The organism is Aeromicrobium panaciterrae, from assembly GCF_039537165.1.
GTDB classification, from domain to species: Bacteria; Actinomycetota; Actinomycetes; order Propionibacteriales; family Nocardioidaceae; genus Aeromicrobium; species Aeromicrobium panaciterrae.
Window position 1 is genome coordinate 2,206,403 of sequence record NZ_BAAAZZ010000002.1, and the last position, 55,375, is coordinate 2,261,777.

The window sequence follows — 55,375 nt, forward strand, 5'->3', positions numbered from 1 at the left end:
GACGGACCGGACCGTGCCGAAGCGGCAAGGACTCTCGTACTTCGTCGTGGACCTGCGCACACCGGGGATCGAGATCAGGCCCATCAAACAGATCACCGGTGTCGAGGATGACTTCGCCGAAATCTACTTCACCGACGTGCGGATCCCGGCGGCCAACATGGTCGGCGAGGAGGGGGAAGGATGGAAGGTCGCCCACACCACTTTGTCGTCGGAGCGCGGGCCACTTGCCGTACCGATCGCACTGAGACTACGTCGAACCCTGGAGCACGTGCTCCCACTGGCCCTGGCTGCGGTCGATGAAGAAGGAGGCGACTTCCCGACGTCAGCGATCGGTCAGGAGTTCGCAGAGCTCCACTCCGAAGTCGAGATCCTCGCCGAGCTGATCTACGGGACGCTGGCCAAGCTCATCGAGACAGGGAGTCCCTCGGTCGAGTCGTCGTTGGTGAAGCTCGTGCTGAGCCGGCTCATGCAGAGGGCTTCCGGATTCGCCCTGGACGTGGCAGGTGCGCCCGGCCATGACGCGGCGGGATCGGTCGTACGCGGCGTGGACAACGGGGACTGGCTCAACGAACACCTCGAGTCTTGGGTGTGGACGATCGCCGGTGGGACCGATCAGATTCAGCGCAACATCATCGGCGAGCGCGTGCTCGGACTGCCACGAGACCCCATGGTCAACTGAGGAGCTGAAGGAAGATGCAAATCGTCTCGGTCACGAGCGAGCAACAGATGCTGCGAGAGGTCGTCCACGACGTGCTCGCCACCGACAGCTCACCCGAATGCGTCAGTCGAGATGTCGCTGCCCCGCAAGGATTCAGTCTCGGGTTATGGCGAAAGGCTGCCGACCTCGGTTGGCTGGGCTTGGAGGTCCCGCCCGACCTCGGCGGATCCGGGGGAACGTACCTGGAGACCGCCATCGTGCTCCGTGAGCTCGGACGCTTCGTCACCCCGGGCCCATATCTCTCGCACAGCCTGGCTCTGACGGGGCTCGTGGCCGCGGGTGGCGACAGCCAGTCCGCCGCATGGATCGAACCGGCCATGACCGGCGAGGTCATCGGCGCGGTCGTGATCCCGACCATCGGTCCCGGCGGCCGCCGCTCGTGGCCAGTGACGGCGCGATCAATCGACAAGCGAGGGACGTTGCGGCTCAACGGTGCGGCTATGCGACTCCCGGACATTGGCGAAGCGAATGTCATCGTGCTCGCTACCATGACCGAATCGGGTCCGGTGATCGCAGCAATCCCGGCCGCGGAGGCCGAGTGGCCTACCGAATCTCGGCCGACTCACGACCAGACCCGCCGTCTCTACGACATCGACGTCACAGGATTTGAGGTCCCGGTCGAATGGCAGCTCGCGCACGGTGAGCAGGCTGAGGAGATCGTCGGTGCCCTGTCTCGTCGAGCAGCCATCGGCATTGCCCTCGACTCGGTCGGCGGCGGCGAGCGGGTCAACGCGATGGCGGTCGACTACGCCAAGCAACGGGTCCAGTTCGGCCGACCGATCGGATCGTTCCAAGCGCTCAAGCACATGTGTGTCGACGCATACGTCGAGGTCGAGAAGGGGCGGATCGCCACAGATGCGGCTGTCATGGCGGAGACCCACGACGGTTCCCGGCGTTCCTATTGGAGCGCCGTTGCCAAGTTCCGGGCCGGAGAGGCATACGCCCGTGCGGCCGGGGACAGCCTTCAGATCCATGGAGGAATCGGCATGACGTGGGAGTTCCCACTGCATCGGTGGCTCAAGCGCGCCAAGCTCAATCGGGCACTCTTCGGCACACCCGCGGCAACGCGCGCCTCGATAGCTCGGCTGGCCGCTGGCAGCGGGGCGGGGACCCCGGAATGAACTTCGAGCTGACAGCTGACCAAGAAGCCATACGCGCTGCAGCCAGAGATCTCGGCTCTCGATTCGAGAATCAGTACTGGCGCGAAAAGGATCAACAGCACGAGTTCCCGGCGGAGTTCTACCAGGCCGTTGCCGAGAGCGGCTGGCTGGGAATGACGATTCCACAGGAGCACGGGGGACACGGTCTCGGAATCACCGAGGCGTCGATTCTCTTGGAGGAGATCTCCGCCAGCGGAGGCGGCATGAACGCCGCAAGCTCGATCCACATGTCGATCTTCGGCATGCACCCGGTAGTCGTGCACGGATCCGACGACCTGAAGTCACGCACCTTGCCTCGGATCACGAATGGTGACCTTCATGTCTGCTTCGGCGTGACCGAGCCGGGGGCGGGTCTGGACACCACGCGGATCACAACGTTCGCTCGTCGTGACGGTGACAGCTACGTCGTCAACGGACACAAGGTCTGGATCTCAAAGGCCATGGAGTCCGAGAAGATCTTGCTGTTGACGCGAACGACGAAGTTTGGGGACGTGGATCGCAAGACTGACGGGTTGACACTGTTCCTGACAGATCTTGATCGCAACCACGTCGACATTCGCCCGATCCTGAAGATGGGACGCAACGCCGTGACGTCGAACGAACTCTTCATCGATGATCTTCGAGTTCCGGTGGAAGATCGCGTTGGTGAGGAGGGCAAAGGATTTGAGTACATCCTTGACGGGCTGAACCCTGAGCGGATGCTCATTGCGGCTGAGGCTCTCGGACTGGGACGGGTAGCGCTGGCACGGGCGGTCAAGTACGGCAATGAGCGTGAGGTCTTCGGACGGCAGATCGGCATGAACCAAGGAATCCAGTTCCCACTCGCTGATTCATTGGCACAACTCGATGCGGCCGAACTGATGCTTCGGAAGGCGACGTGGCTCTACGACAAGAAGCGGGCTTGCGGACGTGAGGCCAACACGGCCAAATACCTGTGCGCGGACGCCGCCTTCACCGCCGCCGATCGAGCATTGCAGACGCACGGAGGGATGGGCTACGCCGAGGAGTACGACGTGGCGAGGTACTTCCGAGAGGCCCGTCTGATGCGTATCGCGCCGATCAGCCAAGAGATGGTCCTGAACTTCCTGGGCACCCACGTGCTGGGGATGCCCAAGAGCTATTGAGCTCGCCGAGGATGTCGACTACCGGTCGGAAACCAGACCGGCATTCACCGGCGCGTCAAGGTCTGCTCGCAGTGCGACGTCGTGCGCCTTGTCCAGGTGCGCCCGCGACAGGCGGGCGGCGCGCTGGCCGTCGCCCGATGAGATCGCATCGACCAACGCAGCGTGTGCACGAACTGCACTGAGTCGGGTCTTCTGTGCGAGCGGCGACGCAGGTTCGACCCCGGGATGGAACCCGTCCACCACGACAGACCACACTGCACTGGCGTGGGCCTCCCAGATGGTCTCCAATGCCCTGGTCACCACGATCAGAGGCTCATTTCCGCACGAACTGACCACCCGATCGTGGAACTGTGCTGACGCGTCCAGGAACTCGTGGTGCTCGGCAACCAGCACGCGTTGTTGCTCAATGCTCTCCATGAGGGCTGGAACAACGACCTCGGCTCGATCAGCTCGGGCGGCGCACATCTGGGCGCACATGGGCTCGAGTTGTCTGAGCGCTCCACTGACGTCGTTGGGTGAGGCGTTGCGAGTCTGCAGCACCATGGCGATCATGTCGGCCGCATGCTGTGGCGAAGGCGCATGCACGACGGCACCACCGACATTGCCTCGCCTGACAGTGATCAGCCCTTCGCTCTCGAGGATGCGCAGAGACTCACGTAGCGCCGGCAGGCTGACCTTGTACTCGTGGAACAGGGCATCCTGGGTCGGAAGCAGATCGCCGTCTTTGAGACGGCCGGTGAGAATGTCCGAACGCAGCTTGCCGGCGACGATGTCGGCCAGCTTGGGTCGCCGTCGCTGGTTCAAAGAGTCCTCCCGCACGTGAGCACTGAGTCATCGCCCCCGAAACTCTGGTTGGCGTTTTGCCTTGAACGCTGAGGTTCCCTCGCGGTAGTCCTGGGTCTTCTGGAGCTCGTCCTGGAACTCGTGCTCCAGCTGCAGAGATGAGGTCAACGTTGGCACGCTTGCATGATTGACGGCGGTCTTGATGCGGCCGAGGGCGCCGGTCGGGCCTTGCGACAATGCCGTGACCAGCGCCTCGACCTCGTCCGTGAATCGATCGTCCGGGACACACATCGCGATGAGCCCTTCCAGCTGAGCCTGTTGTGCGGACAGCTTCTCGCCGAGCATGGCGAGTCGCATGGCGCGTGCCCGGCCCACGGAGGCAGCGACCAACGCTGTTGCTCCGCCGTCCGGCATCAGACCTATCTTGACGAACGCGAGCATGAAGTATGAACGCTGGGAGGCAACAGTCAGGTCTGCAGCCAAGGCGATCGAGCACCCGAATCCAGCAGCGGGTCCGTCGACCGCCGCCACGACGGGGTAGCGCGCGCTTGTCATGGCGCCGACCAGGCGCGTGGCGGCGTCGAGGAAACCCTCGTTCGGCGTGGCTGAGATCTTCGCTCCCGAAGAGAAGGCGCGTCCGGAGCCTGACAGCACGGCTGCGCGTACGTCGGGGTGGTCAAGCAACGCTTCGGCAAGGGCGTCGACCAGAGGGGTGTCGACTGCGTTCAACCGTTCCGGCGCATCAATCGTCAGGCGAAGGACGGCATCGGTGCAGTCGACGAGCAGCTCGGTCATGCGACACGTTCCACGATGACGGCGAGACCCTGGCCGCCTCCGACGCACATGGTCGCCAGGCCGAATCGTTGCTCTCGAAGCGCGAGCTCGCGTGCCAGGGCGCCGATCATCCGGGTCCCGGTGGCACCGACGGGATGTCCCAGCGAGATTCCCGAACCGCGGACGTTGATTCGATCGAGGTCCTGGTCGCCGATCTGCCACTCGCGCATCACCGCCAGTGCCTGTGCGGCGAAGGCCTCATTGAGCTCGATGAGATCCAGGTCCTCCCATCGAAGCCCGGCGCGCTCGAGGGCTGCGGTGGTCGCGGGAACGGGCCCGATTCCCATTCGACCCGGCTCGACGCCGGCGACGGCAGCAGACACGATCCGTATCAGTGGACGCAGTCCGAGTCGGTCGGCCATCTCTGGAGTTGTGACGATGCACAGGGCGGCGGCGTCGTTCTGGCCGCTGGCATTGCCAGCAGTGACGGTGGCGTCGGGATCCTCGTTCAGTCGCAGCGGCCGCAACCGAGCCAAGGCTTCGAGTGATGTGTCGCGTCGTGGATGCTCGTCCTGGTCGACCGTCACATCCCCGTCGCGACCATTGCTGACAGTGACCGCAACAATCTCAGTCGCCGATGCTCCGCTGTCCTGAGCAGCTATCGCGCTGTGGTGAGATCGTACGGCCAGCTCGTCCTGCTCCTGCCTCGTGATCGAGTACTCGCGCCGAAGTGTCTCTGCGGTCTCGAGCATTCCACCCGATACGGGGTGAAGGCGACCTCCGGCCGTGACACGACCACGTTCGAGGCTGTCGTGCAGGACGGCTGCGGATTGACCGGTTCCGCGACGTACCTCGTGACTGAAATGAGCGGCGTTGCTCATGCTCTCGACGCCGCCAGCGACCACGAGCTCGCTGTCGCCGAAGGCAACCTGTCGTGATGCGTAGAGGACAGACTGGAGCCCTGAACCACACCTGCGATCGACCTGTAGCCCGGGAACCGAAACGGGAAGGCCGGCATCGAGGGCCACCACTCGGCCGATGGCTGGTGCAGCCATGCTCGGGTAGCAGTGCCCAAGAATGACATCATCTATCGTTTCTCCGCGCAATCCAGTGCGCTTCATCAAGCCGAGCAGACATTGCGCCCCAAGCTCGGTCGCGGAAAGCCCTGCCAGACGGCCCCCGTATCGCCCAATTGGTGTCCGGACGGGTTCACAGATGACGACGTCACGCATCGGCGCGCTCTTTCCAGACAGAGTCGGCTGGGTGAGGGCTACGACCGTTCAGGAGCTGGCGGGCGATGATGACTCGCTGCACCTCACTTGTGCCCTCGTAGATCCGGTAGAGCCGCGCGTCGCGATAAAACCGCTCGACGGCCACTCCGTGCATGTAACCCGAACCACCGTGGATCTGGACTGCTCGATCGGCCACGCGCCCGACCATTTCGCTGCAGAACAACTTTGCGCTGGACGGAGCCAGATAACGGTCCGACCCGTCGTCGAAGGTCGCCGCAGTCGCCAGGGCGAGTGCCCGACCCGCAAGGTAGTCGGTCTCGGAATCGGCCAGGAGCGCCTGAACCTGCTGGAACTCGCCGATGATCTGTCCACCCTGCCGAGCTGTTGACGCGTAAGAGATGCTTTCGTCGACCAGACGGGACGCCATGCCCACACAGCAGGCTGCGATGTGCAGTCGCCCCTTGGCCAGCGACCTCATCGCTGTACCAAAACCGTCACCTTCCGCACCAACCAAGCGGGTCGACGGCACTAAGACATCATCAAGGAAGATCTCAGCAGTCGTCGCTCCGCGCTGTCCCATCTTCTTGTCCTTGGGACCGACTGTCACGCCTGGTGTGTCGGTGTCAACGACGAAGACGGAAATGTCACTGGCGCCGTCACCAGTCCGCGCGAACACCATCAGAAGGTCCGACTTGTCAGCGTTGGTGATGAACCGCTTCTGGCCGTTGATCAAGTAGCCGTCATCGGTGCGCTCGGCGCGTGTCCGTAGGCCGCTGGGGTCTGATCCGGCTTCCGACTCAGTCAGGGCAAACGAGGCGATCGCATCGCCATTGGCGATCCGCGGTAGGAACTCGTGGCGCTGCTCGTCCGAGCCCGCATTCACGAGAACCTGGCCAGCGATTCCGTTCCCAGTGCCGAACATCGAACGGAATGCCGGCGTGGTGTAGCCGATCTCCATCGCGATGCGCACGTCCTCCTGTGATGTGCAACCGAGGCCACCGTATTCCTCCGGGAGCATGTACCCGAACAACCCGATCTCGGCCGCGGTGCGCCGGATGCTCTCGGGGATCTCGTCGCTGCTCTCGATGTCGTCTTCAGCGGCAACCACCGTCTTGCGGACGAAAGCACGCACCGTGCTGAGGACATGTTCAAAGTCGGAAGAATCCATCAGCTCGCTCCTAAGTCCTATCTTATATAAGATAGGACTTTACCGTAGAGGTTCGGATTTCTGACGGCAGGGCTCGCCTCGCTTACCGGGACACGCAAGTCCCCCCGCTTCCGCAGTGCGTGCCGTTCGCTGGGCATATGACCCAGAGGTCACAGGTTCTTCAAGATTGCTCGGACCCCCGGCTTAGCCCCGGAAGGCCGGCGCCAATTGGCGAGGAGACCTTCCCAAGTAGATGGTCGGCGGTGTCCTTGGGGCTGAGCCCCGAATCTGCAGATGGGTGCTTCTAGTTCTGGAACCGACTGGCGATCAGCGCTGGCAAGGTTGCTGAACAGATGTATGACTGGCGTCGACCATGCCCGACTGGCTTCGAGTGTCTGGGGGGAATCCCGGGGCAAGTTCGGCCAGGTGCGGTATCGCTGCAGGTCATAAGAGTGGTGGGTGCAGCCTGTAAATCAGACGGCTCAGCCTACGTAGGTTCGAACCCTACACCTGCCACGGGAACGAAAAGTGCCCCTGACCTGCGGAAGCGCAGGTCAGAGGCACTTCTCATTTGGCGCCGGCAAGCGGGATTCGGACATTTCGGCGAAAGTGCTCTGACCTGCGGCGATGGGCCGAACGCGGCGGGTCAAGCGATTGCGTGGGGGTAATGCTGGGGCAAGTTAGCCGCTTCTCTTGTGGGATCGAGCCGAGGTGCCTGCAATTGCAGGGCGATTCGTGGGAGTGGGGTGTCGGTGAGAACTGAGAACCAGTCAGCAGGCGTTCGCAGATGCGCTGGCTCAGCGTCTCGCCGATGAGCTCATGTTGGTGTTCTGCCACGCAGCTTTGGCACCGCTGTGCCCAATGAGTGCTACCTGCACGGTCGTCCCGGCCACCGCGGCGACTGCGAGGACTGCGACCGCAGCGCGAATTGAGCGTCGCATCATGCGGCCGCTGGCGCCTTTCCGATGGATGACGTAGCTGATGAGCGAGACGACAAGGAGCGCGATCATCCAAGGCAGCAGTCCGTCTGCCAGACGAGTGTGCTTGTCGAGCAAGGCTGAATGTGCAACGTGCCTTTCGAGTGTCTCGCCCGTCGAAGTGGAGAGCGGGACGAGGACCAGCCCGATCAGGCTGAGTATTGCAGGCATGGGTCCGGCCCAAGTCGCGAAGCCCGGCCAGAGGACCGCCAAGAGGACTGTCATGGCGGCCAACGGGATCATCACCACCGTGGCGTGGACGATCAAGGGGTGCAACGGCAATCCATAGAAGTCGTTCGGCATAGCGGGCCTTTCGGGTATGTGATTTCGACATGAGCGCAGCTTGGGCCAGGTCCGCGTATGACCTGCACACTGACTTCTAGCGAGTCGTCGCGTACGTCGTGTCGACATCTGCGGGGTGCGGAGAACCCAGGCGCCGATTGCGTCGGTACGCGATTGCGGCGGGGAGGATTGAGAATGCGGCGAGGCCGATCGTGATGAGCTCGATGTGCTGGACAACGAACGGGATGCCTCCGAACAGGTAGCCGGCCGTCACGATGAGGACAGACCAGACGGCAGCGCCGACGAGGTTGTAGGTGGTGAAACGCCGACGTTGCATGTGACCGATCCCTGCCACGGCAGGCACAAACGTACGGATGACAGGTGCGAAGCGAGCGAGGATGACCGCCTTGGCACCATGGTGGTCGAAGAATCGATGTGCGCGGTCAGCGTTGTCCTGCGAAAAGAGCCGAGAGTCTGGCCGTGAGAACAGGCGCGGCCCGAAGTGCCGCCCGATCAGGTAGCCGACCTGGTCGCCGGCGACCGCGGCGATGAAGACTCCGAGTGCCAGGATCCAGATCGACAGACCTATGACGCTCGAAGCGACGAGAGCCCCCGCCAGAAAAAGGAGGGAGTCGCCGGGAAGGAAGAACCCGACGAGCAGACCACTTTCGGCGAAGACGATGGCCATCACGAGCAGCAGCGCGGCCGGGCCGAGCGAGTAGAGCAGCGGTGTCAGGGTGGCGATCATGATGTCACGCTAGGCGCGCGAACCTGACTGCCGCCTGATCGCTGCCGCCCCTCGAATCGCCGACGACGTACCCGGATCACGACGCAGACAAGCGTGAGCAGCGCGGTGGCGATCAGCCACGACGCGGCGACGTCGCTGGCCCAGTGATAGCCCAGGTAGATGCGGCTCAGGCCGATCCCGAGCGCCAGCAAACCAGCACCCAAGACTGCAGCGATCCGCTTCCGTCGGGCCGCGATCAGCGGTACGAGCAAGATCACGACGAGGCCAAGAAGGACCGCCGAGTTGAGGGTGTGCCCAGAGGGGAACGAGTAGGACGAATCGACTGGTCCGAGCCGGTTTGCCTCGCCGGGGCGCGCGCGTTCGACCGCAAGCTTGACGCCGACGGTCATAGCCGCGGAGACCGCCATGGCCGCCGCCGCGCACCCTGCGAGGAAGGGTCCTCGACGTTCGAGCAGGGCGATCACCAGCATCAGTGCCAGCGAGCCGACGACAACCTCGCTTCCGATCAGCGTGAGCAGCTGTGCGACATGTGTCAGCACGCCCGTGCGGACATCGAGGGCATCGGCCGCGATGTGCGGGTCGATGCTCGCCGAGATGCCGTCGTGCTCTCGGACCGAGTCGGCCAGCATGAGCACACTGGCTACTGGGACGGCAATCAGAGTGCTGGGCAGTGCCACCTGGAGGAAGCGTGTGTATGGGCTCATGTGCACCTTCGGAGATAGTGAGCCCCGCCCGGGCCCTCGGGGTGGGGCCTGGACGGGGCAGTACAGGGTGGATCAGGCGGCGACGGTGACGAGCTCCCTGTCCTCACGCCGGTCCTGGATCGTGAACCAGCCGACACACGCGAGGATGATCGCGAGAAACAGTGCACTGGTCCCGTTGGTGCCCAGGCCAAGCCCGCCGTCCTTGGGGGACGCGGTCAGGAAGTCGCCCATCGAGGCGCCGAATGGCCGGGTGACGATGTAGGCCGCCCAGAACGCGAGCACGGCATTGGCCTTGAGCCCGTAGTACGCAGCCGTGATCAACGTGATGACGCCGCCGAAGATGAGCGCCGACGGGAAATAGCCGACCGAGAGCTTCTCGGCGACGAGGTCACCGGCGGACGTACCAAGCGCGAAGGTGAACAGGATCGCGAGCCAGTAGTACGCCTCGCGTCGACGGGTGACGATCGAATGGATCGACAAGGTGTGCTCGGATCGGTACCAGGCGACGAACGAGGCGATGAGGCCTGCGCCTAAGATCGCGGAGGTCGTCCAGAGGCTGACACCGAAGTTGTCGACCAGGTTGTCTGAGAACAGTGTGCCGACGACGCTGACCAGCACGACTGCGAGCCAGTAGATCGCCGGGACGTAGCGGCGGACCGAGAACTGCACCACGAGAACCCCAGCCAGCAGAAGCGCCATGAGCGCGGTCGTGGCGGACAGCCCCAACCCGACGTTGCTGTTGAGGAAGTCAGCGGCGGTCTCGCCGACCGTCGTGGACAGGATCTTGACGACCCAGAACAGGATTGTGACTTCTGGGACTTTGTTGAGCAGGATGCGAGTCCATGCGCCGTGGCCGGCGTGGGTTGTCCGATGGTCAGCGGCGATGTCAGGTGATTGGCTCATGTAGCCACCTTGGAGGCGTCAACCTGACGGCCACCTGACTGCGTCAGTTGCGCGGCAGAGTCAGCGTGAAGCTCGTCGGTTGGGAGGTCGAGGTGACGTGGACGTCGCCCCCGAGCGTACGAGCGATGCGTCGCGAAAGCGCCAGGCCAAGCCCTGCTCCGTCGCTCCCGGTCCCTCGCTTGCCAGACAGGAAGACGGACTCGAGATCGTCCGTCGTGATTCCTTCACCGTCGTCGCTGACCGTGATGTTGACGGCACGGTCGTCGGCCTCGGCCGTGAACGTCACGGACGAGCGCGCATGCCGCAAGGCGTTCTCGACGATGGGCGAGAGGGCGCGTACGGCCAGCTCGGTCGGCGCTGAGATCTCGAAGACACCAACGTCGTCGCCCGATACCGAGATGCGTGAGGTGTCGAGATGCTCCAGCGCCGCTGACACGAGAGCCGCCGCTGTCGTACGCGAGTCGGATCGGGCGTCGTCGCGCGCAATCGCAACCAGTGAAGTGATCGTCGTGCTCATCCGATCCACGAGGTCGACGACACGTCCGAGACGCTCCGTCACCTCGGGACTCGATGAGGTCATCATTGCGAGCTCAGCCTCTCCACGGATCGCGGTCATGGGTGTCCGCAGCTCGTGCGCGAGCTCAGACGTGAGCTGTTGCTCGCTGCGCAGCGCGCCGGCGACGCGGTCCAGCAGGACGTTCAGCGTGCGACCGAGTCGGCCGAACTCGTCGTCGGTGCCGCTTGCCTCAAATCGCGACTCGAGGTCGTGCTCGCTCCAATCCTCGGCTCTGACGGCCATGGATTCGACCGGCGCCAAGGTGCGCCGTATGGTCCACGCCGCGATCGCGGCCGATCCGCCCGTGACCACGAGCCCAAGGGTCGCCAACACGGCGAGGACCGTGATGCGGGTGGTCTCGTAGGGAGCCATCGACTCGGTCACCACGACGACGGCCGTGACGTCTCCAGATCGGTCGCGGACCGGCGCCGCGAGGTAGACACGGTCGTGGCTCTCGACGCTGGTGCGCTCCCGAACCTTTGCGAGCGACGTGGCCTTGGCTTTCACTCGTGCGCCGGCCCTCGGAGCGTCGACCTGATGGCCTTTGGCGTCGAAGATCCAGGTCGTGTCGTCGATGTCGTCGTCGGGCGTCTCCAGCTCGGTCAGCACCCCAGATGAGCTCGTCGACAACTTCGCCGACACCACGTCGAGGCGATCGCGAAGTGTTGCGTCGACGCTGTTGGTGGCGGCGGCGTTGAGTACCAGCACGACGGTGCTGATCATGGCCGCCATCGCCAGTCCGGACACGATCAGCGTCGTCCACACGATGCGAGAGATGAGCGTACGGCCGGGAGCTCTCATCGCAGTGTGAACCCGACGCCGCGCACCGTCGTGAGCTCGACAGGGGAGTCGATCGAAGCAAGCTTGACCCGCAGGCGTCGCACGTACGAGTCGATCGTGTTCTCGTTGACGATCGCCCCGTCCGGCCAGGCCGCGGCGACGGCCGCGCGCCGACGTACGACTGTCCCGGAGTCCGCGGCGATTGCTGCGAGCAGCCGGAACTCGGTCGGCGTCAGCCTCACCTCACGGTCATCGATGTGGACCGAGAGCCGGTCCGGGTTGAGCGTCAATCCGCTGATTGTCACGTTCTCGGAGCGCGTTCTCCGGTGCAACGCATCGACGCGCACCAGGACCTCGGAGATCGCGAACGGCTTGACGACATAGTCGTCGCCGCCGGCATGGAACCCAGAGACCCGGTCGTGGACGGCGTCGAGCGCAGTCAGGAAGAGGACGGGGGCATGCTGGCCGCCCGCACGCAACGCCTGGCATACGTCACGGCCATCGGCGTCGGGCAACCCAACGTCCAGGATCAGGACTTCGACCCCGCTCTGGGCGCCGAGATTGTCGACTGCCTCCCGGCCGTTGCGGGCGAGAACGACCTGGTGCCCGTTCATCTTGAGTGCATCCGTGAGCACCCGACGAACGTCAGGATCGTCCTCACAAATGCCGACCACTGTCATCTCGCAATCGTGCACCATGACCACCCGAGATCCACGGTCGTACGCGAACGCAGTCAGGTCGCGTGCAGGTTGATCGCATGACTCTGGCTTCATGACAGCACTGTTGGTTCGACCCCATCGGGCGCTCGTCGAGCGTGTCTGGGGCCTTCCGAGCTGGACTGTCGCGGCGGCCACGACCGTGGCGGTGGTGGGCCGGCTCCCGTTCCTGGGCCACGCACCTGGACCCGACGAAGCCGGCTTCCTGCTGGTGGGTGGGCAGTGGAATGGCGCCGGGTCCTCGTTGTACGGCAACTACTGGGTCGATCGGCCGCCATTGCTGATCACGATCTTCCGCTTCGCCTCCTCGCTCGGCGGGCTCGCTGCACTGCGTCTGATCGGCTGCGTCGCGGTGGCTCTCGTCGTGATCGGATCGGCCCGGGTCGCGGGCCTGCTCGGCGGCGATCACGCCGCTAGGTGGGCCGCCGTGACGGCTGCAGGCCTGACCCTCAGCCCGCTACTCGGCGGATATGAGGTCAACGGCGAGCTGCTCGCCGCACCATTCACCCTCGGCGGGATCGCCCTGGTGATCATCGCCGTGCGCTCGATCGACCAGCGTCGCGCCTTCGTCGCATCCGCGGTTGCGGGCGCGTGCGCGGTGTCATCGCTCATGATCAAGCAGAACCTCGCGGATGCTGCGGTGTTCGGCGTGGTGGCCTTCGTGCTCGCGTTGTGGCACCGGAACATCACGCGTCAGCGTTTCGGCACGTTGGCCCTCGGCGCGATTGCCGGCGCCTTGGCGGTAGGACTCGTGCTTGCCGGGTGGACCGTCCTCCACGGGACATCGCTGGCTGGCGTGTTCGACGCGATGTATCCGTTCCGCATCCAGGCCGACCAGGTGCAGGCCGCGGTCGGAGCGGGTCATTCGACTGCAAGGCTCTACCGCCTGATCGGGGTTGCGGCGGGCAGCGGTCTCGGCCTCCTCATGCTCGGGTTTGCCCGCGATCTGGTCGTACGTCGGCGCCAGGACACCCTCTGGTGCGCGCTCGTCGCGACGACTGTCTTCGCCGTGGTCTCGGTCCTCCTGGGTGGCAACTACTGGCACCACTACCTGGTCGAGCTGATCGCGCCGCTCTCGGTTGCGACTGGTGTCCTCGCCGCGCGCCACGGTTTGGTGGCCCGGTCATTGATCGCGTACGTCGTCGTGGCCGCATCGGTTGGCTGGGCCGTGAGCCTGTCGATGCCACAAGGCAACGACGCCAGCTCGGTGGGCCGGGCCGTTGCCGCGTCTTCGCAGCCGGGCGACACGATTGTCACGGCGTGGGGTCGCGCCAACGTCACGTACTCCTCAGGCCTTCCTTCCCCGTATGCCCAGCTGTGGAGCCTGCCGGTCAAGACGATCGACCCTCAGCTGACCGCGCTCAACAGTGTCCTCACGGGTCCGTCGGCACCGACCTGGCTCGTGTCCGGGCCCACGATCCGCTCGTGGGGCCTCGACACTGCGCAGACTGCCGCGATCCTCTCGCAGGACTACCGCCCGGTCGGGCGACTCTGCGGCCGCACGATCTATCTGCACGACGGCCTCGACCGAACGCCCCCGAGCGTCAGCGGCACATGCCACGGCAGTACCACCCCACTCAGCACGATGAAGGAGCTCACACCATGAAAACGATCGTGGTCATCCCGACCTACAACGAGGCCCTCGGAATCGAGACAGTGCTCGACGCCGTCCTCCGCGCCGCGCCTGACGCCGAGATCTTGGTCGTCGACGACAACAGCCCCGACGGAACGGGAGTGCTCGTCGAAGCTCACCCGCAATACCTCCATCGGGTGTTCCTGCTGAGTCGGGGCGACAAAGACGGGCTGGGCGCGGCCTACCGCGCCGGCTTCACCTGGGCCGAAGCACGGATGTATGACGTCATCGTGCAGATGGACGCCGACCTGTCCCACCCGCCGGCCAAGATCCCCGAACTCGTCGCCGCCCTCGACACGGTGGACATCGCGATCGGTTCGCGGTATGTCGCGGGTGGGGGAGTCCGCAACTGGAGTCTGAGCCGCCGGCTCATATCGTGGGCCGGAAACACGTACGTCCGTGCCGTGCTGGGCCTGCGGGTCCACGATGCCACCGCTGGGTTCCGGGCCTTCCGCCGAGATTCCCTGCTGATGCTCGGGGCACTCGAATCACAGTCCAACGGCTACTCGTTCCAGATCGAGAACACTTGGCGGGCTAGTCGGCTCGGACTCACCACGACCGAGGTGCCTATCACCTTCACCGATCGCACCCTGGGGGAGTCCAAGATGTCGACAGCCATCATCCGGGAAGCCGTCATCCGCGTGCTCCTCTGGCGCTGGGACGAGATCCGCCACTGGCAGCGCCGCGCCGCGGTACCGGTAGGACGCCTGCGCGATGTCGGTGCTTAGCCGCTTGATCGCGCGGCTGACGACCCCTGAGGTCGCCAGCTTCGTTGCGGTCGGCGGCGTCGGCTACATCGTCGACATCACCGCGTTCAACTACCTGCGGTCGGCGCCGGTCCTGATCGGCATGGACCCGTCAGTCGCCAAGTCGTTGGCGGTCGGGCTCGCGATGATCGTGACCTACATCGGCAACCGGGCGTTCACCTGGTGCGGTGAGAGCGCGCGCGGTCGCCGCCGCGAGGTGGCGCTATTCGTGGTGTTCAACGTCATCGGGCTTGGTTTCTCTGTGCTTACGCTTGCGATCTCGCACGACGTGCTCGGTCTGACGAGCCGGTTCGCGGACAACATCTCGGCGAATGTGATCGGCCTCGCACTCGGCACGGCTTTCCGGTACTGGTCCTACAAGAAGTACGTCTTCAGCGGCAGCACGCACCAATACCAAGAAGCATTTGGCTGAGCGATGAGGTCGTTTCTGGGGTCGTTTCGGCCGCGCCCGATCATGTTCGTCTCCGTCGCTGCTGTGGTGGTGCTACTGGCGGGTGGTGGCTTTGCCGCATTCGAGAGCGAACAGGTGTCCAGCTACGGCGAGGGGGTGTGGTGGGCGCTCTCACTGATGAGCACAGTCGGGTTCGTCGGGGAAGCGCCGGAATCGACGGCTGGCCGACTGGTGTCCTCGATCCTGATGATTTCGGGGTTTGCTCTGATGGCACTGGTGACTGCCTCGATCGCGTCGCTGTTCGTGCGGGAGGAGGAGTCGACGGGCGAGGCCACAGAACGTGAATTCGAGGATCGAGCGCTGGCGCTGCTGGACCACCTCGTCGAGCGGATCGATCGCGTGGAGACGCGGCTTGACGATTTCGCTGACTCCGGGTCCAAGGACCGAGGCTAAGACTTGGTTGGGGTATCGGTGCCTCGTGTGGGTGCAGGCCGTAAATCAGACGGCTCAGCCTACGTAGGTTCGAACCCTGCACCCGCCACAGGCAACACATAGTGCCCCTGACCTGCGGAAACGTAGGTCAGGGGGACCTAGCGGTCACCCCCGGCGAGGACTCCGACGAAGGATCCGCCGACGCGGCACTGCCCGACACCGGCTCACCAGTGGGTTCCGGCAGACTCGTGACAGCGTGGCTGCGATTCTTGTCGGCCTCGGCCTCGTGACGGCGGCCCGGCGGCGCGGCGCTCGCCTCTGCCGGCATCGTCAACAGTCCACCCAGTGCGAACGTAGTCCGTGGCGCGAGTCAGCTCACCAACCCTCTCGGCTTCACACCGGGCGGCTCGACCGACTACGTCGCCGACAACGGCCTCCACCGGCACGGTCAGCTGGCCGGCACCGGCGACAGGCTCAATCCGGGCACGCCAGACGACCGACGGTCCACCAGGAGTACGTCACGAGTCAGGGCGCGTGAACCGAATCTGCCTTCTCGTGCGACAAGCAGGGTGAAACCATCCCCACCCTGGAGGCATCACATGAGGCACACCCTCTCCCGACTTGCTCCCCCGGTCGCCGCCGTCGCGGCGCTGGGACTGTTCCTGACTTCTCCGGCGATCGCCGGCACCGACCAGATCCGAAGCGAAGGGCCGTTGCTGAGCTACTCGGCAGAGATCCCGGCCGGAGCCAAGGCCCGGGTGCAAGCGGTATACACGGCGTCGGGCAAGTCGATCGTGACTCTTCACGCCTGGGGCCTCAAGCCGAACACCGAGTACGGCGCACATGCGCACCGGGACGCATGTGGTGCCACTGGCGCCGCCGCCGGCCCGCATTTCCAGAACGTGGTCGATCCGGTGACACCGTCGACGAACCCGTACTACGCGAACCCGCAGAACGAGATCTGGCTCGACTTCGAGACCGACGAGTTCGGTAGTGGCGTTGCCCAGACCCAGGTGGCATGGCAGTTCAACCCCGCTCGCCGGGCGCACTCGGTGATCATCCATGCCGAGCACACGCATACAGGAACCGGCGACTCCGGCACCGCGGGCCCGCGTCTGGCCTGCTTGACCGTCGGCTTCTAGAGTGGGAGCAGGGGATGGCAGACAGGTCCGTCATGGATGAATCCAGCGACGCCGATCTCCTGGCGCTCGTGGCTGACAGCAGCACGACCGCGCTCGAGACGCTGTATCACCGCCACGCCCCCTGGCTCACGATTCGCCTGTCTCGCCGATGTGCCGATCCGCAGATCGTCGACGAAGTCCTGCAGGACACCTTCATGGCGATCTGGCGCAACGCGAAGGGATTCACCGGAAAGGGAGAGCCCGCCGCCTGGATGTGGGGTATCGCGGTACGCCGTCTCGTGGACGCCTTCCGTAGACGACCGCCGTCCAGCGTGCTCGTGCAGGAGTCCGATCTCTCGGTGGTGGAGTCCGCGGAGGAACGTGTGCTGCTCGGCATCGAGCACGGCGCACTCGGCGGAGCGCTGGAGACACTGTCGCCCGACCTCCGCGCAGTCGTGCAAGCCACGATTCTCGACGGGCTCACCACCAGGGAAGCCGGGCGCCTGCTCGGACTGAGACAAGGAACGGTGAAGACCCGGATGATGCGGGCGCGACAAGCTCTCCGAGAGGAACTGACATGAATACTCAGCCGTGGCATCTCGACGAGTCACTCGCCGAACGGTATGCCACCGGTCAGACCGGTCAGACGCTCGCCGCGTCAGTGGAGCAGCACCTCATCGGGTGCCGCGCGTGCCAGGGTCTCCTTGGCCGGTACGTTGACGCTCGACGTCACGATCAGGTGTTCACCGGCGTGATCGAACGCATCCAGGCGCCTCGGCGGGGCCCGGTCGAACGTCTGCTGCGATCGATGGGCGTCGCCGACTCGACCGCGCGCCTCGTCGCCGTGACGCCTTCCCTGCGCAGCAGCTGGATCGGCGGCGTACTGCTGGTCCTCGTGCTGGCGCAGATCGTCGCCCACAGTGAACCCGTTGGCGTCGCGCTCTACCTGGCGCTCGCCCCGGTACTGCCCGCGATCTCGGTTGCGGCGGCATTCGGTGGCCGGGCCGATCCCACCCGCGAGATGGCGTCGGCGTCGCCGTACCCGATGCTGCAGCTGCTGATCCTGCGCACGGTGGCCGTCGTCGGTGCCACGGTGCTACCTGCAATGGCACTTGCCCTGTTGCTGCCGGGCTCAACCTGGCTCTCGTTGGGCTGGCTGCTGCCATCACTCGCGCTGGCCGCGTTCATCATCACGCTCCCGGATCAGCTGGCCGTCCCGGCCGCGGGCACGTTGTCTGCGGCGTGGATGGGGATGGTCTCGACCGGATGGCTGCGGCACTCTGATCCGTACGCGGCTGTCACGCCCGCGATCCAGTTCGTCAGCCTGGTCGCTCTGACCTTCGCGCTCGTCGTCCTCCTCGTGCGCACCACCCACCCGCAACGGAGAATCGTATGACCACCATCGACGCACGGGACGTAGTCCACACCTACGGACGCGTCCGCGCCTTGGACGGGCTGAACCTCGTCACCGATGTCGGTGTCACGGGGCTGCTCGGCCCCAATGGTGCCGGCAAGACCACCCTGCTGCGCGCCCTGGCCACGGTGTCATCCCCCAACTCTGGGCACGTGAGGATCCTCGGCCACGACCCGGCTGACATTGACGGGCGCCTCGCGATCCGTCGCACTCTCGGCTACCTGCCGCAGGATGCCGGGTTCCCTCGTGGGTTCTCCGCGTTCGAGGCCATTGACTACCTGGCGATTCTCAAGGAACACATCCGCGCGTCGGCCCGCCACGACGAAGTGCGACGTGTGCTGGCTCTCGTCGGGCTGCAGGACGTTTCGACCAAGAAGGTACGGACCTTGTCGGGCGGGATGCGGCGCAGACTTGCACTCGCGCAGACGCTGCTCGGACACCCCGACCTGCTCGTGCTCGACGAGCCGACCGTCGGTCTCGACCCCGAACAGCGGATCCGGTTCCGCGAGATCATCTCCGAGGCAGGCGTCGGGCGCACCGTCGTGCTCTCGACCCATCAGACCGAAGATGTCGCCGCCCTCTGCTCGCACGTTGTCGTCATGGACCACGGCAGGTCCGTCTTTGCGGGCACGGTGCCCGAGCTGGTCGCCCAAGCAAGGGATCGGGTCTGGGTCGACGATCAGCGTGACGATCGCGCCAACGCGGTCTATCGGCTCGGCGACGGCAGCTATCACCACATCGGCGATCCGCCGGCCGGTGTTCAGCTCGTCAAGCCGACCATTGAGGACGCCTACCTGCTGCTTGCGGGACCTGGTAGCGATGCGAGCGCCGTCGTATGACCTTCACCATCGTCGCTCCGACGCGGCGACACGTCGCTTCTGTCCTCGCGATCGGCGAGGCGCGTCGGCTCCTCTTGCATCCGGCGATGCTCGTGGGCTGGGCGTTGCTCGCAGTCGTCATCTTCATCGGGCTGATCAGCGGCAATCCGGTGACCACGTTTGGGACCATCACGACCGGCGCTGTTGCGAACCCTGGTGTCTTCTGCATCCTGGCGGCCCACATGCTCGTGACCCGCGACGCGCGCGCCGGCACGAGCGACATGACCGACGTCGCCCCGGCCACTCGTCGCCAGCGCGGGCTCGCGTTGCTGATTGCGGCGTGGGCGCCCGCGCTCGTCGCATTGGCCATCAATCTGGCGGCACACACGATGTTCCTGTTGACGGATTCGTATGTCCAGGCCCCCGGCCCGGCGCACATCGTCCAAGCGCCCGTTGCTGTGCTCGGCGGCACGCTTCTGGGGATCATGCTCGGCGTGTGGGCGCCCGCGCGCGTGACGCCGATCGTGGCGATGACGGCTCTGATCTCTTTTTGCCTTGTGCTCGACGGCGGTTCGGGCGGGAGGGCGTTGTTCAGTCCGGCGCAGAGCTGGGCCGACTGGGGGCCGGGCAATGGTGAGCAGTGGTACGCCCTGATCCCAGGCCATCCCGGGGCTCACGTGGCATACCTGCTCGGGCTGTGCGCGATGGCGGCGGCCGCCACGTGGTTCCGTCTGTCGGCGCGGCATCGCGCCGTGTCCGTCGCGCTCGGCACTGTCGCCATTGCCATCGCCGCGGTCGGCGGATGGGCGCAGCTGCCGTGACCCGTACGCTCTTCGCCGCGTCTGCAGCGACGATCGCAACGGATGGCGACGCGCAGCTCCGCCGTCGCCCACGACGGGGTCGGTCCGGTCGGATCATGAGCCGCACGCTTCTGACGGGCTCCTGGTACGCCCTCGCGCGCCCACCCCTGCTCGTTCCGGCTGCACTCGCGGCTGTCCTGCCCGTCATGGCGTACCGCGCGCTCAACGACGGGTATGCGACTCAGGTCGTGCTCGGCGTCGCCGTCATCCTGGCGTGCGCCTTGGCTGCGACCGCCGACGACCCTGCTCACGAAGTCGCTGCGGCGTCACCTCATCCACGCGCGACGCGCTGTGCGGCTCGCCTGCTCGTCGGACTCGCGCTCGCGTTACCGATCGCGGTGTTCGCACTTGTGATCGCCGACCACCAGGCAGTCGAGATCCGGCTCGCCGGGACTGCGCTGCAGATGGCAGCGTTCGTGGCCGTCGGACCGGCCGTCGGGTTCGGTGTGTGGGCGTGGAGCGATGTCAACCAGGCGACGCATGTGGCAACAGTCGCAGTGCTGTCCGTGTGCCTGGGCCTGTGGGCGATCCCCCACACGTTGGCCGTCGTCAGCATCCAGCCGTGGGGTCCACCGTGGGAGGCCGTGCTGATCCGATGGGGCGCCCTGGTCCTGCTTGCTCTCGCCACGATCGCGGCCGCCTGGCGTGACCCTCTGGCGAGGTGAGCCACATGTCGATCTCCCCCGATCTGCGGCCTCGTGTCGGCAGTCGCCTCAGAACGACCGCGAGGATCATCGGCAGAGGCCTCCGCGCGGGACTCCTGGTAGGTCTCGCGACCGGACTGCTCGCCCGAGGCCTGATGAGACTCGTGGCGCTCACAGTCGGAGATCATCCCGGCTTCAGCCTGCCCGGGACCGCCGGAATCCTCCTCGTCTGCGTGGCTGCCAGCCTGCCCGGTGGACTCGCGCTGGCCGCACTGCACGGTCGACGACGTGTTCTGGCCCTGCCGACGGTCGCAGTCCTGGTCGTCCCGCACCTGCTGAACGGCATGTCGACGATCCAGGCAACCTCGTTCACGGGTTGGTCAGGCCTTCGCATGACGACCTTGATCGCGGTCCTCGCGATCTACGCCTGCATGTTGGTCGCCGCGATGTGGGTCTTGGCGGCCCTGACCCCGCCACAACCTCCCCATGTGAACCGATCAGGACCTTCCGTACGACAAGCAGCCTGACACCGTTTCTCGTACCTATGGAGGTTCTCCTCGTGAAGCACCCACTCTCCCGGCGACCGGTGGACCGACTAGGCACGGCTCTGATCGCGTCGATCGCGGTTCTGCTGTCCACGTCCGGCAGCCCGGCCGACGCGGTGGTGCCGGACACCACCCCGCCGACGATCACCCTCCGCGCACCCACGCCGACATACGAAATCTGGTATCCGAGCGACGTCGCAATCAAGGTCTCAGCCACCGACGACCTGGGCGGCTCCGGTCTCGAGAGCATCGAGTGGCAGCTCACCGGCGCGCAGACCGGTAGCGGCTCGTCGGCCGAGACCGTCACCGTCGCAGCAGAGGGCCAGTCGACACTCACCGTGGTAGCGCGTGACGTCGACGGCAACACAGCGACTCGGTCGCTTGACGTCGGCATTGACAAGACCGGGCCCACCATCATCGCGAACCTGGCCGACGGTGCCGAGCTGAAGAAGGGCAGCGACGTCACGCTGACGTACTCCTGTGACGACGACTTCGCTCCCGTCGACACCTGCTCAGCTCCGCTCGCATCTGGAGCCAAGATCGACACATCTGCCGTCGGCGATTGCACGATGACCTTCACCGCGACGGACAAGGTGGGAAACAGCAAGACCCGGACCGTCGCCTACCGGGTCGTCTTGCCCCAGCTCGACTGGGCTGGTGAGCCGTTCATCACTGGCACGGCCAAAGTAGGCGAGGTGCTGCAGGCCCAGGCGCCCTCATTCATCCCAGAGGCGGACACGGTGACCTATCGCTGGTTCGCCACGGACCTCGGGCTCATCTCGACAGGACCCACGCTCGTTGTTCCCGCGAACACGCTGGGTCGAGTGATCTGGATCAATGCCGTGGGAACCAAGGAAGGCTACGCTCCACGCACGCTTTCGTCGGAGGCAACCGCGGCCGTGCAGACGGGGTCGCTCGACGTGTCAGTGCAGGTCACCGGAACAGCCCAGGTCGGTGGTGAGCTCCAGGCTCACGCCACATCCAACCCGACTCCCGACGACGTGAGCTACAGGTGGCGACTCGCCGACGACCTCCAAGTCCTGGTCGGTACCGGCCCGACTCTCAATGTGCCGGCGAGCGCGGTCGGCCACCAGATCGTGGCTCAGGTCTATTCACAGAAAGCTGGGTACGAGCCGGGCGTTGCAGTCTCGGAGGCCACTGCAGTCGTGGTGCCCGGCACACTCACCACGACGGCAGGCTCGCAGCTCACGGGCACTGCACGTGCCGGTCAGACGCTGCGGGGGACACCCGCGACGTTCAGCCCCGAACCGTACGGGACGACGTACCGCTGGCTCCGCAACGGCTTGCCGATCGCAGGCGCGACCGCGGCGACCTACAAGCTGACCGCCTCCGACGTTGGCAAGAAGGTCACGTTCCGTACCGTGGCCAGCCATGAGGGCTACGCCGCGGCGGTGTCCGATTCCGCCTCGACCGCAACTGTGGCCAAGGCGCTGCCGAGTGTCGCTGCGAGAGCGTATGCCAGGGGCAACAGGCGGGTGCGCATCACGATCGCTGTGACGGCGCCGGGCCTCACCCCGACCGGCAAGGTGACGATCAAACGTGGCTCCACGGTGGTCGTACGCGATCGGTGGCTGGTCGGTGGCCGGGTCACGATCAACCTGACCAAGCAGAAGAAGGGCAAAACGCGCTACACGATCATCTACTCCGGCTCGAGCAGCGTGTACGGCAAGACGGTCACGACCGCGTACATCCGTGTGAGATAGCTCAATCGACCGCTGCAGGGTCCCGGCTTCCTCGACCGGGGCCCTGCAGCTCTGGTTGTGTCCCGCTTGACGATTCGTGCATCCAACGAAACGCCTGACAGGTGTCGATGCCTGCACCACAATTCCCGCATGACCGGGCCAGATGTCCCTGTACGCGGGACGGCCGACTCGGAGGACCTCCCCCCGAACGAAGCAGCCGCGTGGGCGGCGTGAAGGACCGCAACTGAGCCCGCTACGGACGTGCGAGCGAACGACAAACACGCCAAGGAACGGCTCCAGCGCGCCGAGCACCAGGCATCACAAACCCTTAAGTAGTCCCTTACTTATGGGCGATGCGATGCCATTCCCGACGGTTCTCGAGTGCTAGATTGCGACAATGACACGCCCAGAGCCGCCTGACGAAACTGATGCATCCGGCCCGGATATGCGACGCCGTCGGCTCAGTGGTCCCGCACGCAGGGCGAGCATCTTGGAAGCCGCGGCGCGTGTGTTCGAGCGGACCGGGGATCTCGGCTCGACGACGACCAAGATGATCGCTCACGAGGCCGGCGTCAACGAGGCGATGCTCTATCGCTACTTCGACAGCAAGGATGAGATCTTCTACGCTGCCGTCGTTGAACCGCTGAGGCTGCCCATGGCGAAGTTCGCCAGTCAGATGAACCCGCCCACTCGACGCATGACGCGCGACGAGCGGCTCGAGTTCATGAGCACTGTCATGCACGGGATCGTCGTGGAGTTCTCCGACCGCCTGGCTGCTCTAGGCCTCGTCATTTTTGGCAATCCCGCCACGGCTGGAGAGTTCTACCAAACTGCGTGGGAACCCGCCTTGAGGGACCTTGCGGCCGGTTGGAAAAAGATCTTTGACGACGTGGGCCTCAAGCATTACAACGACACATACCTGAGCGCGCAGGCAGTCATCGGCACCTGCTTGGCAATGGCCATGAGCAAGCGCCATGGAGGGCCCCAAAGCGAACAGGACCTGAAGCGAGAGCGAGAGCAGTGCGCCGAGCTCGCTCGGATGATGTACGACGGCGTGTTCGCGTACGGGGCCGACTAACGTTGTAAGTAATCACTTGCTTTGTCTCGCATTCCGTCTTAGAGTGGCGGTCGTCACATAGGTTCTAGACGCGACGAGGTGCATGGTGAAGGTCGGAGTTTCTTCTTGGTTCGGCAACGTGACGGAATTCGAGGAGCGAACCCGTGAGGGTCGTTTCGATGAGCCATATCCCTATTCGGACGCAGATCAGTTCCGCAAGGAGCTCGCAGTGGCCGATTTGGTCGAGCCGCTCGGCTTCGATTCATTCTGGACAATCGAGCACCACTTCTCGCCGTACGGGATGACGGCGAACCCGACCCAGATCCTCTCTCACGTCGCTGGCCGATCGAAGAACATCGACCTCGGGACGATGGTGCTGGTGCTGCCGTGGCACGAGCCGCTGAAGCTGGCCGAGAATCTCGCAATCCTCGACATCATGCTCGACGGACGCAAGCTCAACATCGGCATCGGTCGTGGATTCGCAGCCCGGGAGTTCAATGCGTTTGGCATCCCCTACGAGACGTCGCGTGAGCGCATGGCCGAATGCCTCGAGATCGTACGGATGGCGTTGACGGAGGAATTCTTCTCCTTCGATGGCGAGCATTTTCAGATTCCTCGGACAACCATCCGCCCCCGTCCCCTCAGCGCGGACCTCACCGAGAACTTCCTCATGACCTGGGCGTCCCCAGAGTCCCTCGAAATGGCAGCGGACAGCGGGTCCGGGCCGCTGTTCACCAACTACCGCGGTTGGGATGCGCTTCGCGAACAGCTCGGTCAGTTCGATGAGGTTCGTTCCTCGCATGGTTGGGAGCCTTCACCCACAGCGATCGCCGTCACGGTGTACGTACATGAAGATGATGCGTATGCCAAGGAGGTCGGCGACCAGTATTGGCGCAAGACCAGTGCGATGACCACGTGGCACTACGACCGGGTGGGCTCGGAGTACTTCATGCCGGATGCGAGCGATGAAGAGCGAGCCAAGGTTGTCGCCGACAACTACGAGGGTCAGGCTTCCGCAGGCATCTTCGGTTCGCCGGAAGCTGTCATCGCCCAGATCCGGGAGCTGCAGGAGGTGGCGAATGTCGGCCACTTGATCACACTGCACAGCTTCGGCGACATGCCGCTTGAGATGATTGAGACGAGCATGCGCCTGTTTGCGAACGAGGTGCTGCCTACCATCAAGACATTCGGGTCGGCCACGGAGCCGTTCGCGGTGCCGTTTGCGGAGGTTCTGAAAGATCGCGAGGCGACGCGAGCCGCAGCGCGATGATCGACCCAGCCGCGCAAGCCATCCTCGACGCGGTCAATGCGACCCCACCGATGGACCAGCTCGGGCTCGCCGCATCTCGTGAGTCGGTCACCGGGCGCCCACGTGCCACCTTCACGGAGGTTGACGTGGTCGTCGACCTGGTTACGCGGATTTCGGGAGGTGTCGCAGTGCGGCTCTACCGTCCGGCGGGGTTGGCGGCCGTACCGCTGATCGTGTTCGCTCACGGTGGAGGATGGATCCTTGGCAGCGTGGAATCCGCCGACGAAACGTGTCGCCGTATCGCGGTTGCCGGCGGTTGTGCCGTGCTGTCGGTGGATTATCGGCTGGCCCCGGAGGACCCTCATCCTGCAGCAGTTCTCGACGTCGAAGAGGTTCTTCGTTGGCTGCCAGGTGTGCAGGACGAATACGGAATCGATCCGGATCGGGTGTTCCTCGCGGGGGAGAGCTCGGGAGCGCACGTGGCTCTGAGCGCCGTGCTCGCACGCCAGTCGGAAGGCATCTCGGGAGTCTTGCTGTTCTGTCCACCCGTGGACCCGGCGATGAGCTCGGACTCGTGGACGAAGCTGGGGGACGACCACATCCCGCGCAGATCTCAGATGGAATGGATGTGGCGCCTCTATCGAGGGCAGGCTGATGAGCATGCGGGGGGAGCGCCGGACCCGGCCACTGCCGACCTGAGCGGCATGCCGCGGACAGTGGTGCTGGTTGCCGAGTACGACCCGCTGCGGGATGAAGGGATCGCGCTCACGCGCCGGATGGAGGCGCAAGGGGTCGAGACAGTCCTGCTTCATGCGGAGGGCCAGGTGCATCCGGTCGTGGGGTACGCCCCGGTCGTACCCGCGTGTGCTGCACATTTGGCGACGGCCGTGCAGGAGCTGCTCAAGCTCTGATCGAACTCAGCGTCGCTTGTGCGGGGACCAGTCAGTATCGATGACGGCACCGGGATTGAGGATGCCGTCCGGATCGAATGTCCTCTTCACGTCCGCAGTGAGCTGCATGACCCGCTCACCCAGCTGGGTGGGCAGGGCGGCGCGTTTGGTACGCCCGACACCGTGCTCGCCGGTGATCGTGCCGCCCAATGCGATCGCGGCCGCAAGGATCTCGTCGAATGCCTGCTGTGCGCGACGACAGCTGTCCGGGTCCGTGCGATCGTGGACGATCATCGGATGGAGGTTTCCGTCACCAGCATGTGCGACGACCGGGATCATCATCTGTGTTCGCTCACGAATCTCATCGATCGTCCGGCACATGTGCGGAAGTTTGGACAAGGGGACTGCGATGTCTTCCAGGAGCAGCGACCCGAGGCATTCAGCCGCCGGCAGGACCAAGCGCCTCGCCTCGATGAACTGCTCACCCTCATCGCGATCCTGGGTGGCGTAGACGTCCTTCGCCCCAGCCGAGATCAAGATCGACTCGACGTGCTCAAGGGCGCCTGTCGCCTGCTCAACCTGAACAAGCAGGAGGCAGCGGGCCGAGCGGTCGAGTCCGGATTGACGATGGTCCTCGACGGCACCAATCGCCACATCGTCCATGAGCTCAAGAAGAGACGGTCGGCTCTCACGACGAACGTCGATCACGGCGTGGGCCGCACTCTCCATGTCGTGAAATGTCGCGGCGAAGGTCGTTGTAGGAGCCGGCGGGCGAGTCAGCCGAAGTGTCGCTCCGGTCACGATGCCGAGAATTCCCTCACTGCCGATGAACAGTTGGAGCAACGCCAGCCCGGCGACGTCCTTGCGAAGCTCGCCGCCGAGTGTGATGACCTCGCCGTCAGCCAGCACCACCTCCAGTCCCAGCACGTAGTCCCGCGTCACGCCGTCCTGCACGCAGCACAGCCCGCCAGCGTTCGTGGCGATGTTGCCGCCAATCGTGCTGATCCGGAACGACGAGGGGTCCGGGGGATACCAGAGCCCGTGCTCCCGAACGGCCGCCTTCAGGTCACCGTTGAGTACGCCAGGTCCGACAGTCGCAGTCTGGGTGGTGGTGTCGACGCGGATCGAGTCCAGGTTCTCCAGGGAGAGCACAACCCCGCCGTCGACGGCCACGGCGCCGCCAGCAAGGCCCGTTCCCGCGCCGCGCGGCACGATCGGGACCCGATGCGACCCGCACCATTGCATCGTGCGCTGGACATCTTGGGTCGATCTGGCTCGTACGACAGCAATCGGATGACCGAGATCTTTCGCCATCGTCGAGTCGCGTCGATAGGGCTCGATCTTGTCTCGGTCGGTGACGAGCGCCCCTCGCGACAACGAATGTCGCAAGGTTTCCAGGTCAGGGGCGGACACGCGCCCGCCCGGCCAATTCGTCGGTTGACGATGCTCCGATCAGCGCAAGTGTCGTTCTCATCTCGGTCGTGAGTAGTTCAAGGACGCGCGCCACGCCGGCGGGTCCTGCGGCCATCAGCCCGTACAGGTAGGCCCGTCCGATCCAGACCGCATGCGCGCCCATACCTACGGCGGCGGCCACGTCGGCACCAGAGAGAACGCCGCCGTCCACGTGGACCTCGGCTCGGCCTCCTACCTGGTTGACCACGTCGGGCAGGATCTCCAGCGGTACGGGTGCTCGGTCCAACTGTCGGCCACCGTGGTTGGAGACGACAACCGCATCGGCTCCGTTGTCGACTGCTCGGACGGCATCCTCGACGGACAAGATGCCCTTGACGATCAAGTGCCCTTTCCATTGCGCGCGGATCGCGGCGAGGTCGCTCCATGTCACGGATGGATCGAAGACTTGCGAGGCCAGATCTGCGACCTGCCCGTCGAAAGATGACAGCGCGGCGAACTCGAGTGGATCGGTGGTGAGCAAGTTGACCCACCATCGTGGGTGGCGAGCTGCATCGAGCACCGTACGGGTCGTCGGAGCGGGCGGGATCGTCATTCCGTTGCGGACGTCGCGGAGCCGGGACCCGCCAACCGGGGTGTCAACTGTGACGATGAGGGCGTCGAAACCGGCGATGGCAGCGCGGTTGATGAAGTCGGCGCTGGCTTGGCGGTCGCGCCAGATGTAGAGCTGGAACCATCGACGGGCGTCGGGGGCCGCCGCCGCGAGGGCCTCGATGGAGGTGGTCCCCATCGTCGACAGGGCGTAGGGCAATCCGGCTTGGGCAGCTGCCAAAGCGACTGACGCTTCCCCGCTGTGGTGCATCATTCGGGTGAATCCGGTCGGTGCGAGCACGACCGGAAGTGCGCTCGAGCGGCCCAAGATGTCGGTGCCTAGATCAATTGTCGAGGCGCCAGCCATCGCTGTTGGTGTGAACTCGACGCGACCGTACGCTTCGCGGGACCGGGCAAGAGAAGTCTCGCGCTCCGCACCTCCATCGACGTAGTCGAATACGGCTCGCGGAACCCGCCGGCGTGCCAGTAGGCGGATGTCCTCGACGGATGCGGCACGCGCCAGCCGGCCGCCTGATCGCCGTGGCAGCGCATCGCGCAGCTGCTGGATCGTCGGCGCTGAGCGCTTCATTCGCGGTTGGCCGACCTTCACTGGTCGACGCCGACCACGGGATTGACGAGCGTGCCGATTGAGCTCACTTCGACCTCGACCACATCGCCCGGACTCAGGAACCGCGGTGGGGAGGCAAAACCGCCACATCCCCACGGTGTTCCCGTGAGCAGGACGTATCCCGGTTCCAGCACAAAATGGCGCGAGCAGAAGGCGATCAGCTCATCGACGGCGAAGATCATCTCGCTGGTCGATGAGGACTGAACTGTCTCCCCGTTGACTCTGGTCGTCAAGGCAAGGGCCTGTGGGTCGGGCACTTCGTCGGGTGTCACGAGGATTGGCCCCAGCGGACAGAATGTAGCGAGGCTCTTCCCGCGCAACCATTGGCCATCAGCGAACTGAAGATCACGTGCCGACACGTCATTGGCCACGGTGTACCCGGCGATGTGGCTGAGGGCGTCGGCTTGATCCACCTGCCAGCAGCGTTTGCCGATGACAACCGCAAGTTCGCCCTCCCAGTCCACCTGACCGGTCACGGCCGGATCGAATCTGATGCCGGCCCCCGGGCCAATCACGGTGTTGGGCAGCTTGGCGAAGAGTAGTGGCGTGCTGGGCGTTTCCAACCCCGTCTCGCGAATGTGGTCTCGGTAGTTGAGGCCGACGGCAATGATCGCGCCGGGCAGCACAGGGGGAGCTTGTCGGGCCGCGTCGGCCTCGTCGACGAAGTCCTCAAGGATCAACTCTTGCAGGTCCTGGTCACTCTCGAGGATCGTCCGCATGTCGGCGCGCCCCTTCAGGTGGCGGGTTCCTTCAGGCGTGTGGGCGACTGCCACGACCCCGGCCGCGGTGTGAATTTGTCCGATCTTCATAGCTACCCGGCCACGTGTGGCCTGCCCTTTCGATGTCCCGCTTAGTAAGCAAGTGATTACATTCTTTGACGTAGGATGTCGCTGCCGACGGTGTTTGGCAAGTCGATCACGTGTGAGGAGTTCGCCTGTGTCCGCAGTCCGGCGCAGCAACGCGAGGGGTGAACTCACGCGTGCGCGGTTGATCGACGCCGCGATTGAGATCTTCTCGATGCGAAGTTTTCACGGCGCGGGGACGCGCGACATTGCTGAGGCTGCTGGCATGAGTCAGGCGGCGATGTACGTCCACTATCCGACCAAGGAGGATCTGCTCTTCCAGCTCTCGCTCGACGGGCACCAAGAGATTGAGGATGTCGTCAGCGCCGCGGCCGGTCGGCCTGGGACGCCCAGTGATCGCCTCGGCGAGGTCGTACATGACTTTGCCGTATGGCACGCCCGCTCACATACGCGTGCTCGAGTCATCAACTATGAACTGGGCGGGTTGACCGGTGAGCATCGCAAGGAAATCGCGACGTTCCGGCGGCGTCTTGAGGCGACCATGCGAGAGATTCTCGTGGACGGTGTCGCCGCTGGGGAGTTTTCGGTGCCGGATCCGGCGATCACATCGCTCGCGCTGCTTTCGCTGGGAGTCGACATTGCGCGCTGGTACCGCGAGGACGGCCCGTGGTCTCCCGAGGCGGTAGGGGAGCACTATCGCCAGCTTGCTGTTGCGGCTGCGCGAGGCAACAGCAATTAGTAAGCGGGCGCTTATTTACTTTCGGCATGGTTTGCGTCACAGTGCTGGGGTAACGCGCTGACGCGCTCGACACAGGAGGTATCGATGACGAGTCTTGTGAAGATCCTTGAGGAAAGCGTCGAGGCGCATCCTGATCGTCTGGCAGTGATCGACGATGGCAGGACGCTCACCTATCGCGAGCTGGATGCTCGCGCCAGAGAAGTTGCCCAAGTCCTCAGATCGACCGGAGTCGTGGAGGGCGACCGCGTCGCATTCTCGTGCCCGAACGTCGCCGAGTTTCCCATCGTCTACTTCGGCATCCTCATGGTGGGCGCCGCAGTCGTTCCGCTGAATGTCCTGCTCCGCGACCACGAGATCACCTATCACCTAGACGACTCCTCGACCAAGGTCTACATCGCGCATGTTGGCACTCCGGCACTGCCGATCGGTGAGGTCGCGGCCGCGGGATTCGCCGCGAGCGCTTCCTGTGAGCACTTCTTCACTGTGGGTGGCCAAGAAGACTCCTCGACGAGCAGGTCGAGCCTCGAGAACGCGATGAAGCAGGTCGACGGTCTGACGCACTCGGTCCCGGTTGACGATGACGCGGTCGCTGTCGTGCTCTACACCTCCGGCACGACTGGTCGGCCAAAGGGCGCAGAACTGCGGCACAGCAACATGCGAGCGAACGTCGCGTCGGTGTGCGAGGTCTTCGATTGCAATACAGCACGCCCGGACGTCTACTTGGCGGCCTTGCCGCTCTATCACTGCTACGGACAGACCGTCGTACAGAATGGTGCGCTGTCGTTCGGCGGGACAATCGTGATGCTGCCGCGCTTTGATGCCGAGGAGGCGTTGAGGCTCATGGAGCAGCACGCGGTCACCTTCTTCTCCGGTGTTCCCACGATGTATTGGAGCTTGTTGGAGGCTGCCGGACAGGACCGTGATGTCACGCGGGTTGCCAGGTCTCTCCGAGTAGCGAACTGCGGCGGCGCGGCACTTCCGGTGGAAATGCACCGTCGCTTCCTCGACAGATTCGGCGTGACGATCCTCGAGGGCTACGGACTGTCGGAGACATCACCCGTCGCCTCGTTCAACAGGCTTGGCGACGAGCCCAGGGTCGGGTCGATTGGGATCCCGATCCCCGGCGTGGACATGAAGCTCGTCAACGACGACTGGTCCGAAGTGCCGGACGACCCGGAAGTGATCGGCGAGATTGCCATCCGTGGCCCGAACGTCATGAAGGGCTATCTCGGGCGACCAGAGGCCACAGACGAGGCGATCCGAGATGGATGGTTCCGATCAGGAGACTTGGCCCGCAAGGACGAAGATGGCTTCTACTACATCGTCGACCGTTCCAAGGACTTGATCATCCGCGGTGGGTACAACGTCTACCCCCGTGAGATTGAGGAGGTCCTCATGGAGCATCCCGCCGTGTCTCTCGTCGCGGTCATCGGGTACCCCCACGAAGCCCTCGGTGAAGAGGTCGCTGCAGTGGTGGTGAAGGTGGATGGGTTCGCCATATCTGAGGATGAACTCATCGCCTGGGCCAAGCAGCGCCTGGCGGCATACAAGTACCCACGCATCGTTCGGTTCGTCGATGACATGCCACTCACTTCAACTGGCAAGATCCTCAAACGCGAACTGAAGCAGACCTCGTTCGTCACTTCCTGACCACGCTGACCCCACCCTTGATCGGAGACCACCAATGCATGTCCTCATCACCGGCGCTGCTTCCGGTATCGGCCGCGCCGTTGCCCGCCGTCTCGCCGAGGATGCGCGAGCCCGCGGCACGGCGCTGCGCATGGCACTCATAGACCGCGACGAGGTGGGGCTGGATGCCGTCGTGGCTGAGGTGGGGGAGGGGGCTTCCGCGCATTCGGCTGACCTTGCCGATGATGCGTCCCTGTGTGCTGCTGTTGAGGCCGCGCTGGCACACGTAGAGCACCGATTGGACGGTCTGGTGAGCAACGCCGGCGTCATCTCGGCGGCGCCGCTCAAGGAGCTCGATCCTGCACTGTGGGACCGGGACTTCGCGGTCAACACTCGTGCGACGTTCCGTCTGGGGCAGCTGTGTCATCCTGCGCTGAGCACAGCTCGCGGGTCCATGGTGGTGACTTCGTCGGTCTCGGGTCGGTACCCGACGGCCGATGTCGGGGCCTACGGCGCCAACAAGGCGGCTGTGACGATGTTGACACGTCAGATGGCTCGCGAATGGGGCCCCGACGGGATCCGGTGCAATGTCGTTTCACCGGGGTCGACACTCACGGAGATGACCAGGACGGGACTCGAACATCCTGGCGTCATGGATCAGCGTGCCGCGCAGGTGCCGCTTGGACGCATTGGTCAGCCAGAGGACATCGCCGCTGTCGTGTCCTTCCTCCTCGGCCCGGACGCTGGCTTCGTCAGTGGTGTCGATATCGCGGTTGACGGCGGGTGGACCTCGGCTCTGATGCCGAAGGTTTCAGCGGCCGTTGCAAGGGATTCCGCTAAATAAGCAAGTACTTATTGACTTGAGACCTGAGTCACACATAGGATCCGATCAACTGCTTAGGAACGGGCGGCCAAGACCCCCTCTGGGGCCTAGCGAAGGGAAGCAAGCGCAGTGAAGGAATTCGTGAATCAGGTGGTGGTCCCCGGCCTCGCCGGAGGTGCCACGGCAAGCCTGTTCGCCCTCGCGTTCGTGGTGATGCATCGGACCACGCGCGTCTTGAACTTTGCGCACGGCCAGCTTGTCATGCTGATGCCGCTGGGCGTGCTTGTCGTCAGTGATCTGTGGGGGATGCCCGTACTGGTCGGCATCGCTGTCAGCACGGTCGTCCTCTTCGCAGTCGTGCTGCTCGAGGAGCGAGTGGCGATTCGCCCATTCATCCAGAGTGGGCACGCCCTTCCATGGATTCTCTCGACGCTCGGCTTTTCGGTGATTCTCGCAGAGTTGATGGCGATTCCATACCGGGGCCAGCCTGTGCGGTACCCCTGGGGCATTTCCGCAAAAGCCCACGAGGTGATGGGATTGAAGGTCTCGCTGGCTGAAGTGACTCTCGTGAGCTCGGTGATTCTTCTGGTCGTCGCGATGACGTTGTTTGATCGACGAACCACGACCGGCATGCGTTTGCGGGCTGTCGCGCAGGACAAGGATGGCGCGGCGGCTATCGGAATTGCGCCAGCGACGGCGTCCCGCATCAGCGCACTGATCGCGGGCGCCATCGCCGCCACGACAGGCCTGTTGATCGTGTCGACCCAACTGGTCTCCCCTGAGCTTGGGCTGACGTTCCTGTTCAACGGATTCGTCGCTGCCGCCGTGGGCGGGCTCGACAGCATCCACGGAGTCCTCGTTGGCGGTCTCATCGTGGGAATTGTCGGTCAGATGGCCTCGGTGTACATCGGTGGAGCGTACGTGCAGCTGGTGCTGTTCTCCGTACTTCTCCTGGTGTACCTGACATGGCCTCAGGGTGTTTTCGGCAAGGAAAGTGTGCGTGCGGTATGAACTGGAGTAGCACTTCGTCAGCGCTGAGTCGGGCCTTTGCACCTGTGCGCGCCGTGGGTGAACGCATCGGCAGCTCTCCTTTCGGTCGCCCTGTCGTCCACGCTCCGATCGTGATCGCACTCCTCTTGGGATATATCGCGATCCAGGGCGCTGCATCGTTTGCCTCATACACGGTTTTCACCGTGCTGATCTACTCCATCGCGGCGCTCGGCTTGAACATTCCAGCGGGGTTCAGCGGAGCGCTCTCCCTGGGACAGGGAGCGAGCTTCGCGCTGGGCGCGTACACGGTGGGCGCACTCACGATCAACCAGCAATGGCCGTTTTGGGCGACGCTTCCCATTGCCTCCATCGCAGGGCTGGCGTTCGGCCTACTTTTGGGAGCGCCGGCCGGTCGACTGGGCGACATTGGCCTGGCCCTCATTTCACTTGGCGCGGTACTCGTCAGCCTGGACCTGATTGTTGCTCTCGACGACGTCACGGGGGGTGTCACCGGATTGTCGCCGATTTCGCTGATCCCCAACTTCGGGGCCGACCCGACCTATTCAGAGTGGCTGTTGCCGTTGCTGGTGACATTCAGCGCCCTGGCGGTCTACCTGCTTCACTACGCCGTACGAATCTCACGGATCGGCCGTTCCGCGCTCGCAACTCGGGACGAGCCGATCGGTGCCACCGCTCTTGGTATTTCGGCCTACCGCACCAAGGTGACCACGTTCGCCCTCGGTTCGGCTCTCGGCGCTTACGCCGGCGGGCTCTTTGCATTCATGGCTCAGTACATTTCGCCGGACGCATTCACGAGTCACCTCAGCATCATCTTGCTGGCGATGGTTGTTCTAGGCGGTGCCGGCTCGATGTATGGCCCGGTCCTGGGTGCAGCGCTGCTCGTGGTGCTGCCGCAGGAGCTTGCTGCCTACCCGCACGTCAACAGCTTCATCTACGGCGGCGTGCTCATCGCCGTCGTGTTGCTGAGACCTGCCGGGATCGTGTCGAGGACTGCTGCGCCGGTTGTGGATGCCATTGCAGGCGCTGGGGTTGTGACGTCAGATGAGGTGGCTCGGCCACAGATGCCCCGTGGAACGGGACTTGAAGTTCGAGGCGTCTCGCGCGCCTTCGGAGGCATCAAAGCGCTCGATGAGGTGTCACTGACGGTCAAGCCCGGTGAAGTGCTCGCACTCATTGGCCCGAACGGGTCAGGCAAGACGACCTTGATCAACGTCGTCACGGGTATGTATCCGGCTGACAGCGGGACGATTCTTCTCGACGGCCAGGACATCACTCGGGTCAAGGCGCGACGTCTGGCGGAGTCGGGAATCGCACGCACGTTCCAGACTCCCAAGACGTTCCCCGCCATGAGCGTCGCCGAGCACTTGGCCCTCGCCAAGCAACTGCAGAGCGCCGAGCATCGTGACACGGTCAACTTCGATCCCTGGGTCCGCAAGCTGCTCGCACTGGGCGGGATCGACGCGGACGACCCCCGCATGATGTCTCGCGAGACCCGTCAACTCGGTCACGGTCAGCTGCGATTCCTCGAGATAGCGATGGCCATTCGACACTCACCCAGACTTCTCATGCTCGATGAGCCGGCGGCAGGTTTGTCGCAGGTCGAAATGCAGGGACTTGAGGACGTGACTCGAGAGCTCGCGGACCTCGGCATCGCCGTGATCATCGTCGAGCATCATCTCGACCTGGTGACCCGCCTAGCGGACCGCGTGACAGTCCTTGAGCTTGGCAAAGTTCTTTGGGAAGGCCGACCCCAGGATCTTCTCGAAGCCGAGGCCGTCAAGATCGCCTACCTGGGGGTTGCCAAATGAGCGTGTTGCGTGTCGATGGCCTCTCGGTCCGGTACGGCGGGGTGACAGCCCTGTCTGATGTCTCGTTGACTCTCGACGAGGGTCAGCTGCTGACGATCCTCGGCGCGAACGGTGCTGGCAAGACCTCGATGCTGCGCGGGATCGGCGGCCTCGAATCCGCCGGTGGAAGTGTGCAGCTGCGCGGGACAGAACTAGGCGGGTCCGGTGCTGCCCAGCGGGCGCGTGCGGGGATTGGTCATGTCCTCGAGGGGCGGCACGTGTTTCCGGACCTCACCGTCAACGAGAACCTTCACCTCGGCTCACTGTTGTCCAAAGAGCCTCGGGGGGGAATTGACTCTGCGTTGGAGCTGCTGCCGGAATTGCGGGAGATGGCCGATCGCAAGGCCGGTCGACTCAGCGGCGGACAGCAACAGATGCTCGCGATCGCTCGTGCGCTCAGCGGTACGCCGGACGTCCTGCTGCTTGACGAACCGAGCAACGGACTCGCTCCAATACTCGTCCAGCGGACCATCGAGGTCATCCGGGCAGTCACCTCGATGGGTGTCGCCGTGTTGCTCGTCGAGCAACGCCTCGAGATCGCGCAGGCGCTGAACAGCGACGTGCTCATCTTGCAGCGCGGATCAGTCGTCGGAAAAGCCAACGGAACCGAGGAGGACTTGGAGGAGCGCATTCACGCCGCATATCTGGCCTGACACATCACATTTCAAAGGTCTTCGGGGACCAATCAGCAACTGGAGAGACACATGAACATTTCCTTTACATCTGCAAGGCGGGGTATCGCGGCAGTGTCCGCTGCCCTCCTGATGGGCTCGGTCCTCGCCGCGTGTGGCGGTGGTGATGAAGGTTCGAGCGATGACGAGACCTACACAGTGGGATACATCGGAGCTCTCACTGGTCCTGTGGGAGCTTCCGGCGTCATCGCACTGAACGGTCTCAAGGCTGGCGCCGAGTACGCCAACACCTTGGACGGGCCGACCTTCAAGGTTGTTTCGCGCGACAGCAAGGGTGACCCGAGCGCAGGCGCCAACTTGGCGCGAGAGCTCGCTCAGTCCGGCGTCGATGCGATCTTCGCGGGATCCACCGACATTGCGGCGATCCAGCCAGTGCTCAACCAGTACAAGATCCTCGGCGCGGACTCAGGTGGAGTCACAGCCCTCCTGTCGAAGCTGGGCAAGGACAATGAGTTCCCGTGGACGTTCTCACCCACGACTGCGGCTGGCAACAATACGATCGTCCCGCAGGTCAGATTCCTTCAGGAAGTCAGCGGCAACAAGATCGGAGAGCTGGCTGACACGGGCCCGTTCGGAGCCGGCACAACCGCTTTGACCGACACAATCGTCAAAGAGCAGTTCCCTGATGTCGAACTCATCAAGCAGACGTTCCCGGCAACGGCTTCAAGCGTCACCGCGCAGCTCGAGAAGCTTCGTGCCCAGGGCGCCGAGTCGCTGCTGCTCTGGACGTACGGCGCACCGCTCGTCATGGTGATGCAGAACCTGGATCGCATCGGCTGGTACCCGTACATCGGTGCGCCGCTCGGAGCGGGCGACCCATCGGTCGTCGAAGCGACTCCTGAGAAGCTCAAGGGCAAGATCGCCGCTGGCGGTATTGCCGCAGCACAGGTCGACGGGTCTGGGGTCGAGCCGAGCCCGCTCATCGCTGAATTCTTCAAGCGGTACACCAAGATCAGCGGCGGGAAGACCTTTACGGGTCTGGACACGGTCGCCAACTACACCTTCGACTGGGTCGTCTCACTCCAGGCCGCGATTGACGGTGCCGGGTCTACTGATTCGGCCAAGGTTCGTGACTGGCTGATCGGTGGAACCGAGATTCAGGGCTCACAAGGCCTCCTGAAGTTCGGCGACAAGGCCGCCGCGCGTATTGGAATCAGCCTCGAGAACACGACGGTCTACGACCCGACCAAGCCGTGTGACGAGGCCATCTGCTCGGCTGTCGAGACACCCTGACCGACAGATCCTCGCTGGTCCCGGGATCCACCCACGATCCCGGGACCAGCGCCCACTGATTGGAACCGCATGAACGCCATCCCCTCCGTACAGGACTCAGCTGTGAACCCTGACGACTTTCGCCATGCCATCGGGCACTTCCCGACTGGGGTTGCCGTCATCACGACAACCGTGAACGGGGAGGCACACGGCGCAACAGTCAGCGCACTGAGTTCGCTTTCCCTCGAACCGCCGATGCTGATCGTGTGCCTCAAGGACACCAGCCGGACGTTGACCGCAGTCAAGCAGAGCGGGCGCTTCCTCGTGAACCTGTTGGCGGAGGACCAGGCGGATATCGCGGCGCACTTCGCCACTCGAGATGGTGCCAAGCTTGCTCCTACCGAGCCCGGAAAGCTGCCGGGGATTCCCGGGGTCCTTGGAGCCATCGCATGTGAAGTCGACAGCATGGTTCGGGGCGGTTCGCACATCATCCTCATGGCTACGGTGACGGCGGTGGAGATGGCGTCTGCCGGGAGGCCGCTGACGTACTACCGCGGGCGCTTTGGAGGATTCCTTCCGGCGCTCACCCTCGTGAAGCCCTCGGATTGACATGGATCATCGTGTCGCCCTGGTGACAGGGCCTCAAGGACTGTCCGGCGGAGCCGTGTTCGAACGGCTCTCGTCCAGCCCGGACTGGACTGTGCTCGGATGCTCGCGCCGACCGGATGCTCTGCCCGCCGACCAGATTGTGGCGGTCGACCTCCTCGACCGAGCCGGTACGACGGCTGCCTTGGCCCAGCGAGAAGACATCACCCACCTATTCTTCGGAGCGTATGCAGCGCGCGCTGGGGACCTGGCAGCTGAAGCAGATGCGAACGCGGCCATCTTGGTCAACACCCTTGACGCGCTGCGCTCGGCTGGCGCCAAGCTCCAGCACGTGGTTCTGTACCACGGGGGCAAGGCCTACGGCGCGCACCTCGGGCCCTTCCGTACACCGGCGAAGGAGAATGCCCCCCGAATCGGCGGGCCCCTGCTGTACCACGACCAAGAGGACATCGTCCGTGAACGCGGGCAGGTTGACCGATTCGGATGGACCGTGTTTCGGCCCGACTGGGTCGGAGGCGCCACGACTGGGAGTCCGATCAACCTCGTACTTGGCACTGCGATCTATGCCGTGCTGTGCAGGGACCTGGGCTTGCCATTGCGGTATCCCGGATCACTCGCGCAGGGTGCCTCGCTCATCCAGTCGACGGACGCGCGGATCATCGGTGCCGCCAGTGAATGGGCGTGCGATGCCCCCGAGGCCCGTGACGAGATCTTCAATCTGACCAATGGCGACGCCTATCGCTGGCAGTGCATGTGGGGCGAAGTCGCGGCAATGTTCGGGCTGGAGGTCGCCGAGGGGGGTCCCTCATTGACTGACTTCATGGCTCAGCACGCCGAACGGTGGGCTGCTCTGACGGCCGAGCATGGCCTTCTAGCTCTCGACCCACTGCGAGTCATCGACTGGCCGACGATCGACTTCGCCTTCACCTGTGGATTCGACATGCTGACTAGCACGGTCAAGATCCGCCGGGCCGGGTTCGCCGACTGCATCGACTCGCGCGACATGTTCGCCGACCAGCTGGCCGAGCTCGCCCGCCGAGGTGTCATCCCAGGAGACCGGCTTCCCGGTATCGCCGAGCCAGCATCGTCTGTGGGGGAGCTCGCGTGAAGGTCGGCGTTTCATCCTGGTTCGCCAACCTGGGCGAGTTCGAGCGCAGGACGAGAGAGGGTCGTTTCGAGCGAGCGCCGCGGGTCACTGACTCCGAGCAGATCAAGAAGGAACTGGCGTTGGTCGATCTGGTCGAACCGCTGGGCTTCGACTCCTTCTGGACCATTGAGCATCACTTCACGCCGTACGGGATGACGGACAATCCGACTCAAATCCTGTCCTATGTCGCCGGCCGGACATCGCGTGTCGAGCTCGGGACGATGGTGCTCGTGCTGCCGTGGCACGATCCGCTGAAGCTGGCCGAGAACCTCGCAATTCTCGATGTCCTTCTCGACGGTCGAAGGCTCAACATCGGGGTTGGACGCGGATTTGCCGCCAGAGAGTTCAACGCCTTCCGAGTCCCGTACGAGGAGTCGCGTGGGCGGATGATCGAGTGCCTCGAGATCGTCAGGCGTGCATTGACGGAAGAGTTCTTCTCGTTCGAGGGGGAGTTCTTCAACATTCCACGCACCACGATCCGGCCGAGGCCGCTCAGCCCAGACCTGACTGAAAATCTCCTGATGACGTGGGCTTCGACCGAGTCGCTCGAGCTCGCCGCCCTCTCAGGCGCGGCGCCGCTGTTCACGAACTACCGAGGATGGTCGACGCTTGAGGACAACCTTCGGAGCTTCAATGCCCTTCGGGCGAACCAGGGCTGGTCGAGGTCTTCGTCGGCGATTGCCACGACAGTGCACGTGCACCCAGACGAAGAGACTGCCCGCGAGATGGGTGAGGAGTACTGGCGTAGGACGAGTGCCATGACGATGTGGCACTACGACCGCATGGGGTCGGATCATTTCATGCCGAACGCCACGGATGAGGAACGCGAACGTCTCGTTCGTGCCGGATACGAGGACCAGGCGTCGGCTGGAATCTTCGGCACACCTGAATCCGTCATCGATCAGATTCGCGAGCTCCAGCGAGTGGCTGACGTTGGACATCTCATCACTCTGCACAGTTTTGGGGACATGCCGACCCCCATGGTCGAGGCCAGCATGAAGCTGTTCGCCGAGGAGGTTCTCCCAACCATCAAGACGTTCGGTAGCACCGATCCACGAGCCATCCCGTATTCCGACGTGATGGCTTCATCGCTCGCGAAAGGTTGATTCCATGGGTAAAACATCGCTTTCTCCCGGCATCCGCTATGACATGCCGGCAACTTTTGGCGCATCTGTCGCACCAGACTTGGAGACGGGCTTCGATCTGCGCGGATCGGAGATCGTCTTCGAGACAGATCCGGCGGCAGTCGACGCACTTCTGCCGGCGTGGTACCGAGCGACCGAGCGGCCCGTGGTCTCGGTCTGCTACCGACACATGATCAACATGGGTTGGATGGGCGGCCGCGATTACCAGCTCGTGACGGTTCGTGTGACGGCCCACTGTGATTCTGTCGAAGGCGCCCCTGTGCACCCGTACTCGTGGGTGATCTGGGAATCGGACTGCGCACCCATCCTCGCTGGGCGAGAGCTCATGGGTTCACCGAAACTCTTCGCGCGGATACCGATCGCGGCGGTCGGAGCTGACGATCATGAATTCACCTGCCACGAGTACGACGCCCTCTTGGTGCGGGGCAGGTTGCACGGTATGTCAGAGCTCTCCGATGCCGAGCGTTCCCTGGCTCTCGGGCGCATGCGAGCGTCCCGCAGCTACTACTGGAAGTACATTCCTGGCACTCAGGGGACAGTTGACGTGGACTATCCCGTCGCGATCCGGATGGACATTCCGTATGTCGCGATGTGGCGGGGATCTGCCGAGCTCGAGCTCGGAACACCCGACCCGGTTGCCGCGCCCTACTCAAGCAAGATCATGACGGCGTTGGCAGCCTTGCCGCAACGGTCGGAGCTCACTGCCACGAGCTGGCATGCCGAGAACTGCTCTCTATTCCGGGGAGAGACCCGGCGGCTTGACCAACCCGGCGTCGAAGACTGGCTGCGCGGAGACGCGGTTGACGTGCTTCGTGAGTGAGGCACCGGCCGGATGAGCGGCGTAGTGACTTTGGAGAAGGTGCAGTGCCCGGCTTCGCCCAGGATCGTGCACTGAGGATTCCGCTTCCGTTGGCAGTCCGATGCCCCGGTCCAGGTCTTGTCGGCATTCACCTCGTCAGGGCAAGGTGGATCGCTCAGGGCAATTCGGAGGACGACATGGGCGACACCGCGATGTGGCAGGGCTTCGGCGGGAAGGTGCTGCTGCCGGGTGGCAAGGGCTACGACGCGGCACGCCAGGTGTGGAACGCCATGGTCGATCGTCGCCCACGCCTGATCGTGCAGTGCACCAGCGTCGAAGACGTGGTGCTGGCCGTACGCAATGCCCGCGCCCTCGATCTCGAGATCGGGGTGAAGTGCGGAGGCCACAGCGTGCTCGGCCTGTCGCTGCCTGAGGACGGCATCACGATCGACCTCACGCCGATGGCTGCCGTACGCGTCGATCCCGAGCGCAAGCGGGCCTGGATCCAGGGTGGGGCGCTGCTCGGGGCGCTCGACACGGCGACGCAGGAGCACGGTCTCGCCACCACGGCCGGCAACGTCTCCCACACCGGCGTGGGTGGCTTGACCCTCGGCGGCGGGATGGGCTGGCTGGCTCGCCAGTACGGGTTGAGCTGCGACAACGTCATTTCCTGTCAGGTGGTGACGGCCGCGGGGGACGTGATCACGGCCAGCCGGGACGAGCACCCCGACCTGTTCTGGGGCCTGCGCGGCGGAGGTGGCAACTTCGGCGTCGTGACCGAGTTCGAGTTCCAGCTGCACGACATCGGCACCCGGACGCTGAGCGTGGAGCTGGACTTCCCGGTCGACGGAGCGGCCGGGGTGGTTGCGGCGTGGCGTGACCTCAGCGCCACGGCTCCGCGGCAGGCCACGTTTGCCGCCACCGTCGCCGGTGGAGTCGTGAGCCTCGGATTCGTGTGGATCGGCGACCCGGAGGCCGGCCGCACGTACGCCCGCGATCTGGAGAGCCTCGGCACCCCGATCGCCGAACGGATCGTCGAGCTGTCGTACGTCGAGCTCCAGACGCGCGAGGACACCGTCGAGGGCCACCTGATCCGCCGCTACTGGAAAGGTCACTACTTCCGTGAGCTGTCGGACGCGGCGATCGAGGCGCTCCTGCTGCACGATCCCGAGGTCGGTGCGAGCCTCCAGGCGTACGGCGGTGCCATCGCCGAGGTTGCCGACGACGACACCGCGTTCAGCCAACGAGACGTCGCCTTCGAGTACGTCGCGGCGACGCGTTGGACCGACCCGGACGAGGACGAGCAGCGCATCCGGCGGGCCCGCGAGTCGGCGGCCCGGCTCGAGCCGTTCGCCAGCGGCATGTACGTCAACGTGATCAGCGACGAGGGACTGGCTGGCGTGAGTCGCGCCTACTCGCCCGCGAAGCTGACCCGGCTCTCGGCCGTCAAGCGCACCTATGATCCCGACAACGTCTTCCACCTCAACCACAACATCTCCCCGACCCCCGAACCGGCCGGAGGATGACATGTTCGTGAGGTGACGAGAGGTATCCCGTGCAGCTGACGAGTCGCGACGTCGCGTGACGGAAATCCGTCAGGTTTCAGCATTTTTTAAGGTTTTGGGGCTTGCAGTCGGGGTGGGTTGGATCTATAACAGTCTCGTAAAAGTTGAGTCGGCCGGACTCAACCTCGTGAAAGGAGATCTGACCATGAACGCTATGACCTTTGATCCTTTCGGCGACCTCGATCGCCTGCGGGACGCATTCCGTACGGGTGCCCGTGCCGTACCGGTTGACTTGGTACGCGAGGGCGACCGCTACCTCCTCAACGCCGACCTCCCGGGAGTCGACCCCGGATCGATCGACATCGACCTCGACGGCAACCTCCTGACGATCCGGGCCGAACGCACCCAGGCGGTGCACGACGGCGCCAAGTGGATCGCCCAGGAACGCCGGGGCGGCAGCTACTACCGGCAGTTCACGCTCGGCGACGGCATCGACAGGGAGTCGATCTCGGCGTCGTACGAGCACGGCGTGCTGTCGGTGATGATCCCGATCAGCGAGAAGGCGAAGCCGCGCAAGATCCAGATCGCGGCTCCCGAGGTCAGGGAGTCCATCTCCGCGTAGGCGCCTCGTTTACGCGACCCGTTCGCGGGTATGTCACTGGTGCTGAACCGGACGCGTTGACTGAGACAACCGCGACCGGTCCAGCTCAGTCCGACAGGGCGCGTGGCGGACCACCGGCTTACGCAGACGTGTTGGTCCGCCCGCTTCCTCGGGCCTGGCGCCGACGCTCGTGGGCAGGACGACCACCCACATCCCGACGATGTACGAAGCGATCACGGCGGCGACCGAGACCGCTGTCCAGCGCGCGGTCACGATGTCGAGGATGAACCACACGACCCCCACGATCGTGAGCGCCATGGTTGCCAGGCCCCAGCGCGCGAGCCGGTCTGCAGCCTCGACGAGCCATGGTCGCTGGCCGCGATGGAACAGCGCGCGGTGCAGCGCGACAGGGTCATGAGCAGGAGGGTCGACGCGACCGCGCCGGTGAGGATCGCCGCGTACGCGTTGTGCCGCGATTCGGGCAAGGCGTGAAACCGCTCGGTGAACGGCAGCGTGAGCATGAACCCCGTGAGGATCTGCACGCCGGTCTGGGCGACTCGCAGCTCTTGCAGCAGCTCCGCCCAGTTGCGGTCGAGCCGCTTCGATTGGGTCGTGGCCGAGTCTGGCATCAGGCCCCCTTCATCGCACGTGAAGTGCCCTGGGAACGATGCGACGAAACGCATGAATGCCGTGCAGCTCGATGCCTGAATCGCGAATGACTCAACCGTTGCGGGGTAACCGCCACTCGTGACTCCCGTGCTCGCGCTGCTCCTCGGTTGGGCTGGCGTACTGCTGGAGCTGGGCGTGCTGGTCTGGCTGTTGGCAAGGCACAACAGGTGAGGCTCAGGCTGGCCGCGCTGGTCGGGGCGCTCTTCATCACCTCCAGCTGCGTGGCGGCAAGCCCCGATGCCGACACGTACGGCGACGCTGCCGCATCCTCCCTCGGCACTGCCGTGAGCGAGGTCGCCACCGTGCGGACGTTGCTGGAGCTCCTGGACTCGGGAGACATCCCACGGCCCGCGGTCGTGGCGCAGCTTCGCTACAGCGAGGACGCCCTGACGAAGGCGAGCCAGGGTCTCGGCTCGCTCAACCCGCCACCTGAGCAGGATGCCCTGAGCGACGAGTCGGGCCGACTGCTCGACGAGGCTGGGTCGTTGCTCCAGGAGGCGCGCATTGCCGTTCACCGCGGTGAGAAGGCGGAGTACCGCACGATCGTGAAGGACCTCGACGACTTGGGCGCCAGGCTCGAGAAGCTTGAGGCGAGTGCCTCATGAAGAAGCTTTTTGCGGTCGCTCTGGGTGTCCTGTCCGCCATCGGCGGGTTCGTCGACATCGGCGACCTCGTCACCAACGCGCTGGTCGGGTCTCGCTTCGGAATGTCGCTCGCGTGGGTGGTGCTGGTCGGTGTGCTGGGCATCGTGGTCTTCGCGGAGATGTCGGGACGAGTGGTGGCCGCGAGCGGACGCCCGACGTTCGACATCGTCCGTGAGCGGTTCGGTCCCAAGGTCGGGCTGTTGAACCTTGGCGGGTCGATGGCGGTCACGCTCCTGACATACATCGCGGAGATCGGTGGCATCGCGCTGTCGTTGGAGCTGGCGACCAGTGTTCACGAGCTGCTCTGGATCCCGGTGACGGCCGCCGCGGTGTGGATCGTCTTGTGGCGCGCCAAGTTCGCGCTGCTGGAGAACGTCTTCGGGCTGCTGGGTCTCGCGTTGATCGTGTTCGCGGTGGCGCTGTGGCAGCTCGGCCCGGACTGGTCTGAGCTGGCGACGTCTGCGGCGACGATGGACAAGCCCGCATCCGAGGAGTGGTCGACGTACGCCTACTTCGCCGTCGCACTCTTCGGCGCGGCCATGACTCCGTACGAGGTGTTCTTCTTCTCGTCCGGCGGCGTCGAGGAGAAATGGGACCGATCCTCCGTGGCGACGATGCGCTCCAACGTCTTCATCGGGTTCCCCCTTGGCGGACTGCTCTCCCTCGCCATCGCCGGGGTGGCGACGGTGACACTGATGCCCGAGGGCATTGAGGTCGAGACGCTGGGCCAGGTCGGTCTCCCGGTGGCGATCGCCCTCGGCAAGATCGGATTCGCCATTGCGATCCTCGGGTTCTTCGCCGCCACGTTCGGCGCTGCGTGCGAGACCGGCCTCTCGCTCGGCTACAGCATCGCGCAGTACTTCGGCTGGCAGTGGGGCAAGTTCGTCCGCCCGCGAGAGGCCGCACGTTTCCACCTCGTGATACTTCTCGCGACGATCCTCGCAGCGGTCGTGCTGTTGACGACGATCGACCCGATCCTGGTGACGGAGTTCTCGGTCGTCTTCTCGGCGGTGGCACTGCCGCTGACCTACCTGCCGATTCTCATGGTGGCCAACGATCGCGGCTACATGGGACCGCTGACGAACGGCCGGCTGTCGAACACCCTGGGCACCATCTACATGGTGATCGTCCTGGTGGCATCGATCGCCGCCGTACCGCTGATGATCTGGACCAAGATGGGCACCTCATGAGTGAGATCCACATCCGAGGAACGCTCGACGGCCAGCTCGACCTGCTGGACCGGCAGATCGTGAGCAGCGACGGGCTGTTGATCGCGAACGTCGACGACCTCGAGCTCGAGGAACGCGCCGATGGCACTCTCATCGTCTCGGGCGTGCTGGTGGGCCCGGGCGCTCTGGGTCGACGCCTCGGTGGTGCGCTCGACTTCATCATCGTCAACACGTGGAGCCGGCTCACGGGTCGCGACCCGGATGATCCACAACGGATCGACTACGCCCATGTCTCCGACATCGCCACGGTCCTGACGGTCGATGAGAGCCGTGAGGTGATCGACATCGACGGCCTCGAGACTTGGGCGCGCGTACGGGTGATCGAGGCACTGCCGGGCGCCCGCGACGACCGGGAGACGTCGACCCCGAGCACGGAGCCGAGCCGGCTCGGCACGGGGCCCGCGCAGGCAGGCGACCGGCACCGGTTCAGTCAGCTGGCGGGCATGCGCGTCGTCTTCTCCGACGGCAGGGTGGGCGACCAGGTGACTGACGTCCGGTTCGGCAGGGGCGAACCACGAGGACATCTGCCCAGGCTGGTGACCGAGGGGCTCGTCGTGGGACGACACACGGCTGGCACGTTGTTCGGGTACGACCGCCGCCGCCAGCAGGGGCCGTGGCTGATCCAGAAGATCCTTCGGCTCCTTCATCGCAGCACCGGCCATGTCGCGTGGTCCGACATCAGGTCGATCGACTGGGACGACAACGTGATCACCCTGAGCACCTCTGAGCTCACCCGGCTCGACGACCTGTAAGGAGGGAACATCATGGCGTACGAGGTGGAGGCGGTGGTCCTGGTCGACCTGCAGCGCGACTTCTTCGCTGACGCAGAGCTTGCCAGGCATCGCGAGCGAGTGGTCGCGGCGTGCAACGGCCTGTGTGCGCGAGCAACGGCACTGGAGGTGCCGGTGATCGAGATCCGCACCGTGCACGCGCCGGACCGCTCCACCTGGACGCGCAACATGCTCGAGGACGGCCGCGGCATGGTGATCGACGGAACGCCCGGGGCGGAGCGGCTGCCCGAGCTCGAGTGCTCCGTCACCGCGGTCGTTCCCAAGACTCGCGACAGTGCCTTTCACGGCACTGTCCTCGAGGATCTCCTCAAGGAGCTGGGTGTCAGCACGTTTGCCCTGTGCGGTGTCTCCACCGAGTCGTGCATCGCCGTGACGGCATCGGACGCGTACGCCTACGACTTCGGGGTGGTGCTGGTCGAGGAAGCCATCGCGTCCGTCGACCCCGACCAGCACGACCGCACGCTCGCACTCTTGCGAGAGCAGTATCGGCAACCCGTGGGAGGCGTCGACGACGTGACATTTCGGCAGCCGTCAGCCTCACGCGGGAGAAGCGCGGAACCGGGTTTGGGGCGGGTGCAGCCGGGGTAGTTGCGCATGAACGGGTTGCCGAGTCAGCAGGGGCGGTCAAGGCATGAGCCTGACGATGTGGGATGACAAGCAGGATGCGTTGATGGACTTCGGCGGCCTGACGGTCATCTACGACGATCGGGTGCTGACTCCACGGCCCTGGACGCTCGCGCAGTCGATCTGGTCCGCTGAGCTGCTCCGGCAACTGCCAGACGGGCCGGTGCTCGAGCTGTGCTCGGGTGTCGGGCACATCGGCCTGTGCGCCGTCGCGGACGGCCGACGCGAGCTGGTGATGGTGGACCTCAACCCAGCTGCGTGCGAGATGGCGCGGCGCAACGCCGATGCGGCCCTGATGGGACATCGCGTCGAGATCCGGCAGGGGAGTATGGAGGCGGTCGTCGCGGACGACGAGACGTACGCCTTGATCATCGCCGACCCGCCATGGGTCGCGTCGCCGTACGTGACCAGCTATCCGGAAGACCCGGTGATCGCGATCGACGGCGGCAACGACGGACTCGACCTCGCCCGGGCCTGCTGTCGTGTCGTGGACACGCACCTCGCGGAGGGTGGAGCCGCGATACTGCAGCTCGGCACGACCGCCCAGGCGGACGTCATCGCAGCCCACCTCGAAGAGAGTTCGACGCTGCGGGTGCGCGAGGTCAGGACGTACGAGCGTGGGGTGCTGGCTCGCCTCTCGCGTGAGTCATCTGCCGGGCAGCAGCTTGTGCGTCCCGTCGCACCACGGCTGTGATGCCGACTTGCCGCACCGGCACACCGCGCTGACCGGTCGCGTCGTTGGGTGCGCCACTCCGTCGGGGTCCTCGACGACGTGGTCCCCGCGCAGCAGCAGTGGTCCGTCGGGGCACAGGATCACGTCGGGGTGCTCGTGGGTCATGCGGCCCATTCGTGCAGCATCCGGTGGGCGAATCTCGCTTCAAGGTCGAGGCATGTGAAGGCGCCGAAGAAGACGTCCTCACGCAGCTCGGGTTCGTCCTCAATCAGTGACCCGCAGATCGTACGGGCGGCGAGCTGCTCGTGCACCGCGTCGGCCTCCACGTGCTCGAGGTAGTAGTCGGCCATCGCCGCGGGCAGCTCGAGCCGGCTGAGGCCTTGGGCGATCTGTCGTGACGGGATGCTGCTCGTCATCTCGAAGGCCGCGAGGTGACCCAGCGCCGCACCGCGAAGCCGCCGATGCAGACCGAAGAGCGACATCGCGTTGTTCTGCTCGAGGATCTCGATGGGCGCATCATCGATGTAGGCGCCGTACTCAGGACGAAGCCCGCACGCGTCCATTCCGCGGGCGAACAGCTCGGCGTGGAGGCGGTGGGGATCGCCGCACCCGTACTCGTCGAACTGCAGCTCCATCAGCGCTGCCTGGGTACGGACGGGCAGGCGGGGGACGACCCAGGCCGTGGGGTCGGACTCCTTGAGGTGATAGATCGAGCGCATGCGGAGCAGCTCCAGCACCTGCTCGTGGTCGGCGTCGCGCTGGACGTGTCGAGCGAGCGAGGGACCGTCGTGCTCCTCGACGTACGCGAACAGGCTTTCCGCGAGATCGCCCTGCGGCACGGGGGTCGTGAACCGGTCACGCAGAGAGGCCTCGAAGGCCGACTCGAGCGATCGGCGCAGCTCGATCAGCTCCGGCTGCCACTCGAGGTCGTCGTCGACGTCGTCGAAGCCGCGGTAGTGGAGCTCGTACAGCGCCCACAGGGTGATCTGGAGGTCGTCATCGTCGTCTGCGATGGTGCGGAGGACGGCGTCCCAGCCCGACGGCTCGCGCATGGACTCGAAGACGACCTCGCTCAGGGAGCCTCGTCCTTTGGGAGTCAGCATGCGCGGTCCCGGTCTTGGAGCGACTGCCATTCGCCGCGGCAGTCGAGGAATCCGGGGGATGAGTCGTCGAGTGGTGGGGGTGGAGGATCGAGTACGAGCTGGTCCGTCATGGGAGTTCCTCTGCGTGGTGCTGCGTCCGCCTTTGCGTCACGGATGTGGAGGGAGTACCCCGTGCCGCCGCGTCCGAACCGGGACGAATGTCACTCCAGCGGTGGGGTACGTCGGTGGCCTCACAGAAAGGACGAGCCGATGACCAGCATTCCGATCGAGCCACAGGATCCGGATCTCGAGCCGGACGCCGTACCCGGAGACGACCCGGAGGTCCCGCTGGACCCAGACCAGCAGGAGCCCGAGATCGTGCCGCCCAGCGAGTCGCGTGACGACATTGCTGCGCCGGACCCGGTCGAGGACAAGTAGTCGTCGCCACGGTCGTACCCGCCAGCAAGCGGGCTGAGGCGAAGGGGTGGCGGAGCTCGCCGTCGCGTGTGGTTCCATTGCTTCAACTAAGCAAGCGACTCCGGAGAAGGACATCATGGACGACGACGCACGGCTCGCCACCGCACTCGAGATGATCCAGGCGTGGAACGACATCGACATCGACAAGGTCATCGAGATGTTCGCCGAGGACGGCCAGATGCACCTGATGATGGAGGCCGAGCCGACGACAGGCCGTCCCGCGCTGCGCAAGCGCATCGGCAAGCTCTGTGACGCCGCCTCCGAGATCAACATCGTGATCCGCAACGCCGGTGTCGTGAACGGATCGGTGTTCCTCGAGCGCGTCGACAACTTCGTGATCGGCGGCCACACCGGCGCGATGCCCGTGGTCGGCGTGCTGGAGATCGAGGACGGCCTCGTCCACGTGTGGCGCGAGTACTACGACCACGCCACGCTCAGGTCAGGGCTCGGACTGTCCTGACCCGTCCCGGTCCTGCGTGCCGCGCTGGATCAGCAGGCCTACGCGCCGCAACCCGTCGTCTGGGCCTGCGCATCGCCTCCCGAATGTATCTTGACGGGTACATAACCATATGGGTACATTCAGACGATGGATGCTGTGCTCAACGCGCTGTCGGACGAGAGCCGACGCACGATGCTCGAGATGCTCCGCGACAGCCCCGCGACGGTGGGCGAGCTAGCGGCGGGTCTCCCCATCGCTCGGCCCGGGGTCTCGCGCCACCTTCGAGTGCTGCGCGAGGCGGGGCTGGTCGACGTACGCCAGGAGGCTCAGTGGCGCATCTACTCGCTGCGCCCCGAACCGCTGGCTGACGTCGATGCATGGCTCGGTCGCTACCGCGAGCTGTGGGAGCAGCGGCTCGATGCACTTCACACCGAGATTGCCCGCGGCAAGCGGGCGAGGAAGGGGACGACATGACGACGCAGACGCCACTGCTGGCCAGCTTGCACCCCCACCGCGCGGACACCGGGACCGTACGCGTCGAGGACGTGTTCGACACTGACCTTGCCGACCTGTGGAACGCCATCACCGATCCGGCCCGGCTCGCCCGATGGCTCGTCACCGTCACCGGTGACCTGCGCCTCGGTGGGGAGTTCCATGCGACGTTCACCAGCAGCTGGGACGGACCCGGCCGCATCGAGGTGTGCGAGCAGGGTCAACGGCTGCTCGTGACCATGACACCCGGCACCGACGACGAGACCGTCATCGAGGCGGTGCTGACCGCCGAGGGCGACAAGACCCGGCTCGTCATCGAGGAGCGCGGCATCCCGCTGCGCGCGATCGCGGGCCACGGAGCCGGCTGGCAGGCGCACCTCGAGGATCTCGCCACGCATCTCGCGAACGGGGAGTGCGGCACCTGGTCGCTGCGCTGGACCGAGCTGACCCCCGCCTACGAGGAGCTCGTCCGCCAGCTGCGCTGATCTGCACACAACCTTCACACGTCGTCCCCGAATCCCGACCAGTCAGGCTCCTACGCTGAGGGACATGAGCCCCACGCGTCGGATCCTGCTGGTCGAGGACGAGCCCGTCATCAACGCAGCCGTCACCGATCGGCTGGTCGCCGAGGGCTATGACGTGGTCCGGGCGTACGACGGGCCCGGCGCCGTGGAGGCGTTCACCGCGAGCGATCCCGACCTGGTGCTTCTCGATGTCATGCTCCCGGGCTTCGACGGCCATGAGGTGTGCCGGCGCATCCAGGCCGTGCGCCCCGTGCCCGTGCTCATGCTCACGGCACGCGACGACGAGGCAGACATCCTGGTCGGCCTGGCCGTGGGTGCTGACGACTACCTCACCAAGCCGTTCCGCATGCGCGAGCTGGTTGCCCGCGTCGCTGCGCTCCTGCGCCGGGTCGACCGCGCCGCGGAGCTGGCCGTACGCGGTGCCACCGATCTCGGCGACGTCCGCGTCGATGCCGCCGCGCGACGCGTCTGGGTGGCCGACGTCGAGGTGCACCTGACACCGACCGAGTTCGACCTGTTGCTCTGCCTCGCCATGAACCCCGGTGTCGTCCTCACTCGCGAACGTCTGCTGGACGAGGTGTGGGGCTGGGCCGACGCCTCCGGCACACGTACGGTCGACAGCCACGTCAAGGCCCTGCGCGCCAAGATCGGCGCCGACCGCGTGCGCACCGTGCATGGCGTCGGCTACGCCTTCGAAGTCGGATCATGACCGTCCGGCCGCTCGACGTCGTCCGCTCGGTCAAGGTCAAGCTGGGCCTGCTGGTGGTGGCCAGCGTCGTCGTGGCGATCGTCGTGGCCAGCATCGGCTCCGCCGGCGGCGTACCCGTCCTCCTCAGCATCCCGGTCACGATCGTGCTCGCCCTCGCCGTCACCCAGCTCCTTGCGGTCGGCATGACCTCGCCGCTGCGCGAGATGACACATGCCGCGAGCCGGATGGCGACAGGCGACCACTCGGTACGGGTCACCGCCACCTCGCGAGACGAGGTCGGCGAGCTTGCGCGTGCCTTCAACTCGATGGCGGAGGACCTCGCCGAGGTCGACCGTCACCGCCGCGAGCTCGTCGCCAACGTCAGCCACGAGCTCCGTACGCCGCTGGCCGCGCTGTCCGCCGTGCTCGAGAACCTCGCCGACGGCGTGACCCAGCCGGATCCCGCGACGCTGCGCGCAGCCGTCGCGCAGGGCGAACGCATGACGGCCCTCGTGACCGACCTGCTCGACCTCTCTCGCGTCGACGCGGGCAAGACGCCGCTGGAGCGCGAGGACGTCGACGTCACAGTGCTGCTCCACTCCGCAGTCTCCGAGATCCGGGTCGGCGGCCGCGACGTGACGTACGAGGTCGAGGTCAGTCCTGCCGACCTCCACGTGCAGGGTGATCTCGCCCGGCTGCGCCAGCTCGTCGCCAACCTCCTCGACAATGCCTCGCGCCACAGCCCGCCCGGTGGAGTGGTCCGGCTCGGCGCGCAGCTCGGCGACGACCATTGGCACCTCGACGTCACCGACGAGGGCCCGGGCGTCGCACCGGGCGATCGTGAACGCGCGTTCGAACGATTCGGCACGCTCAGCGCCTCGAGCGGTGGGGGAGGCACCGGCCTCGGGCTGGCAATCGCCCGCTGGGTCACCGACCTGCACGGCGGCACGATCCGCTTCACCGAACCCGACGAGCGAGGTGCCCACGTTCGGGCCGACCTCCCCCTCGACCCGGCACCCGTCACCCCCAAGGAGATCCCCATGAGCGCACCGACACCACCGAGGGCGACGACGGTCGCCGAGCCGTCCCAGGACAAGCCCACCTCGACGGCGGAGTGGCTGTTCGGCGACGTGTGGCCCGAGCGCACGCTGCCCGCCAACCCTCCGCTCCTGTTCGGCGCCGTCGGCGTCGGCGTGCTCGCCGGGCTGATCCTGCCGTTCCGCGACATCGGGCTGGCGTACTTCCTCGTGCTCCTGGCCGCCGGTGGTGTGCTCTTCGCCGCGAGCCGCCGGCGCAAGGAGCGTTTCACGATGGCCTGCGCCGCGGTTTGCGTGGCACTGGCGTCGATGACGGTTCTGCGTGACGCCGAATGGATCTCGGTGCTCTGCATCCTGACCGGCGCCGTGGTGAGCGCCGTCGGCCTGGTCGGCGGCAGGAATGTAGGTGCGTTTGCCCTCAGTGTGATCGCCTGGCCGCTCTCGGCGCTGCGTGGCATGCCGTGGCTCGGCCGGACGCTGCGCAGCCTCTCGGGACAGGGCAACAAGCTGGCGCTCGTACGCACGATCGTCCTGTCCGTCGTCGCGCTCACGGTGTTCGCCCTGCTCCTCGGCTCGGCCGACGCGCTGTTCGCCGAGTGGGTCGGAGCCCTCGTACCAGACTTCGGTTCCGACGACCTGGCCCTGCGCCTCTTCCTCACCTTCGCGGTTGGTGGTGTCGTCCTCGCCGGCACCTACCTCGCCCAGAATCCGCCGGAGCCGGGTCGCATCGAGCTCCCCGCCCGCCCGGTTGCCAACCGCTTCGAGTGGCTGGCACCCGTCCTGGTCGTCGACGCCGTGTTCGCCGTGTTCCTCGTGGCGCAGGCGGCCGTGATCTTCGGCGGCCACGACTACCTCGAGCGCACCACCGGGCTGACCTATGCCGAGTACGTCCACCAGGGCTTCGGCCAGCTCACGGTCGCCACGGCCCTCACCCTCCTCGTGGTCTGGGCTGCGTCACGCAAGGCGCCGCGGGAGACCGCCGAGGACCGGATGTGGGTCCGCATCTCGCTCGGCGTGCTCTGTGCGCTGACGCTCGTCGTCGTCGCGTCCGCGCTCCACCGGATGGACGTCTACCAGGATGCGTACGGATTCACGGTGCTTCGTGTGCTCGTCGACATCTTCGAGGGCTGGCTGGGCCTCCTGGTCGTCGCCACCATGGTCGGCGGTGTCGCGCTCAAGGCTTCATGGCTGCCGCGTTTCGGCCTCTTCAGTGGAGTCGCGCTGCTGCTCGCCTTCGCGCTGATCAACCCGGAGGCTTGGGTGGCCAGGCAGAACATCGACCGGTACGAGACCACCGGCAAGATCGACTGGACCTATCTGCAGACCCTGTCGGACGACGCCGTACCGACGCTCTCGAAGCTGCCGGCTGACGAGGTCGGCTGCGCGCTGACCCGGTATGACGGCACGAGCGACGACGACTGGCTGGAGTGGAACCTCGGCCGAGCCCGCGCCACCGCGATCGTCGACAAGGACGGCGACAACTGGACCTACCGGCAGGACTGCCCGGGTCAGACCGATCGCTGACCGAGGAGCTTCTCCAACGTGTCGATGACCAGCTGGTGGTCGTCGAGCTGGGGGAGGCCCGAGACCGCGATCGAGCCGATGCAGCCGGTGCTCCTGATCAGGATCGGGAACGCGCCACCGTGAGCGGCGTACGTCGCGGTGTCGAGGCGCGAGTCGGTGTCGAACGATTGGCCGCGTGACCGGAACGTCTCGCCGACTCGCAGGGATGACTGGCCGTAGCGGTCGACCACGGCCGCCTTGCGGGCGAGCCACCCGTCGTTGTCGGCGGAGGCTCCGGGCAGGGCGGCGTGGAACAGCTCCTGGCCGTTGCGCCGGATCGAGATGGCGATCGGCAGGCCCGCCGCCAGGCCTGCGTCCCGGAGGGCGACGCCCACCGTCCACGCGGTGCTCTCGTCGAACGTGTCGAAGACGAGTTGGCGTTCTTGTCGTTCCAGCTCGCTGAGCAGCTCAGTCATGGAGCAGAGTCTGTCACCCGGTGAACGAGACGTCCTGGGTCGAGGTGACTGCAGCCGAGCGCCCGGGCGCCTCCTGGAACTGCCAATAGCGGTTGGTGTGGGCAATGACCAGGTCCGGGGTGGGCGCGCCTCGTGAGCTCTGGTCCTCGGTCGTGTGCGCGTCGCCGACCAGCGTCACGTCGTAGCCGCGGGTGAACGCGCCGTGGATCGTCGAGCGGATGCAGGCGTCGGTCTGCGCGCCGGCGACGACGAGGTGGCTGATGCCGGCTGCCGCCAGCACGTCCTCGAAGTCGGTGCCCTCGAACGAGTCGCCATATGACTTGTGCACCACCGGTTCGGACTCGTTGATCGTGAGCTCGGGGACGTACTGCCACTCAGGGGTGCCCTTCGGCATGTCCTCGTCGGAGTGCTGCACCCACACGACCGGCACGCCCTCGTCGCGTGCCTTGTCGACCAGGGTGCCGATGTTGGCGACCACCGCGTCGCGCTCGTGTGCCTCGGCGACGACGCCGACCTGCACGTCGATCACGACGAGTGCGGTGTTGTCACGGCCGTTCAGTGTGCTCATGGCACCACGCTAAGCGCCCGGTCCGACATCGGCACCTGCCTATAGGCTGACGCCCGTGGTCTATCGCGCCTTCTTCGACGCCGTCTTCAGCCGCATGGATCCCGAGAAGGCCCACGAGCGCGGATTCGCCGCGATCAGGGCGG

At 65.2% G+C, this 55,375-nt stretch carries 60 protein-coding genes and 1 pseudogene (2 of these 61 cut by a window edge); 43 read left to right on the plus strand and 18 right to left on the minus strand.

What is annotated here, in order from left to right:
* The 3 genes in view from ABD683_RS11605 to ABD683_RS11615 are tightly spaced (at most 14 nt apart) and all read left to right on the plus strand, a layout consistent with a single transcriptional unit that may run on beyond the window.
* Positions 1-679, plus strand: partial view of an acyl-CoA dehydrogenase family protein gene (locus tag ABD683_RS11605; RefSeq protein WP_344770119.1) — the 3' portion only. It extends 515 nt beyond the left edge of the window; 679 of the gene's 1,194 nt are visible here — the last part of the coding sequence; its start codon lies off the left edge, out of view; its stop codon occupies positions 677-679.
* Positions 680-693: 14 nt separating this feature from the next.
* The gene (locus tag ABD683_RS11610) at positions 694-1,839 is read left to right on the plus strand and encodes an acyl-CoA dehydrogenase family protein (protein WP_344770120.1); all 1,146 of its coding nucleotides are present in this window, start codon (positions 694-696) and stop codon (positions 1,837-1,839) included.
* On the plus strand, positions 1,836-3,002 hold the full coding sequence (locus ABD683_RS11615; RefSeq protein WP_344770121.1) for an acyl-CoA dehydrogenase family protein: 1,167 nt from the start codon (positions 1,836-1,838) through the stop codon (positions 3,000-3,002). Before ABD683_RS11610 ends, ABD683_RS11615 begins: the two co-directional genes overlap by 4 nt.
* Positions 3,003-3,020: 18 nt before the next feature.
* Here ABD683_RS11615 and ABD683_RS11620 read toward each other — a convergent pair whose 3' ends face one another.
* From ABD683_RS11620 to ABD683_RS11665, 10 genes are all read right to left on the minus strand, one after another.
* Positions 3,021-3,806: a FadR/GntR family transcriptional regulator gene (locus tag ABD683_RS11620; RefSeq protein ID WP_344770122.1), complete on the minus strand. Its 786-nt coding sequence runs from the start codon at positions 3,804-3,806 to the stop codon at positions 3,021-3,023.
* Between the two features lie 27 nt (positions 3,807-3,833).
* Entirely contained in the window at positions 3,834-4,580 is a 747-nt protein-coding gene (locus ABD683_RS11625) for an enoyl-CoA hydratase-related protein (RefSeq protein ID WP_344770123.1), read from the minus strand.
* Positions 4,577-5,791, minus strand: coding sequence for an acetyl-CoA C-acetyltransferase (locus ABD683_RS11630; RefSeq protein ID WP_344770124.1), 1,215 nt, complete (start codon positions 5,789-5,791; stop codon positions 4,577-4,579). Before ABD683_RS11630 ends, ABD683_RS11625 begins: the two co-directional genes overlap by 4 nt.
* Positions 5,784-6,959 carry an acyl-CoA dehydrogenase family protein gene (locus ABD683_RS11635; protein WP_344770125.1) on the minus strand — a complete coding sequence of 392 codons (1,176 nt, stop codon included), beginning with the start codon at positions 6,957-6,959 and terminating at the stop codon, positions 5,784-5,786. The genes ABD683_RS11630 and ABD683_RS11635 overlap by 8 nt, the downstream gene beginning before the upstream one ends.
* A gap of 776 nt (positions 6,960-7,735) precedes the next feature.
* Positions 7,736-8,218, minus strand: coding sequence for a DUF2231 domain-containing protein (locus ABD683_RS11640; RefSeq protein WP_344770126.1), 483 nt, complete (start codon positions 8,216-8,218; stop codon positions 7,736-7,738).
* 76 nt (positions 8,219-8,294) lie between these two features.
* On the minus strand, positions 8,295-8,945 hold the full coding sequence (locus ABD683_RS11645) for a VTT domain-containing protein (RefSeq protein WP_344770127.1): 651 nt from the start codon (positions 8,943-8,945) through the stop codon (positions 8,295-8,297).
* Positions 8,942-9,649, minus strand: a complete 708-nt coding sequence (locus ABD683_RS11650) for a phosphatase PAP2 family protein (RefSeq protein WP_344770128.1) — start codon at positions 9,647-9,649, stop codon at positions 8,942-8,944. The genes ABD683_RS11645 and ABD683_RS11650 overlap by 4 nt, the downstream gene beginning before the upstream one ends.
* A 72-nt stretch (positions 9,650-9,721) precedes the next feature.
* The gene (locus ABD683_RS11655) at positions 9,722-10,552 is read right to left on the minus strand and encodes a COG4705 family protein (protein WP_344770129.1); all 831 of its coding nucleotides are present in this window, start codon (positions 10,550-10,552) and stop codon (positions 9,722-9,724) included.
* 43 nt (positions 10,553-10,595) lie between these two features.
* A complete protein-coding gene (locus tag ABD683_RS11660; RefSeq protein WP_344770130.1) occupies positions 10,596-11,909 on the minus strand; it encodes a HAMP domain-containing sensor histidine kinase in 1,314 nt (437 codons plus the stop codon).
* Complete coding sequence (locus ABD683_RS11665) at positions 11,906-12,568, minus strand: response regulator transcription factor (RefSeq protein ID WP_344770131.1); 663 nt, start codon at positions 12,566-12,568, stop codon at positions 11,906-11,908. The genes ABD683_RS11660 and ABD683_RS11665 overlap by 4 nt, the downstream gene beginning before the upstream one ends.
* Positions 12,569-12,659: 91 nt before the next feature.
* Here ABD683_RS11665 and ABD683_RS11670 point away from each other — a divergent pair, with 91 nt between their 5' ends.
* From ABD683_RS11670 to ABD683_RS11740, 15 genes are all read left to right on the plus strand, one after another.
* Complete coding sequence (locus ABD683_RS11670) at positions 12,660-14,210, plus strand: hypothetical protein (protein WP_344770132.1); 1,551 nt, start codon at positions 12,660-12,662, stop codon at positions 14,208-14,210.
* Positions 14,207-14,965, plus strand: coding sequence for a polyprenol monophosphomannose synthase (locus ABD683_RS11675; RefSeq protein ID WP_344770133.1), 759 nt, complete (start codon positions 14,207-14,209; stop codon positions 14,963-14,965). Before ABD683_RS11670 ends, ABD683_RS11675 begins: the two co-directional genes overlap by 4 nt.
* Positions 14,952-15,416, plus strand: coding sequence for a GtrA family protein (locus tag ABD683_RS11680; RefSeq protein WP_344770134.1), 465 nt, complete (start codon positions 14,952-14,954; stop codon positions 15,414-15,416). The genes ABD683_RS11675 and ABD683_RS11680 overlap by 14 nt, the downstream gene beginning before the upstream one ends.
* 42 nt (positions 15,417-15,458) lie before the next feature.
* Complete coding sequence (locus tag ABD683_RS11685) at positions 15,459-15,848, plus strand: potassium channel family protein (protein ID WP_344770135.1); 390 nt, start codon at positions 15,459-15,461, stop codon at positions 15,846-15,848.
* A gap of 578 nt (positions 15,849-16,426) precedes the next feature.
* Positions 16,427-16,969, plus strand: coding sequence for a superoxide dismutase (locus ABD683_RS11690; RefSeq protein WP_344770136.1), 543 nt, complete (start codon positions 16,427-16,429; stop codon positions 16,967-16,969).
* A gap of 32 nt (positions 16,970-17,001) precedes the next feature.
* The gene (locus ABD683_RS11695; RefSeq protein ID WP_344770137.1) at positions 17,002-17,529 is read left to right on the plus strand and encodes an RNA polymerase sigma factor; all 528 of its coding nucleotides are present in this window, start codon (positions 17,002-17,004) and stop codon (positions 17,527-17,529) included.
* Positions 17,526-18,344 (plus strand): hypothetical protein, encoded by an 819-nt coding sequence (locus ABD683_RS11700; protein ID WP_344770138.1) that lies wholly within the window; start codon positions 17,526-17,528, stop codon positions 18,342-18,344. The genes ABD683_RS11695 and ABD683_RS11700 overlap by 4 nt, the downstream gene beginning before the upstream one ends.
* The gene (locus tag ABD683_RS11705; protein ID WP_344770139.1) at positions 18,341-19,201 is read left to right on the plus strand and encodes an ATP-binding cassette domain-containing protein; all 861 of its coding nucleotides are present in this window, start codon (positions 18,341-18,343) and stop codon (positions 19,199-19,201) included. The genes ABD683_RS11700 and ABD683_RS11705 overlap by 4 nt, the downstream gene beginning before the upstream one ends.
* Positions 19,198-20,001, plus strand: a complete 804-nt coding sequence (locus ABD683_RS11710) for a hypothetical protein (protein ID WP_344770140.1) — start codon at positions 19,198-19,200, stop codon at positions 19,999-20,001. The genes ABD683_RS11705 and ABD683_RS11710 overlap by 4 nt, the downstream gene beginning before the upstream one ends.
* Positions 20,002-20,096: 95 nt before the next feature.
* The gene (locus ABD683_RS11715) at positions 20,097-20,705 is read left to right on the plus strand and encodes a hypothetical protein (RefSeq protein ID WP_344770141.1); all 609 of its coding nucleotides are present in this window, start codon (positions 20,097-20,099) and stop codon (positions 20,703-20,705) included.
* 5 nt (positions 20,706-20,710) lie between these two features.
* Complete coding sequence (locus ABD683_RS11720; protein ID WP_344770142.1) at positions 20,711-21,211, plus strand: hypothetical protein; 501 nt, start codon at positions 20,711-20,713, stop codon at positions 21,209-21,211.
* Between the two features lie 32 nt (positions 21,212-21,243).
* Positions 21,244-22,953: a hypothetical protein gene (locus tag ABD683_RS11725; RefSeq protein ID WP_344770143.1), complete on the plus strand. Its 1,710-nt coding sequence runs from the start codon at positions 21,244-21,246 to the stop codon at positions 22,951-22,953.
* Positions 22,954-23,329: 376 nt separating this feature from the next.
* A complete protein-coding gene (locus tag ABD683_RS11730) occupies positions 23,330-24,010 on the plus strand; it encodes a TetR/AcrR family transcriptional regulator (protein ID WP_344770144.1) in 681 nt (226 codons plus the stop codon).
* An 82-nt stretch (positions 24,011-24,092) separates the two neighbouring features.
* Entirely contained in the window at positions 24,093-25,259 is a 1,167-nt protein-coding gene (locus tag ABD683_RS11735) for an LLM class flavin-dependent oxidoreductase (RefSeq protein ID WP_344770145.1), read from the plus strand.
* Positions 25,256-26,149: an alpha/beta hydrolase gene (locus ABD683_RS11740; RefSeq protein WP_344770146.1), complete on the plus strand. Its 894-nt coding sequence runs from the start codon at positions 25,256-25,258 to the stop codon at positions 26,147-26,149. The genes ABD683_RS11735 and ABD683_RS11740 overlap by 4 nt, the downstream gene beginning before the upstream one ends.
* 6 nt (positions 26,150-26,155) lie before the next feature.
* Here ABD683_RS11740 and ABD683_RS11745 read toward each other — a convergent pair whose 3' ends face one another.
* From ABD683_RS11745 to ABD683_RS11755, 3 genes are read right to left on the minus strand one after another with little or no spacing between them, the layout of a single operon-like run.
* Positions 26,156-27,541 (minus strand): FAD-binding oxidoreductase, encoded by a 1,386-nt coding sequence (locus tag ABD683_RS11745; protein WP_344770147.1) that lies wholly within the window; start codon positions 27,539-27,541, stop codon positions 26,156-26,158.
* The gene (locus tag ABD683_RS11750) at positions 27,528-28,718 is read right to left on the minus strand and encodes an alpha-hydroxy acid oxidase (protein WP_344770148.1); all 1,191 of its coding nucleotides are present in this window, start codon (positions 28,716-28,718) and stop codon (positions 27,528-27,530) included. The genes ABD683_RS11745 and ABD683_RS11750 overlap by 14 nt, the downstream gene beginning before the upstream one ends.
* Before the next feature lie 17 nt (positions 28,719-28,735).
* The gene (locus tag ABD683_RS11755; protein ID WP_344770149.1) at positions 28,736-29,566 is read right to left on the minus strand and encodes a fumarylacetoacetate hydrolase family protein; all 831 of its coding nucleotides are present in this window, start codon (positions 29,564-29,566) and stop codon (positions 28,736-28,738) included.
* A gap of 127 nt (positions 29,567-29,693) precedes the next feature.
* Here ABD683_RS11755 and ABD683_RS11760 point away from each other — a divergent pair, with 127 nt between their 5' ends.
* The 13 genes from ABD683_RS11760 to ABD683_RS11820 all read left to right on the plus strand — a co-directional run bounded on the left by ABD683_RS11760 (position 29,694) and on the right by ABD683_RS11820 (position 43,337).
* Complete coding sequence (locus tag ABD683_RS11760) at positions 29,694-30,299, plus strand: TetR/AcrR family transcriptional regulator (RefSeq protein WP_344770150.1); 606 nt, start codon at positions 29,694-29,696, stop codon at positions 30,297-30,299.
* A gap of 84 nt (positions 30,300-30,383) precedes the next feature.
* Positions 30,384-31,949, plus strand: coding sequence for a long-chain-fatty-acid--CoA ligase (locus ABD683_RS11765; protein WP_344770151.1), 1,566 nt, complete (start codon positions 30,384-30,386; stop codon positions 31,947-31,949).
* Between the two features lie 34 nt (positions 31,950-31,983).
* Positions 31,984-32,772: an SDR family NAD(P)-dependent oxidoreductase gene (locus tag ABD683_RS11770; protein ID WP_344770152.1), complete on the plus strand. Its 789-nt coding sequence runs from the start codon at positions 31,984-31,986 to the stop codon at positions 32,770-32,772.
* 108 nt (positions 32,773-32,880) lie between these two features.
* A complete protein-coding gene (locus tag ABD683_RS11775) occupies positions 32,881-33,762 on the plus strand; it encodes a branched-chain amino acid ABC transporter permease (RefSeq protein ID WP_344770153.1) in 882 nt (293 codons plus the stop codon).
* A 110-nt stretch (positions 33,763-33,872) separates the two neighbouring features.
* Entirely contained in the window at positions 33,873-35,570 is a 1,698-nt protein-coding gene (locus ABD683_RS11780) for a branched-chain amino acid ABC transporter ATP-binding protein/permease (protein ID WP_344770154.1), read from the plus strand.
* Positions 35,567-36,262 (plus strand): ABC transporter ATP-binding protein, encoded by a 696-nt coding sequence (locus tag ABD683_RS11785; RefSeq protein ID WP_344770155.1) that lies wholly within the window; start codon positions 35,567-35,569, stop codon positions 36,260-36,262. Before ABD683_RS11780 ends, ABD683_RS11785 begins: the two co-directional genes overlap by 4 nt.
* 93 nt (positions 36,263-36,355) lie before the next feature.
* Positions 36,356-37,534 (plus strand): ABC transporter substrate-binding protein, encoded by a 1,179-nt coding sequence (locus tag ABD683_RS11790; protein WP_344770156.1) that lies wholly within the window; start codon positions 36,356-36,358, stop codon positions 37,532-37,534.
* A gap of 102 nt (positions 37,535-37,636) precedes the next feature.
* Complete coding sequence (locus tag ABD683_RS11795) at positions 37,637-38,122, plus strand: flavin reductase family protein (protein ID WP_344770157.1); 486 nt, start codon at positions 37,637-37,639, stop codon at positions 38,120-38,122.
* Between the two features lies 1 nt (position 38,123).
* Positions 38,124-39,227, plus strand: a complete 1,104-nt coding sequence (locus ABD683_RS11800) for an SDR family oxidoreductase (protein WP_344770158.1) — start codon at positions 38,124-38,126, stop codon at positions 39,225-39,227.
* Positions 39,224-40,372 (plus strand): LLM class flavin-dependent oxidoreductase, encoded by a 1,149-nt coding sequence (locus tag ABD683_RS11805; protein WP_344770159.1) that lies wholly within the window; start codon positions 39,224-39,226, stop codon positions 40,370-40,372. Before ABD683_RS11800 ends, ABD683_RS11805 begins: the two co-directional genes overlap by 4 nt.
* 4 nt (positions 40,373-40,376) lie before the next feature.
* Entirely contained in the window at positions 40,377-41,231 is an 855-nt protein-coding gene (locus ABD683_RS11810) for an acetoacetate decarboxylase family protein (protein WP_344770160.1), read from the plus strand.
* Between the two features lie 176 nt (positions 41,232-41,407).
* A complete protein-coding gene (locus ABD683_RS11815) occupies positions 41,408-42,736 on the plus strand; it encodes an FAD-binding oxidoreductase (protein ID WP_344770161.1) in 1,329 nt (442 codons plus the stop codon).
* Positions 42,737-42,929: 193 nt separating this feature from the next.
* Complete coding sequence (locus tag ABD683_RS11820) at positions 42,930-43,337, plus strand: Hsp20/alpha crystallin family protein (protein ID WP_344770162.1); 408 nt, start codon at positions 42,930-42,932, stop codon at positions 43,335-43,337.
* 33 nt (positions 43,338-43,370) lie between these two features.
* On the opposite strand, the pseudogene ABD683_RS18565 reads toward ABD683_RS11820, so the two are convergent.
* A pseudogene (locus tag ABD683_RS18565) lies at positions 43,371-43,999 on the minus strand (DUF6328 family protein).
* 153 nt (positions 44,000-44,152) lie between these two features.
* On the opposite strand from ABD683_RS18565, the gene ABD683_RS11830 reads away from it, so the two are divergent.
* From ABD683_RS11830 to ABD683_RS11850, 5 genes are read left to right on the plus strand one after another with little or no spacing between them, the layout of a single operon-like run.
* Positions 44,153-44,590, plus strand: coding sequence for a hypothetical protein (locus ABD683_RS11830; protein WP_344770164.1), 438 nt, complete (start codon positions 44,153-44,155; stop codon positions 44,588-44,590).
* Positions 44,587-45,819 (plus strand): NRAMP family divalent metal transporter, encoded by a 1,233-nt coding sequence (locus tag ABD683_RS11835; protein ID WP_344770165.1) that lies wholly within the window; start codon positions 44,587-44,589, stop codon positions 45,817-45,819. Before ABD683_RS11830 ends, ABD683_RS11835 begins: the two co-directional genes overlap by 4 nt.
* Positions 45,816-46,610 carry a hypothetical protein gene (locus ABD683_RS11840; protein WP_344770166.1) on the plus strand — a complete coding sequence of 265 codons (795 nt, stop codon included), beginning with the start codon at positions 45,816-45,818 and terminating at the stop codon, positions 46,608-46,610. The genes ABD683_RS11835 and ABD683_RS11840 overlap by 4 nt, the downstream gene beginning before the upstream one ends.
* Positions 46,611-46,622: 12 nt before the next feature.
* Positions 46,623-47,237 carry a cysteine hydrolase family protein gene (locus ABD683_RS11845; RefSeq protein ID WP_344770167.1) on the plus strand — a complete coding sequence of 205 codons (615 nt, stop codon included), beginning with the start codon at positions 46,623-46,625 and terminating at the stop codon, positions 47,235-47,237.
* A 43-nt stretch (positions 47,238-47,280) separates the two neighbouring features.
* The gene (locus ABD683_RS11850) at positions 47,281-47,967 is read left to right on the plus strand and encodes a methyltransferase (protein WP_344770168.1); all 687 of its coding nucleotides are present in this window, start codon (positions 47,281-47,283) and stop codon (positions 47,965-47,967) included.
* On the opposite strand, the gene ABD683_RS11855 is transcribed toward ABD683_RS11850, so the two are convergent.
* Complete coding sequence (locus ABD683_RS11855; protein ID WP_344770169.1) at positions 47,920-48,120, minus strand: CDGSH iron-sulfur domain-containing protein; 201 nt, start codon at positions 48,118-48,120, stop codon at positions 47,920-47,922. The two genes, ABD683_RS11850 and ABD683_RS11855, sit on opposite strands and share 48 nt — an antisense overlap.
* Positions 48,108-49,049, minus strand: coding sequence for an iron-containing redox enzyme family protein (locus tag ABD683_RS11860; RefSeq protein ID WP_344770170.1), 942 nt, complete (start codon positions 49,047-49,049; stop codon positions 48,108-48,110). The genes ABD683_RS11855 and ABD683_RS11860 overlap by 13 nt, the downstream gene beginning before the upstream one ends.
* Before the next feature lie 249 nt (positions 49,050-49,298).
* Here ABD683_RS11860 and ABD683_RS11865 point away from each other — a divergent pair, with 249 nt between their 5' ends.
* The 6 genes from ABD683_RS11865 to ABD683_RS11890 all read left to right on the plus strand — a co-directional run bounded on the left by ABD683_RS11865 (position 49,299) and on the right by ABD683_RS11890 (position 54,209).
* Positions 49,299-49,466, plus strand: coding sequence for a hypothetical protein (locus tag ABD683_RS11865; RefSeq protein ID WP_344770171.1), 168 nt, complete (start codon positions 49,299-49,301; stop codon positions 49,464-49,466).
* A gap of 115 nt (positions 49,467-49,581) precedes the next feature.
* Complete coding sequence (locus tag ABD683_RS11870; RefSeq protein ID WP_344770172.1) at positions 49,582-49,965, plus strand: limonene-1,2-epoxide hydrolase family protein; 384 nt, start codon at positions 49,582-49,584, stop codon at positions 49,963-49,965.
* 126 nt (positions 49,966-50,091) lie between these two features.
* A complete protein-coding gene (locus ABD683_RS11875; RefSeq protein ID WP_344770173.1) occupies positions 50,092-50,418 on the plus strand; it encodes an ArsR/SmtB family transcription factor in 327 nt (108 codons plus the stop codon).
* A complete protein-coding gene (locus tag ABD683_RS11880) occupies positions 50,415-50,921 on the plus strand; it encodes an SRPBCC domain-containing protein (protein ID WP_344770174.1) in 507 nt (168 codons plus the stop codon). Before ABD683_RS11875 ends, ABD683_RS11880 begins: the two co-directional genes overlap by 4 nt.
* Positions 50,922-50,985: 64 nt before the next feature.
* A complete protein-coding gene (locus ABD683_RS11885) occupies positions 50,986-51,669 on the plus strand; it encodes a response regulator (RefSeq protein WP_344770175.1) in 684 nt (227 codons plus the stop codon).
* Positions 51,666-54,209, plus strand: a complete 2,544-nt coding sequence (locus ABD683_RS11890; RefSeq protein WP_344770176.1) for a DUF4153 domain-containing protein — start codon at positions 51,666-51,668, stop codon at positions 54,207-54,209. Before ABD683_RS11885 ends, ABD683_RS11890 begins: the two co-directional genes overlap by 4 nt.
* Here ABD683_RS11890 and ABD683_RS11895 read toward each other — a convergent pair.
* Together ABD683_RS11895 and ABD683_RS11900 are read right to left on the minus strand one after the other, a co-directional pair.
* A complete protein-coding gene (locus ABD683_RS11895) occupies positions 54,194-54,664 on the minus strand; it encodes a heme-degrading domain-containing protein (protein WP_344770177.1) in 471 nt (156 codons plus the stop codon). The two genes, ABD683_RS11890 and ABD683_RS11895, sit on opposite strands and share 16 nt — an antisense overlap.
* Before the next feature lie 13 nt (positions 54,665-54,677).
* Positions 54,678-55,232 carry an isochorismatase family protein gene (locus tag ABD683_RS11900; RefSeq protein WP_344770178.1) on the minus strand — a complete coding sequence of 185 codons (555 nt, stop codon included), beginning with the start codon at positions 55,230-55,232 and terminating at the stop codon, positions 54,678-54,680.
* 55 nt (positions 55,233-55,287) lie between these two features.
* Between ABD683_RS11900 and ABD683_RS11905 the strand changes: the two genes are divergently transcribed.
* On the plus strand, positions 55,288-55,375 hold the beginning of the coding sequence (locus tag ABD683_RS11905) for a quinone-dependent dihydroorotate dehydrogenase (RefSeq protein ID WP_344770179.1). The gene runs 944 nt beyond the window's last position; the window shows 88 of its 1,032 coding nt (coding positions 1-88); its start codon is at positions 55,288-55,290; the stop codon falls past the right edge of the window.

Excerpts from the sequence above, each read along its gene's own strand:
- ABD683_RS11610 (WP_344770120.1), top strand. The coding sequence starts at position 694 with ATGCAAATCGTCTCGGTCACGAGCGAGCAACAGATGCTGCGAGAGGTC.
- ABD683_RS11615 (WP_344770121.1), top strand. The coding sequence starts at position 1,836 with ATGAACTTCGAGCTGACAGCTGACCAAGAAGCCATACGCGCTGCAGCC.
- ABD683_RS11625 (WP_344770123.1), bottom strand. The coding sequence starts at position 4,580 with ATGACCGAGCTGCTCGTCGACTGCACCGATGCCGTCCTTCGCCTGACG.
- ABD683_RS11630 (WP_344770124.1), bottom strand. The coding sequence starts at position 5,791 with ATGCGTGACGTCGTCATCTGTGAACCCGTCCGGACACCAATTGGGCGA.
- ABD683_RS11635 (WP_344770125.1), bottom strand. The coding sequence starts at position 6,959 with ATGGATTCTTCCGACTTTGAACATGTCCTCAGCACGGTGCGTGCTTTC.
- ABD683_RS11640 (WP_344770126.1), bottom strand. The coding sequence starts at position 8,218 with ATGCCGAACGACTTCTATGGATTGCCGTTGCACCCCTTGATCGTCCAC.
- ABD683_RS11645 (WP_344770127.1), bottom strand. The coding sequence starts at position 8,945 with ATGATCGCCACCCTGACACCGCTGCTCTACTCGCTCGGCCCGGCCGCG.
- ABD683_RS11650 (WP_344770128.1), bottom strand. The coding sequence starts at position 9,649 with ATGAGCCCATACACACGCTTCCTCCAGGTGGCACTGCCCAGCACTCTG.
- ABD683_RS11655 (WP_344770129.1), bottom strand. The coding sequence starts at position 10,552 with ATGAGCCAATCACCTGACATCGCCGCTGACCATCGGACAACCCACGCC.
- ABD683_RS11660 (WP_344770130.1), bottom strand. The coding sequence starts at position 11,909 with ATGAGAGCTCCCGGCCGTACGCTCATCTCTCGCATCGTGTGGACGACG.
- ABD683_RS11665 (WP_344770131.1), bottom strand. The coding sequence starts at position 12,568 with ATGACAGTGGTCGGCATTTGTGAGGACGATCCTGACGTTCGTCGGGTG.
- ABD683_RS11670 (WP_344770132.1), top strand. The coding sequence starts at position 12,660 with ATGACAGCACTGTTGGTTCGACCCCATCGGGCGCTCGTCGAGCGTGTC.
- ABD683_RS11675 (WP_344770133.1), top strand. The coding sequence starts at position 14,207 with ATGAAAACGATCGTGGTCATCCCGACCTACAACGAGGCCCTCGGAATC.
- ABD683_RS11680 (WP_344770134.1), top strand. The coding sequence starts at position 14,952 with ATGTCGGTGCTTAGCCGCTTGATCGCGCGGCTGACGACCCCTGAGGTC.
- ABD683_RS11685 (WP_344770135.1), top strand. The coding sequence starts at position 15,459 with ATGTTCGTCTCCGTCGCTGCTGTGGTGGTGCTACTGGCGGGTGGTGGC.
- ABD683_RS11690 (WP_344770136.1), top strand. The coding sequence starts at position 16,427 with ATGAGGCACACCCTCTCCCGACTTGCTCCCCCGGTCGCCGCCGTCGCG.
- ABD683_RS11695 (WP_344770137.1), top strand. The coding sequence starts at position 17,002 with ATGGATGAATCCAGCGACGCCGATCTCCTGGCGCTCGTGGCTGACAGC.
- ABD683_RS11700 (WP_344770138.1), top strand. The coding sequence starts at position 17,526 with ATGAATACTCAGCCGTGGCATCTCGACGAGTCACTCGCCGAACGGTAT.
- ABD683_RS11705 (WP_344770139.1), top strand. The coding sequence starts at position 18,341 with ATGACCACCATCGACGCACGGGACGTAGTCCACACCTACGGACGCGTC.
- ABD683_RS11710 (WP_344770140.1), top strand. The coding sequence starts at position 19,198 with ATGACCTTCACCATCGTCGCTCCGACGCGGCGACACGTCGCTTCTGTC.
- ABD683_RS11715 (WP_344770141.1), top strand. The coding sequence starts at position 20,097 with ATGAGCCGCACGCTTCTGACGGGCTCCTGGTACGCCCTCGCGCGCCCA.
- ABD683_RS11720 (WP_344770142.1), top strand. The coding sequence starts at position 20,711 with ATGTCGATCTCCCCCGATCTGCGGCCTCGTGTCGGCAGTCGCCTCAGA.
- ABD683_RS11730 (WP_344770144.1), top strand. The coding sequence starts at position 23,330 with ATGACACGCCCAGAGCCGCCTGACGAAACTGATGCATCCGGCCCGGAT.
- ABD683_RS11735 (WP_344770145.1), top strand. The coding sequence starts at position 24,093 with ATGGTGAAGGTCGGAGTTTCTTCTTGGTTCGGCAACGTGACGGAATTC.
- ABD683_RS11740 (WP_344770146.1), top strand. The coding sequence starts at position 25,256 with ATGATCGACCCAGCCGCGCAAGCCATCCTCGACGCGGTCAATGCGACC.
- ABD683_RS11750 (WP_344770148.1), bottom strand. The coding sequence starts at position 28,718 with ATGAAGCGCTCAGCGCCGACGATCCAGCAGCTGCGCGATGCGCTGCCA.
- ABD683_RS11755 (WP_344770149.1), bottom strand. The coding sequence starts at position 29,566 with ATGAAGATCGGACAAATTCACACCGCGGCCGGGGTCGTGGCAGTCGCC.
- ABD683_RS11765 (WP_344770151.1), top strand. The coding sequence starts at position 30,384 with ATGACGAGTCTTGTGAAGATCCTTGAGGAAAGCGTCGAGGCGCATCCT.
- ABD683_RS11770 (WP_344770152.1), top strand. The coding sequence starts at position 31,984 with ATGCATGTCCTCATCACCGGCGCTGCTTCCGGTATCGGCCGCGCCGTT.
- ABD683_RS11785 (WP_344770155.1), top strand. The coding sequence starts at position 35,567 with ATGAGCGTGTTGCGTGTCGATGGCCTCTCGGTCCGGTACGGCGGGGTG.
- ABD683_RS11800 (WP_344770158.1), top strand. The coding sequence starts at position 38,124 with ATGGATCATCGTGTCGCCCTGGTGACAGGGCCTCAAGGACTGTCCGGC.
- ABD683_RS11810 (WP_344770160.1), top strand. The coding sequence starts at position 40,377 with ATGGGTAAAACATCGCTTTCTCCCGGCATCCGCTATGACATGCCGGCA.
- ABD683_RS11815 (WP_344770161.1), top strand. The coding sequence starts at position 41,408 with ATGGGCGACACCGCGATGTGGCAGGGCTTCGGCGGGAAGGTGCTGCTG.
- ABD683_RS11820 (WP_344770162.1), top strand. The coding sequence starts at position 42,930 with ATGACCTTTGATCCTTTCGGCGACCTCGATCGCCTGCGGGACGCATTC.
- ABD683_RS11835 (WP_344770165.1), top strand. The coding sequence starts at position 44,587 with ATGAAGAAGCTTTTTGCGGTCGCTCTGGGTGTCCTGTCCGCCATCGGC.
- ABD683_RS11840 (WP_344770166.1), top strand. The coding sequence starts at position 45,816 with ATGAGTGAGATCCACATCCGAGGAACGCTCGACGGCCAGCTCGACCTG.
- ABD683_RS11845 (WP_344770167.1), top strand. The coding sequence starts at position 46,623 with ATGGCGTACGAGGTGGAGGCGGTGGTCCTGGTCGACCTGCAGCGCGAC.
- ABD683_RS11850 (WP_344770168.1), top strand. The coding sequence starts at position 47,281 with ATGAGCCTGACGATGTGGGATGACAAGCAGGATGCGTTGATGGACTTC.
- ABD683_RS11855 (WP_344770169.1), bottom strand. The coding sequence starts at position 48,120 with ATGGGCCGCATGACCCACGAGCACCCCGACGTGATCCTGTGCCCCGAC.
- ABD683_RS11860 (WP_344770170.1), bottom strand. The coding sequence starts at position 49,049 with ATGCTGACTCCCAAAGGACGAGGCTCCCTGAGCGAGGTCGTCTTCGAG.
- ABD683_RS11865 (WP_344770171.1), top strand. The coding sequence starts at position 49,299 with ATGACCAGCATTCCGATCGAGCCACAGGATCCGGATCTCGAGCCGGAC.
- ABD683_RS11870 (WP_344770172.1), top strand. The coding sequence starts at position 49,582 with ATGGACGACGACGCACGGCTCGCCACCGCACTCGAGATGATCCAGGCG.
- ABD683_RS11875 (WP_344770173.1), top strand. The coding sequence starts at position 50,092 with ATGGATGCTGTGCTCAACGCGCTGTCGGACGAGAGCCGACGCACGATG.
- ABD683_RS11880 (WP_344770174.1), top strand. The coding sequence starts at position 50,415 with ATGACGACGCAGACGCCACTGCTGGCCAGCTTGCACCCCCACCGCGCG.
- ABD683_RS11885 (WP_344770175.1), top strand. The coding sequence starts at position 50,986 with ATGAGCCCCACGCGTCGGATCCTGCTGGTCGAGGACGAGCCCGTCATC.
- ABD683_RS11890 (WP_344770176.1), top strand. The coding sequence starts at position 51,666 with ATGACCGTCCGGCCGCTCGACGTCGTCCGCTCGGTCAAGGTCAAGCTG.
- ABD683_RS11895 (WP_344770177.1), bottom strand. The coding sequence starts at position 54,664 with ATGACTGAGCTGCTCAGCGAGCTGGAACGACAAGAACGCCAACTCGTC.
- ABD683_RS11900 (WP_344770178.1), bottom strand. The coding sequence starts at position 55,232 with ATGAGCACACTGAACGGCCGTGACAACACCGCACTCGTCGTGATCGAC.